Annotated in this window: 50 protein-coding genes, 1 pseudogene and 3 riboswitches (2 of these 54 only partly in view); of the genes and pseudogenes, 44 read left to right on the top strand and 7 right to left on the bottom strand. The window is 62.2% G+C overall.

Annotated features, from left to right (window positions below):
* Both H4I99_RS22025 and H4I99_RS22020 read right to left on the bottom strand, forming a co-directional pair.
* Positions 1 to 1002: the 5' portion of an ABC transporter substrate-binding protein gene (locus H4I99_RS22025; protein WP_163901524.1), read on the bottom strand. It extends 36 nt beyond the left edge of the window; only the first 1002 of its 1038 coding nucleotides appear in the window; its start codon is at positions 1000 to 1002; its stop codon lies beyond the left edge, outside the window.
* 68 nt (positions 1003 to 1070) lie between these two features.
* Complete coding sequence (locus H4I99_RS22020; RefSeq protein WP_163901522.1) at positions 1071 to 2039, bottom strand: isopenicillin N synthase family dioxygenase; 969 nt, start codon at positions 2037 to 2039, stop codon at positions 1071 to 1073.
* Between the two features lie 130 nt (positions 2040 to 2169).
* Between H4I99_RS22020 and H4I99_RS22015 the strand changes: the two genes are divergently transcribed.
* Genes H4I99_RS22015 through H4I99_RS22005 form a run of 3 tightly spaced genes read left to right on the top strand, consistent with a single transcriptional unit; the run spans position 2170 to position 5097 of the window.
* Complete coding sequence (locus tag H4I99_RS22015; protein WP_163901520.1) at positions 2170 to 3288, top strand: carbohydrate kinase; 1119 nt, start codon at positions 2170 to 2172, stop codon at positions 3286 to 3288.
* 33 nt (positions 3289 to 3321) lie between these two features.
* Entirely contained in the window at positions 3322 to 4248 is a 927-nt protein-coding gene (locus H4I99_RS22010) for a pseudouridine-5'-phosphate glycosidase (protein ID WP_163901519.1), read from the top strand.
* A 24-nt stretch (positions 4249 to 4272) separates the two neighbouring features.
* On the top strand, positions 4273 to 5097 hold the full coding sequence (locus H4I99_RS22005; protein ID WP_163901517.1) for an enoyl-CoA hydratase/isomerase family protein: 825 nt from the start codon (positions 4273 to 4275) through the stop codon (positions 5095 to 5097).
* Positions 5098 to 5183: 86 nt separating this feature from the next.
* Here the strand turns inward: H4I99_RS22005 and H4I99_RS22000 are convergent, their stop codons facing one another.
* The 3 genes from H4I99_RS22000 to H4I99_RS21990 are packed head-to-tail and all read right to left on the bottom strand — an operon-like array spanning position 5184 to position 11165.
* Positions 5184 to 6161, bottom strand: coding sequence for a nucleoside hydrolase (locus H4I99_RS22000; protein WP_163905887.1), 978 nt, complete (start codon positions 6159 to 6161; stop codon positions 5184 to 5186).
* A 43-nt stretch (positions 6162 to 6204) separates the two neighbouring features.
* A complete protein-coding gene (locus H4I99_RS21995; RefSeq protein ID WP_163901515.1) occupies positions 6205 to 9693 on the bottom strand; it encodes an indolepyruvate ferredoxin oxidoreductase family protein in 3489 nt (1162 codons plus the stop codon).
* On the bottom strand, positions 9690 to 11165 hold the full coding sequence (locus H4I99_RS21990; protein ID WP_163901513.1) for an FAD-binding oxidoreductase: 1476 nt from the start codon (positions 11163 to 11165) through the stop codon (positions 9690 to 9692). Before H4I99_RS21990 ends, H4I99_RS21995 begins: the two co-directional genes overlap by 4 nt.
* A gap of 132 nt (positions 11166 to 11297) precedes the next feature.
* Here H4I99_RS21990 and H4I99_RS21985 point away from each other — a divergent pair, with 132 nt between their 5' ends.
* From H4I99_RS21985 to H4I99_RS21870, 24 genes are all read left to right on the top strand, one after another.
* The gene (locus H4I99_RS21985; RefSeq protein WP_163901511.1) at positions 11298 to 12059 is read left to right on the top strand and encodes a FadR/GntR family transcriptional regulator; all 762 of its coding nucleotides are present in this window, start codon (positions 11298 to 11300) and stop codon (positions 12057 to 12059) included.
* A 44-nt stretch (positions 12060 to 12103) separates the two neighbouring features.
* Positions 12104 to 13099 (top strand): MDR family oxidoreductase, encoded by a 996-nt coding sequence (locus H4I99_RS21980; RefSeq protein ID WP_163901509.1) that lies wholly within the window; start codon positions 12104 to 12106, stop codon positions 13097 to 13099.
* Between the two features lie 158 nt (positions 13100 to 13257).
* Positions 13258 to 14271, top strand: a complete 1014-nt coding sequence (locus tag H4I99_RS21975; RefSeq protein ID WP_186663393.1) for an NADH-quinone oxidoreductase subunit B family protein — start codon at positions 13258 to 13260, stop codon at positions 14269 to 14271.
* Positions 14268 to 15710 (top strand): nickel-dependent hydrogenase large subunit, encoded by a 1443-nt coding sequence (locus H4I99_RS21970; RefSeq protein WP_163901507.1) that lies wholly within the window; start codon positions 14268 to 14270, stop codon positions 15708 to 15710. Before H4I99_RS21975 ends, H4I99_RS21970 begins: the two co-directional genes overlap by 4 nt.
* Positions 15711 to 15958: 248 nt before the next feature.
* Positions 15959 to 17041, top strand: coding sequence for a hydrogenase small subunit (locus tag H4I99_RS21965; protein ID WP_099059160.1), 1083 nt, complete (start codon positions 15959 to 15961; stop codon positions 17039 to 17041).
* Positions 17042 to 17067: 26 nt separating this feature from the next.
* Positions 17068 to 18858, top strand: a complete 1791-nt coding sequence (locus H4I99_RS21960; protein WP_163901505.1) for a nickel-dependent hydrogenase large subunit — start codon at positions 17068 to 17070, stop codon at positions 18856 to 18858.
* 12 nt (positions 18859 to 18870) lie between these two features.
* Complete coding sequence (gene cybH, locus H4I99_RS21955; RefSeq protein WP_163901503.1) at positions 18871 to 19590, top strand: Ni/Fe-hydrogenase, b-type cytochrome subunit; 720 nt, start codon at positions 18871 to 18873, stop codon at positions 19588 to 19590.
* A gap of 1 nt (position 19591) precedes the next feature.
* Complete coding sequence (locus tag H4I99_RS21950; protein WP_163901501.1) at positions 19592 to 20191, top strand: hydrogenase maturation protease HybD family protein; 600 nt, start codon at positions 19592 to 19594, stop codon at positions 20189 to 20191.
* A 10-nt stretch (positions 20192 to 20201) separates the two neighbouring features.
* Positions 20202 to 20777 (top strand): nickel permease HupE, encoded by a 576-nt coding sequence (hupE, locus tag H4I99_RS21945; protein ID WP_163901499.1) that lies wholly within the window; start codon positions 20202 to 20204, stop codon positions 20775 to 20777.
* 94 nt (positions 20778 to 20871) lie between these two features.
* Positions 20872 to 21168 carry a HypC/HybG/HupF family hydrogenase formation chaperone gene (locus H4I99_RS21940; RefSeq protein ID WP_163901497.1) on the top strand — a complete coding sequence of 99 codons (297 nt, stop codon included), beginning with the start codon at positions 20872 to 20874 and terminating at the stop codon, positions 21166 to 21168.
* A gap of 170 nt (positions 21169 to 21338) precedes the next feature.
* Complete coding sequence (locus H4I99_RS21935) at positions 21339 to 21788, top strand: thioredoxin domain-containing protein (RefSeq protein ID WP_163901495.1); 450 nt, start codon at positions 21339 to 21341, stop codon at positions 21786 to 21788.
* Positions 21785 to 22633, top strand: coding sequence for a hydrogenase expression/formation protein (locus tag H4I99_RS21930; RefSeq protein WP_163901493.1), 849 nt, complete (start codon positions 21785 to 21787; stop codon positions 22631 to 22633). Before H4I99_RS21935 ends, H4I99_RS21930 begins: the two co-directional genes overlap by 4 nt.
* On the top strand, positions 22630 to 22845 hold the full coding sequence (locus H4I99_RS21925) for a rubredoxin (RefSeq protein ID WP_163901491.1): 216 nt from the start codon (positions 22630 to 22632) through the stop codon (positions 22843 to 22845). The genes H4I99_RS21930 and H4I99_RS21925 overlap by 4 nt, the downstream gene beginning before the upstream one ends.
* A complete protein-coding gene (hybE, locus tag H4I99_RS21920; protein WP_163901489.1) occupies positions 22835 to 23365 on the top strand; it encodes a [NiFe]-hydrogenase assembly chaperone HybE in 531 nt (176 codons plus the stop codon). The genes H4I99_RS21925 and hybE overlap by 11 nt, the downstream gene beginning before the upstream one ends.
* Positions 23362 to 24474 (top strand): nickel-dependent hydrogenase large subunit, encoded by a 1113-nt coding sequence (locus H4I99_RS21915; protein WP_163901487.1) that lies wholly within the window; start codon positions 23362 to 23364, stop codon positions 24472 to 24474. The genes hybE and H4I99_RS21915 overlap by 4 nt, the downstream gene beginning before the upstream one ends.
* Positions 24467 to 24808 (top strand): hydrogenase maturation nickel metallochaperone HypA, encoded by a 342-nt coding sequence (gene hypA / locus H4I99_RS21910; protein WP_099059149.1) that lies wholly within the window; start codon positions 24467 to 24469, stop codon positions 24806 to 24808. Before H4I99_RS21915 ends, hypA begins: the two co-directional genes overlap by 8 nt.
* Positions 24808 to 25743: a hydrogenase nickel incorporation protein HypB gene (hypB, locus tag H4I99_RS21905; RefSeq protein ID WP_163901485.1), complete on the top strand. Its 936-nt coding sequence runs from the start codon at positions 24808 to 24810 to the stop codon at positions 25741 to 25743. The genes hypA and hypB overlap by 1 nt, the downstream gene beginning before the upstream one ends.
* A 3-nt stretch (positions 25744 to 25746) precedes the next feature.
* Positions 25747 to 28023: a carbamoyltransferase HypF gene (hypF, locus tag H4I99_RS21900; RefSeq protein WP_163901483.1), complete on the top strand. Its 2277-nt coding sequence runs from the start codon at positions 25747 to 25749 to the stop codon at positions 28021 to 28023.
* Entirely contained in the window at positions 28014 to 28256 is a 243-nt protein-coding gene (locus tag H4I99_RS21895) for a HypC/HybG/HupF family hydrogenase formation chaperone (protein WP_163901481.1), read from the top strand. The genes hypF and H4I99_RS21895 overlap by 10 nt, the downstream gene beginning before the upstream one ends.
* Complete coding sequence (hypD, locus tag H4I99_RS21890; RefSeq protein ID WP_163901479.1) at positions 28253 to 29410, top strand: hydrogenase formation protein HypD; 1158 nt, start codon at positions 28253 to 28255, stop codon at positions 29408 to 29410. The genes H4I99_RS21895 and hypD overlap by 4 nt, the downstream gene beginning before the upstream one ends.
* On the top strand, positions 29407 to 30459 hold the full coding sequence (gene hypE / locus H4I99_RS21885; protein WP_163901477.1) for a hydrogenase expression/formation protein HypE: 1053 nt from the start codon (positions 29407 to 29409) through the stop codon (positions 30457 to 30459). The genes hypD and hypE overlap by 4 nt, the downstream gene beginning before the upstream one ends.
* 3 nt (positions 30460 to 30462) lie before the next feature.
* Positions 30463 to 32148 carry an enoyl-CoA hydratase-related protein gene (locus H4I99_RS21880; RefSeq protein WP_163901475.1) on the top strand — a complete coding sequence of 562 codons (1686 nt, stop codon included), beginning with the start codon at positions 30463 to 30465 and terminating at the stop codon, positions 32146 to 32148.
* Positions 32145 to 33602 carry a sigma-54-dependent transcriptional regulator gene (locus H4I99_RS21875; protein ID WP_163901473.1) on the top strand — a complete coding sequence of 486 codons (1458 nt, stop codon included), beginning with the start codon at positions 32145 to 32147 and terminating at the stop codon, positions 33600 to 33602. Before H4I99_RS21880 ends, H4I99_RS21875 begins: the two co-directional genes overlap by 4 nt.
* Positions 33586 to 34956, top strand: a complete 1371-nt coding sequence (locus tag H4I99_RS21870) for a sensor histidine kinase (protein ID WP_163901471.1) — start codon at positions 33586 to 33588, stop codon at positions 34954 to 34956. Before H4I99_RS21875 ends, H4I99_RS21870 begins: the two co-directional genes overlap by 17 nt.
* 50 nt (positions 34957 to 35006) lie before the next feature.
* Here the strand turns inward: H4I99_RS21870 and H4I99_RS21865 are convergent, their stop codons facing one another.
* Positions 35007 to 36086 (bottom strand): LacI family DNA-binding transcriptional regulator, encoded by a 1080-nt coding sequence (locus H4I99_RS21865; protein WP_163901469.1) that lies wholly within the window; start codon positions 36084 to 36086, stop codon positions 35007 to 35009.
* A 269-nt stretch (positions 36087 to 36355) separates the two neighbouring features.
* Between H4I99_RS21865 and H4I99_RS21860 the strand changes: the two genes are divergently transcribed.
* The 4 genes from H4I99_RS21860 (at position 36356) to H4I99_RS21845 (ending at position 40977) form a co-directional block, all read left to right on the top strand.
* Entirely contained in the window at positions 36356 to 37150 is a 795-nt protein-coding gene (locus H4I99_RS21860) for an ABC transporter substrate-binding protein (protein ID WP_425314406.1), read from the top strand.
* A 67-nt stretch (positions 37151 to 37217) separates the two neighbouring features.
* Positions 37218 to 38735, top strand: a complete 1518-nt coding sequence (locus H4I99_RS24730; protein ID WP_163901467.1) for an amino acid ABC transporter permease/ATP-binding protein — start codon at positions 37218 to 37220, stop codon at positions 38733 to 38735.
* Between the two features lie 60 nt (positions 38736 to 38795).
* On the top strand, positions 38796 to 39803 hold the full coding sequence (locus H4I99_RS21850) for a Gfo/Idh/MocA family protein (protein ID WP_163901465.1): 1008 nt from the start codon (positions 38796 to 38798) through the stop codon (positions 39801 to 39803).
* A gap of 46 nt (positions 39804 to 39849) precedes the next feature.
* On the top strand, positions 39850 to 40977 hold the full coding sequence (locus H4I99_RS21845) for an NAD(P)/FAD-dependent oxidoreductase (RefSeq protein ID WP_163901463.1): 1128 nt from the start codon (positions 39850 to 39852) through the stop codon (positions 40975 to 40977).
* A 574-nt stretch (positions 40978 to 41551) separates the two neighbouring features.
* Here the strand turns inward: H4I99_RS21845 and H4I99_RS21840 are convergent.
* Entirely contained in the window at positions 41552 to 41869 is a 318-nt protein-coding gene (locus H4I99_RS21840; RefSeq protein WP_163901461.1) for a hypothetical protein, read from the bottom strand.
* A gap of 120 nt (positions 41870 to 41989) precedes the next feature.
* Between H4I99_RS21840 and H4I99_RS21835 the strand changes: the two genes are divergently transcribed.
* The 13 genes and pseudogenes from H4I99_RS21835 to nrdF all read left to right on the top strand — a co-directional run.
* Positions 41990 to 43828: a type I secretion system permease/ATPase gene (locus H4I99_RS21835; protein WP_163901459.1), complete on the top strand. Its 1839-nt coding sequence runs from the start codon at positions 41990 to 41992 to the stop codon at positions 43826 to 43828.
* Positions 43815 to 45125 carry an HlyD family type I secretion periplasmic adaptor subunit gene (locus H4I99_RS21830; protein ID WP_163905883.1) on the top strand — a complete coding sequence of 437 codons (1311 nt, stop codon included), beginning with the start codon at positions 43815 to 43817 and terminating at the stop codon, positions 45123 to 45125. Before H4I99_RS21835 ends, H4I99_RS21830 begins: the two co-directional genes overlap by 14 nt.
* 363 nt (positions 45126 to 45488) lie before the next feature.
* Positions 45489 to 45723, top strand: a riboswitch (cobalamin riboswitch).
* Positions 45724 to 46006: 283 nt separating this feature from the next.
* Positions 46007 to 46951: pseudogene (locus H4I99_RS21825) on the top strand (ABC transporter substrate-binding protein); the annotation flags it as partial.
* A complete protein-coding gene (locus H4I99_RS21820; RefSeq protein ID WP_163901457.1) occupies positions 46948 to 47976 on the top strand; it encodes a FecCD family ABC transporter permease in 1029 nt (342 codons plus the stop codon). The pseudogene H4I99_RS21825 and the gene H4I99_RS21820, both read left to right, overlap by 4 nt.
* A complete protein-coding gene (locus H4I99_RS21815; RefSeq protein WP_163901455.1) occupies positions 47973 to 48758 on the top strand; it encodes an ABC transporter ATP-binding protein in 786 nt (261 codons plus the stop codon). The genes H4I99_RS21820 and H4I99_RS21815 overlap by 4 nt, the downstream gene beginning before the upstream one ends.
* Positions 48755 to 49198 carry a pseudoazurin gene (locus H4I99_RS21810; RefSeq protein ID WP_163901453.1) on the top strand — a complete coding sequence of 148 codons (444 nt, stop codon included), beginning with the start codon at positions 48755 to 48757 and terminating at the stop codon, positions 49196 to 49198. The genes H4I99_RS21815 and H4I99_RS21810 overlap by 4 nt, the downstream gene beginning before the upstream one ends.
* A complete protein-coding gene (locus H4I99_RS21805) occupies positions 49195 to 49986 on the top strand; it encodes a class I SAM-dependent methyltransferase (protein WP_163901451.1) in 792 nt (263 codons plus the stop codon). Before H4I99_RS21810 ends, H4I99_RS21805 begins: the two co-directional genes overlap by 4 nt.
* 89 nt (positions 49987 to 50075) lie before the next feature.
* Positions 50076 to 50287: riboswitch (cobalamin riboswitch) on the top strand.
* Positions 50288 to 50388: 101 nt separating this feature from the next.
* A complete protein-coding gene (metE, locus tag H4I99_RS21800; RefSeq protein ID WP_163901449.1) occupies positions 50389 to 52734 on the top strand; it encodes a 5-methyltetrahydropteroyltriglutamate--homocysteine S-methyltransferase in 2346 nt (781 codons plus the stop codon).
* Entirely contained in the window at positions 52731 to 53540 is an 810-nt protein-coding gene (locus tag H4I99_RS21795; RefSeq protein WP_163901448.1) for an acyl-CoA thioesterase, read from the top strand. Before metE ends, H4I99_RS21795 begins: the two co-directional genes overlap by 4 nt.
* Positions 53541 to 53578: 38 nt before the next feature.
* Positions 53579 to 53792, top strand: a riboswitch (cobalamin riboswitch).
* Between the two features lie 268 nt (positions 53793 to 54060).
* Complete coding sequence (nrdH, locus tag H4I99_RS21790) at positions 54061 to 54282, top strand: glutaredoxin-like protein NrdH (RefSeq protein WP_163901445.1); 222 nt, start codon at positions 54061 to 54063, stop codon at positions 54280 to 54282.
* 13 nt (positions 54283 to 54295) lie between these two features.
* Complete coding sequence (nrdI, locus tag H4I99_RS21785) at positions 54296 to 54694, top strand: class Ib ribonucleoside-diphosphate reductase assembly flavoprotein NrdI (protein ID WP_163901443.1); 399 nt, start codon at positions 54296 to 54298, stop codon at positions 54692 to 54694.
* Positions 54682 to 56838: a class 1b ribonucleoside-diphosphate reductase subunit alpha gene (gene nrdE, locus H4I99_RS21780; protein ID WP_342345175.1), complete on the top strand. Its 2157-nt coding sequence runs from the start codon at positions 54682 to 54684 to the stop codon at positions 56836 to 56838. Before nrdI ends, nrdE begins: the two co-directional genes overlap by 13 nt.
* Before the next feature lie 193 nt (positions 56839 to 57031).
* Positions 57032 to 57082, top strand: the 5' end (the start) of a protein-coding gene (gene nrdF / locus H4I99_RS21775) for a class 1b ribonucleoside-diphosphate reductase subunit beta (protein ID WP_163901441.1). The gene runs 924 nt beyond the window's last position; the window shows 51 of its 975 coding nt (coding positions 1-51); its start codon is at positions 57032 to 57034; its stop codon lies off the right edge, out of view.

Below are 57082 nucleotides of genomic sequence, written 5' to 3'. Positions count from 1 at the left end.
GGCCTGTTTGCTGTTCATGAACTCCCAGTCCCAGGTCAGGATATTGTCCATCTGGGCGCCCGAGATCGGAACGTCGGCCTTCAGGTCATCGGGAACCACGACCTTGGCATTGGTCGGCGAGACGAAGAATTCCTTCATCAGCAGCGTCTGGGCTTCCGGCGACAGCATGAAGTTCGCGTATTCGTAGGCGAGTTCCTTCTCCGGCGCGTTGACGAGGATATTGAGCGTCTGGTCGAACATCAGCATGCCTTCCTCCGGCACGACGATATCGATCGGCAGGCCCTGCTTGCGGAGGCGAGCAACCTCGCCGAAGTCGAAGGGGGCGACGACAAATTCACCGGCGGCGATGCCGGTGGAGAGGTTGAAGTCCGCCTGGATCACGGGGCCGAGGTTTTCGAGCGCCTTGAAGCCGGCGTCGACATCATACTGGTCCTTGCCGAAGATCTTGGAGAACAGCATCAGCTCCATCTTGCCGGCGGTGTTGGCGAAATTGTAGAGGCCGATGCGACCCTTGAATTCCGGGTTCTCCCACAGGTCCTTCCAGCCCTTCGGCGGCGTCGACACGAGGTCGGTGCGGTAGGCAAGACCGATCGGCGACACCATGGCGACGGCACCCCAGTCGTCGGTCTTCTTGGCGAGCGGGTAGAGGTCGGCGTAGTTTGGCAGCTTGGTGAGGTCGAGCTTTTCGAAGAAGCCTTCCTTGCGCAGGCTGTTGGCGAAGGCCTCATTGGTCATCAGGAACGAATAGGGCGGCTTGTCGACGCCGGCGGCGCGCAGGTTCGCGCTCCAGACGCGGCCGTTGCCGGCGTCGAGCGTCACCGCGGCTCCGCTCTTGGCGGTGAAGGCCGGCGCGAGCGTGCTGCGCCAGAACTGTTCCCAGGCGCCGCCCAGCGTCGGCACCACCAGGGTTTTTTCCTGAGCGCGTGCCGGCAGGCCGAACATGGCGGCGGCGGAAAGTCCCGCCATCGCCGAAAGCGTCTGGCGTCTCGTCAAATTCGTCATTTCAGTTCCCCTTGTTGTTCAGGTCGTTCAGTGCATGCGTATTGCGGATTTCGCTTCGTCCTTTGCCGTCAGGACTTGGAAAAAGCCTGGCTGGTCTTCAGCGCGATGTATTCGCCGTAGGTTATCGGGTCGTATTTCGCGGCCTTGCCGTGCCGGGTGAAGGGCGCGAGGCATTCGATCACGGTTCCGGCGTTCGGGTTCAGGAAGAAGGGAATGGATTGCCGCCGCGCGCTGCCCTTGCGATCGCCCGGCGGGTTTGCCACCCGATGCGGTGTCGAGACCCATTCGTCATTCGTCCAGCGCATGAAGGCGTCGCCGATGTTGACCACATAGGCGCCTTCGATATTGGGCGCATCCAGCCACTCGCCGTCGCGGCGCTGGACTTGCAGCCCGCCGGGGGACGCTTCCGAGCGCAGGATAGTCATGAAGCCGTAATCCGTATGCATGCCGGCGCGCATCTGGCCGGGCAGGGGCGTTTCCTCCTGCTCCGGATAGTTGATGACCCGAAGCGCCGAGAGGTGATCGACAAAGGAGGGTTCGAAGTATTCGGCCGGCAGGCCGATTGCCGCGCAGAATGCCTGGCGGAGATGAAATGCCAGTCGCTCCATTTCGCCGAAATAGTCGATGAAGGCCTGCCGAAGACCGGCCGGCTGGTCGGGCCAAGCGCCACCCTTGAGACGGGGGCCGTAGTTCAGGCTTTCCTTGTAGTCGCCGGGGGTCTTGATGCCGAGCGTTGCGGCAAGGGCCTCGTCCGCGATGGGCGAGAATGCGACGCCGCCGTCGAGATCCGTGGTCCGGCCCTGCGTGACTTTCCATTCCTGCGGAAAATCGAAGAACGAACGGGCGAGATCGTAAAGCCGCTTTGTGATTTCCGATGAGACGCCATGACCGGTGACGAGGAAGAAGCCGGTGTCGCGAGCCGCCGTTTCAAGCTGGCGAACTACGTCCGAAGCACCTTCTCCTCCCGTGATGAACGGAGCGACATCGATGACCGGAATGGTCTGTTCAGAGACCTGTGGCGTTGTCTCACGCTGCATGACGACGATTTCCCTCTGGCATGGAGCGATCTTGATCGTCGCTCCTTTTATAAACAGATGTTGACAAAAACATCTGTTGTTGTCCATATCCCGATAGCAGCAATTTTTCGAAAAACGCGGTCGGGCAAGGATGGAAGAACTCGGAGAGCAGGAACGCGCGGTTCTGGAGCTGGTGAAGGCCAATCCCTTTGCCGGGCAGCAGGAGATCGCCACCATGATGGGGCTGGCGCGCTCCACCGTTGCCGCGCATATCGTCCAGCTCATTCAGAAGGGCTACATTCTCGGTCGCGGCTATGTGCTGCCGGCGGCCCGGCGTGTTGCCTGCCTTGGCGGTGCCGTCTTCGACCGCAAGTATCGCGCACTCGATCCGCTGGTGGAAGATACTTCCAATCCCGTTCAGGGATCGCGGACCAGTGGCGGCGTAGCACGCAACGTGACGGAAAACCTTGCCCTGCTCGGCACGGAAACGAGTTTCATCTCGATCATCGGCAATGACGAGCCGGGCCGGGAGATCCTCGGCCATCTGCGCGAGCGGGGCGTCGATGTCAGCCAGGTGCAGATCAGCGACAAGGGTCGCACCGCCGAATACGTCGCGCTGCTGGAATCGACCGGCGCCCTGCGCTTTGGTCTTGCCGACATGGCGATCTTCGAGGAGTTCCAGCCGGCCGTGCTCGACCGCGTCTGGTCGCATATCGGTTCGGCCACCTGGATTTTTGCCGACTGCAACCTTCCGGCCGAAACTCTCGAGGCGCTGATCGTGCGTAAGCGCGGTTCGCGCGCGAGGCTTGCGATCGACGCCGTTTCGACGCCGAAGGTCGCCCGACTGCCGAAGGATCTTTCCGGCGTCGATATCGTCTTCATGAACATTGCGGAGGCTTGCGCCTTCCTCGGCTGGCAGATGCCGGCATCCGGCGCTTCGCTGGATGAGGCGCGCGATGCGGCGCGCGCACTCCAGGCCGCGGGCGCTACCGAAGCCGTGGTCACCCTCGGTTCCACCGGCGTTGCCGTTGCCGCGCAGGACGGGATTGCGAGCTTCGCAGCGGTTCCGGCTCGGCCGGTCGACATGACCGGTGCCGGCGACGCGATGATCGCCGCGACACTCAACCGGATCATTTCCGGTGACGATATCGTCCGCGCGGCCCGCATCGGCAGCCTCATGGGCACGCTTACTACCGAATGCACCACCAGCGTTCACCCCGCACTTTCGGCGCATTTCATCGAGGCGAACCTTCATCGCCTCGAAGACTGACTCGCCTGCATACTGAAAGGAACAACTGAAATCATGCCTCTCCTGAAACCCGAAATGAGTGCCGAAGTTGCCGCAGCGCTTGCTGACGGCCGTCCCGTCGTGGCGCTCGAATCGACCATCATCACCCATGGCATGCCATATCCGGCCAATCTGGAAACCGCGATTGCGGTGGAAGACACCATCCGGGCGAACGGCGCGGTGCCCGCGACCATCGCCGTGATTGGCGGCAAGCTGCATGCCGGCCTCGATCGCGAAACGCTTGCCGCGCTTGCCGCCGACAAGAGCGCGGTCAAGGCTTCGGGTCGCGATCTCGCCGCAGTGATGACGCGTGGTGGTACGGCCGGCACGACGGTTTCGGCGACCATGCGCATTGCCGAGCTTGCCGGCATTCCGGTCTTCGCGACGGGTGGCGTCGGCGGCGTGCATCGCGGCGCGGAGGAGAGCTTCGACATCTCGGCCGATCTCACCGAACTCGGCCGGACGGGCACGGCCGTCGTCTGCGCCGGCGTCAAGTCGATCCTCGATATTCCGAAGACGCTGGAATTTCTCGAGACGCAGCGCGTTCCGGTCATCGCCTACGGCACGGATGCCTTCCCCGCCTTCTTCACCCGAGACAGCGGCGAGAAGGCCGATCATCGTCTCGACAGCGCCGAGGATCTCGCCAAGGCCATCGTCAGCCACCATACGCTCGGTTCGGGAACGGGCCTGCTGATCGCCAATCCCATTCCGGAAGATGCGGCACTCGATCCGGCCTTCATCAATGCGACGATTGCCGATGCTCTCGCCGAGGCTGAAGAGCGCGGCGTGACCCGCAAGGACGTGACGCCTTTCCTGCTTGCCCGGATCAACGAACTGTCCGAGGGCAGCAGCCTCAAGGCGAATATCGCGCTGGTGATGAACAACGCCGCGCTCGCGGCAAGGATTGCCGTCGCCATCAGCGCACTCACTGTCGGCCGCTAGAGATTTCACGAAAGGAACGCCCCCATGAGCGACATGCCTGTTTTCGAGACCATCCTTTTCGAGAAGGACGCGACCGACAAGTTCGCGACCATCACCCTCAACCGTCCTGACAAGCTGAATGCGATGAACAAGACGGCGATCCGTGAAATCGACGCCGCCGTGGCTGCGGCCGTCGCGGATCCGGATATCAATGCGCTGGTGATCACGGGTGCCGGCCGGGCGTTCTCCGCCGGCTACGATCTGCAGGGTGCCGATTATGACGTCGATATCGAGGACTGGCATGCCGACATGGGTGAGAACACCCAGGCGCTCCTCAACATCTGGAAGGCGCCGATCCCGGTCATCGCTTCCGTCAACGGCTATGCGCTTGCCGGCGCTCTCGAACTGATGATGGCCTGCGACCTCGCGATCGCCGCCGACACCGCCAAGTTCGGCGAGCCGGAAGTGCGTCACAATTCCGGTCCGCCCTCGCTGTTCATGCCCTGGCTCATGGCCACCCGCGACGTTCGCTATCTGATGTATACCGGCGATGTCGTCGATGCCGAGGAAGCGCTGCGGATGCATTTGATCAACAAGATCGTGCCGGCCGCCGAGCTCAAGGAAAAGACCGAGAACCTCGCCCGCAAGCTGGCGCGCATGCCGGTTCCGGCGATCAAGTATGCCAAGGCATCTATCAACAACCAGCAGATCGCTGCCGGCCTGATGACCTCGATGGACTACAACGTGCATGCGATCGCAGCACTCCACGTCAGCCGCAAGGGTCAGGAGTGGATGGCCAATCTCGGCAAGATGTCCCTGAAGGAATATCTCGAGGTGCGTGACGCCCCGTTCAAGGGGCTGGACGACTAAAGTTCCCCCGGCCTTCTCATCCCCCGAAGGCCGGTTTTTGGGGCGGTGTCCGGCAACTTTCGGCACCGCTCCCTCTTTGCCTCGGCTCATGCGCCGACCCGCTGGCGCGGCGCAACGGATGTCGCAGACGCCAGAACCGCCAGACGCTCCGTCAGAAGCGAAAAGAATGCCGCGTCGTCCACGTCACGGACGAAAAACGCATTGGCCGGGCGGCCGCTGACCTTCCACCAGTCGACCACCGTCATGCCCTTGGTCAGTTCGGATTCGGTCTCGATCTCGACGTTGCAATGGCGACCGTCGTAGATGTCCGGCCGGATCAAGTAGGCGATCACGTTCGGATCGTGCAGCGGGCCGCCGTCGGTTCCGTATTTCTCCTCGTCGAAGCGCTCGAAATAGTCGAGCCAGCCGGCCGTCACCGCGCCGAACTCACCTTCCAGGGCACGGATGCGCTCGACCCGTTCGCGCGTCGTGCGCACCTTGTGGGTCACGTCGAGCGGCATCATGACGATCGGGACGCCGGAGGCGAAGACGATGGCGGCGGCCTGCGGATCGACGAAGATGTTGAACTCGGCGGCAGGTGTGATGTTGCCGCCTTCGAACAGGCCTCCCCCCATCAGGACGATGCGACGGATGCGCGAGGCGATTTCCGGGGCCTTGGTCAGCGCTGTCCCGATATTGGTGAGGGGACCAAGCGGGCAGAGCGTCACGGATCCCTCAGGTTCACTCATCAGCGTATCGATGATGAAGTCGACGGCATGGCGATCCTGCAGCGGCATGACAGGTTCCGGCAGTTCGGCTCCGTCGAGCCCAGTTGCGCCATGAACATGTTCGGCGGTGACCAGCGGCACGGCCATTGGTTTCGCGCAGCCTGCGAAGACGGGGACTTCGGGCCGGCCCGCGAGTTCCAGCACCTGCCGCGCATTGCGGTGGGTGAGGCTCAGCGGAACATTGCCGGCGACCGTGGTGATGCCCAACAGTTCGACTTCGGGGCTGGCAAGCGCCAGCAGAATGGCAAAGGCGTCGTCCTGACCCGGATCGGTGTCGATGATGATTTTCTCAGCCATGGGCTCGTCCTTCGGTACCAGTTTCATCCTCGACGCCTCCTCTTCATGCCGTCCGGGAAAGCGGCGCTTCGCTGCGCCAGCGTCCGACCAGTTCGCTCTTGCGCGTTTCGTATCGACCGGCGCTCTCAAGCTTGACCGGTCCGAAGCCGCGCACCATGTCCGGCAGACCGGCAATCTCTACGGCGGCGTTCAGGCCCGCCCGGGAAAGGCCTGCGGAGAGTTCCTCGACCAGCGCCGCATAGTCCTCGATCATGCGGCGTTCCATCCGACGCTCCTCCGTCCGTCCGAAGGGGTCGAAACGGGTGCCACGCAGGCCCTTCAGCTTTGCGAGGATGCCGAAGACCGGGCCGATCCATGCGCCGAGCGCGATCTTCGCCGGCCGGCCGGTGCGCGCATCCAGGTGGCGCGACAGAAGCGGTGGCGCCAGATGATGGCGAATGCGGAAATCGCCCTCGAACTGTTCGGAAATCGCCTTGGCGAAGGACGGATCGCGGTGAAGCCGGGCCACTTCGTATTCGTCCTTGTAGGCCATGAGCTTGAAGGCGTTGCGGGCGACGGCCTCGGCGAATTCGCCCTTGCCGCCGAGGGCCGCTTCCGCGGTGCGCGCCCGTTCCACCAGCGAGCGGTAGCGCCGGGCATAAGCCGCGTCCTGATAGTCGGTCAGGAAGGCGACGCGCTTGTCGATCAGCATGTCGAGGGTTTCCGCCTCGGGCGCTTCCTGCGAGAGGCCTGCGGCCTTGGCAACCGCATCGGGTTCTACAGCGAGACGGCGGCCCCAGTCGAAGGCGGCACGGTTCATCACGACGCCGGTGCCGTTGAGTTCGATGGCGCGCTGGATGGCGTCGAGGCTGATCGGAATCAACCCGCGCTGCCAGGCATTGCCGAGCAACAGCATGTTGGCGGCGATGGCATCGCCGAGCAGTGCGGTTCCTGCCGTCGTTGCCGGCACCAGTGCGAGGGCGTCCTCGCCGGCCGCCTTCTTCAGCGCGCGCAGCGTGACTTCCTGACGAAGGTCGATTGCGGTGTTCTGCACGAAGGCTGCGGTCGGGGCGAAATGATCGTCGATGACGGCGCGGGTGCGGCCCTTGACGAAGGTCGGAAGCGCGGTGCGACCGGCTGATACCACGACGTCGAAGCCCAGCACGACATCGCTTTCGCCGGGGCCGATGCGTACGGTGTTCAGCGCTTCGGGATTGGCGGCGATGCGAAGGTGAGAGACGACGGCACCGTTCTTCTGGGCAAGTCCGGTCTGATCGAGCGTCAGCACGGCGCGGCCGTCGATATGGGCGGCCATCGACAGGATGGCGCTGACGGTGATGACGCCGGTGCCGCCGATGCCGGCGAGCAGCATGTTGTACGGCTGGCTGAGATCGGCCTCGATCACCGGCAGCGGCAGATTGGAGGCGTCGATGCTCGCCGCGCGGCCCGCGGGCTTGCGGATCTTGCCGCCCTCGACCGTGACGAAGCTCGGACAGAAGCCCTTGATGCAGGAGAGGTCGGTGTTGCAGCTCGACTGGTTGATCCGCCGCTTGCGTCCCAGTTCCGTCTCCTTCGGTTCGATGGAAATGCAGTTGGAGACGGCGGAACAGTCGCCACAGCCTTCGCAGACGAGTTCGTTGATGAAGGCGCGCTTGTCGGACACCGGGAAGGCACCGCGCTTGCGGCGGCGGCGCTTTTCGGCCGCGCAGACCTGATCGTAGATCAACGCCGTCACGCCCTCGGTTTCGCGCAGATCACGTTGCACGGCATCCAGTTCATCGCGCGGATGAATGGAGACTTCACGCGGCAGGCGGCCGATCCAGGCATCGGGGTTTTCGGCGACGACCACGACGCGGCGTGCACCCTCGGCGAGCATCTGGTCGACGACGGCGGGAACGCTGAGTTCGCCGTCATGACGCTGGCCGCCGGTCATGGCGACCGCGTCGTTGAACAGGATCTTGTAGGTGGCGTTGACCTTGGCGGCGATGGCCGCCCGGATGGCGAGAAGGCCGGAATGGAAATAGGTGCCGTCGCCCATGTTGACGAAGATGTGCTTCTCGTCGGTGAAGGGCGAAAGGCCGATCCACGCACCGCCTTCGCCGCCCATCTGGGTGAAAGTGGATGTATTGCGGTCCTCGACGCCGATGATCATCATGTGACAGCCGATGCCGGTCGTGGCGCGGCTGCCATCGGGAATGCGCGTCGAGATGGAGTGCGGGCAACCCGAACAGAAATAGGGCTCCCGCTTGAGAGCCGGGGTGTCATCGGCCACGGCGCCGGTGATCTCTTCTAGTCGCAGTGCTGCCGGACCGAGCGGGCCTTCCTTGCCACCGAGGCGCTGAACCAAGGCGCGGGCGACGGCGACCATGGAGATTTCGCCGATCGACGGCAGCAACCGTTCGCCTGCATCGCCGGTCTTGCCGAAAACGCGCGGACGCCGGTCGGCGGGCAGGTTGAAAAGCAGGGCCTTCAACTGTTCCTCGATCACCGGTCGCTTTTCTTCGACGACGAAAATCTCGTCGAAATCCAGCGCGAAGCGGGAGATGCCTTCCGGCTCCAGCGGCCATGTCAGGCCGACCTTGTAGAGGCCAATGCCGAGCCGTTCCAGATCGCTTTCGCGCAGGCCCAGTGCCGCGACCGCGCCGAGGAGATCGAGCCAGGACTTGCCGGTCGAGATGATGCCGAGCCGGCCGCGCGACGAAGTTCCGGAACGCCGGTCGAGATGATTGGCGCGCGCAAAGGCCTTCACGGCCTCGATCTTGCGCTCGAGCCGCAGTTCCATGGCATGCGGGCCGTCGGGCCAGCGCAGCGACAGTTCGCCCGGCGCGGGTCCGTCCGTGGGAAGGATGATCGAGGGACGGCCGGGGCCGATCTCCACCGTTGCCGTGCATTCGACGATTTCCGTCTGGCACTTGTAGCCGATCCATGCCCCGGAATAGCGGCTCATGGCCCAGCCGTAGAGGCCGTAGTCGATGTATTCCGCAATGCCTGCCGGCGAAAGCAGCGGCACCATGGCGGAGATCAGGTTGTGTTCGCTCTGGTGGGGCAGGGTGGAGGAGGCGGCGCCATGATCGTCGCCGACGAGAAGCAGCACGCCGCCATGCTGGCTGGTGCCGGCCGCATTGGCGTGGCGGATCACGTCCATGCTGCGGTCGACGCCGGGGCCTTTGCCGTACCACATGGAAAAGACGCCGTCATAGCGGTTGCCCTTGAACATGCCGGTCTGCTGCGTGCCCCAGACGGCGGTTGCCGCCATGTCCTCGTTCAGGCCCGGCTGGAATTTGATATGCGCCTTCTCAAGATATTTGCGCGCTTTGACCATTTCCCGGTCGAAGCCGGCAAGGGGAGAACCGCGGTAGCCGGAGACGTATCCCGCCGTATTGAGGCCGGCGGCGAGGTCGCGTTCGCGCTGGATCATCGGCAGGCGGACGAGGGCCTGGGTACCGGAAACGAGGATGCGGCCTTCCTCCAATCGGTAGCGGTCGTCGAGGTCGATGCTCTCGTTGATCTGGTGGCTGGCGGCAATGCGCGACGGAGCGACGGGAAGGTTCATCTTGGGGCCTTTCCAGCGGCTTCGGTCTCCATGTCGAAGACGCGACCCGGATTGAGGATGAAATTGGGGTCGAATGCGCGTTTCATGCGGCGCATGGCGGCAATCTCGGAAGCGCTGCGCACCAGCGGCAGCCATTTCTTCTTGTCGAGCCCGATGCCGTGTTCGGCGGAAATGGCTCCACCCGTTTCGGCAACGACATCGAAGACGGCATCAGCGATGTCCTCGTAGCGATCCGTCCTGACCATGTAGTGCAGGTTTCCGTCACCAAGATGGCCGAAGACATAGGGGCGGGCGGAGCTGTCTATCGCGAGCAACCGGACCGCCGCATCGGTCAGGAAATCCTGCATGCGGGCGAGTGGAATGCTGACATCGAAGCCGACCATGCGGTCCATGCTGAAGATGAAGGCGCTGCAGGCTTCGCGAAGCGCCCAGAGACCACGATAATCCCTAGGCGATTGCGATACGACCACGTCATCCACAAGACCGGCCTCGACCGCGCTCATCAACGTTGCGGCGAAGCGTTCGTGGTTCTCGCTCTCGTCCTGTCCTTGTATCTCGACGAGGGCATAGAGGCCGGCGCCGACGGGAAGCGGCGGCGTGGCGAAACCGCCCGTAGCCACGCCCGCATAGACCTCCGGAAAAATCACCTCGAAGGCGGAAAGCAGCGGGCCGAGCTCCTGGCGAAGACGGGCAAGCAGTGCCTGGGCGGCGGCAAGCGACGGCAGTGAGCAGAGCGCGTTGACCTGCAGCGGCGGCAGCGGATGCAGGCGCAGGCAGGCTTTCGTGACGACGCCGAGCGTGCCCTCGGAGCCGATGAAGCACTGGTTGAGGTCGTAACCGGAATTGTCCTTGGGCAGTCCCTTGAGCGAAGAGAGCACCGAGCCATCCGGCAGGACCGTTTCAAGACCGAGGACCTGAGCGCGGTACATGCCATAGCGCAGGACGCGAATGCCGCCGGCATTGGTGGCGATGTTACCGCCCACCGTGCAGGAGCCACGGGCGCCGATATCGACGCCGAACAGGAAGCCGGCCTCTTCTGCCGCCTCCTGAACTGATTGCATGGTGACGCCGGCTTCCACGACGAGCGTTCCGGCCCGCAGGTCGACATTCTCGAGACGCGTCATGCGCTCCAGCGAAAGCGACACCTCGCCCTCGCGTGGGCGCGCGCCGCCGGAAAGGCCAGTTCTGCCGCCCTGGATCACCAGGGGCTGGCCGAGATCATTGCAGGTGGAGAGAATGAGGGAAACGTCCGCGGTATCACGCGGTCTCAATACGAGCGCCGGGCGAGGGCCGCGGTCATCCGTGGCGTCGCCGCGATAGCCGTCGCCGACATCGTCGCCCATCAGCAACGCGCCTTGGTCGAGGCGCGCCGAAAGCGCTCCGATCAACGCCGAGAGCTTCGCCTCCTTGGCATCGCTGGTCGCCGGGCGCACGTCGCCAACGGCCGGGTTTGAGCCCGTCCCGCTATTCATTTTTTGTTGTTCCCCTGAATGGTTAGGGGCATCGTTATACAGGTTCCGATATTTGTCAAACCTATATTTAAAAGGCTATGGCGTTCCCTCGGCAATCATGGCATGCTCGTAAAAATCAAGGGGAGACGGGTAATGATCCTGAAATATGACGAGGTCGTGCGAACGGGCATCGCCAAGCAGGTGTCCGACAATATCCGGTCGGCAATCATGGATGGACGGCTGAAGATCGACGAGCGGCTGCCGAGCGAGGAAGAGCTTGCGCGCAGCTTCGGCATTTCTCGCCCGACAGTGCGCGAGGCGCTGAAGCGACTTGCTGCGCAAAACCTCATTCATTCCAAGCGCGGCCCGACTGGCGGCAATTTCGTCAAGCGGCCGGACCCGGAAGGCCTTTCCAAGGCGATCACCGGTGCGGCGACGCTGCTGGTGGGCGTCGGCGCCTTCGATATCGACGAGATCGTCGTGGCGCGGCGGGAAACCGAAACGATCTGTTGCCGGTTGGCCGTCGAAAACCGCAGCGATGAGCATCTTGCACTGATGGAAGACGAGATCCGGGTTCAGGAAGACGAAACGATCAGCGACGAGGATTTCTGTGCGTCCGACGTGCGTTTCCATCGCGCGCTTGTGGATTCGACCGGTAACGGGCCGCTGAAGCTGATGATGTACACCGTCATCGAATCCTTCATCCCGGTAACCAACATGATCGTCTTCCGGGTTCGGGAACGCCGTCAGGTAGCGGACTTCCACCGGGAAATTCTCGACGCCGTCCGTCTCAGGGATGCCGACCGCGCGATTGCTGCACTCGGCGCTCTTCTCGATTATGTCAGCCAGTCCTACGCGACAGCTGTTTCGGCACGCGAAAGCCGTGCGGCTTCCGCCGGCAACGCGCCGGCGTGAATTCAAACACCATCATCATCCAAGGCCAGGAGCATTACCCTATCATGACCGAAACCTTTACCGCGATCGTCATCGATGCCGTGGATGGAAAGCCAAAGCCGGAATTCCGTCAACTTTCCCTGTCCGACCTGCCTGACAATGATGTGCTGGTCGAGATCGCGTTTTCGACGCTCAACTACAAGGACGGCCTTGCTGTCTCCGGCAAGGGGCGCATTGCGCGTCGCATGCCGCTGGTGGCTGGCATCGATCTCGCGGGTACGGTCGTCGAATCCCGTTCGCCGCTGTGGAAGGCCGGTGACAAGGTCGTCGTCAACGGCTTCGGTCTTTCCGAAACGGAGTGGGGCGGCTATTCGCGCTTCCAGCGGCTGAAGCCGGAATGGTTGATCCCTCTGCCGGAGACGTTTTCGTTCGAACAGGCGATGGCTATCGGAACCGCCGGTTATACGGCGGCGCTCTGTGTCAACGCGCTCGAGGACTGGGGCAGCATCAAGCCGGGTGAGGGCGAAGTGCTGGTGACCGGTGCTGCCGGTGGCGTCGGTTCGGTCGCGATCAGTCTTCTGGCGGCGCGGGGCTACAAGGTGACCGCGTCCACCGGACGTCCCGAGACCCATGACTATCTCGCCTCGCTCGGCGCTTCCGCTTTCATCGATCGCGCGAGCCTTTCCGAGAAGGGCGGGCCGTTGCAGAAGGAGCGCTGGAGCGGTGCGGTGGACAGCGTCGGTTCGACCACGCTTGCCAATGTTCTGGCACAGACGGTCTATGGAGGCGGTGTCGCGGCTTGCGGTCTTGCCGGCGGTGCGGATCTGCCGGCGACGGTTTTGCCGCATATCCTGCGCGGTGTTGCCCTGCTTGGCGTCGATTCCGTCATGGCTCCGATGGCGAAGCGCGTGCGGGCCTGGCAGACCCTTTCGGAATCGCTCGACATCAATCATCTCTCGGCTCTTACCACGGTCGAGCCGATGTCGAAGCTTCCTGAACTCGCCGACGCCATCATCGCCGGGCAGATTCGCGGCCGCGTCGTCATCGACGTCACTCGCTAAGCAAGGCGTCTGCTTTCCGGTCGAGCTTGGTTTTCGTGGGAGAGCTAATGGATTGCCGGATCGAAATCCGGCAGCCCCGGAATGCGCGAGCCGGCGTCTCGAACGCCGGTTGACCGCTTCGTGCCGGGATGCGACATTCCGCCATCATGTTTGCCGGAATGACAAAAGACAAGCGACCGATGACGCTTCTGTGGCTGCAAGCGGGCAGTTGCGGCGGATGCACCATGTCGGTATTGGACAATGGCGCGCAGGGCTGGGCTCGCGAGCTCAAGTCGTTCGGCATCGAGCTGCTGTGGCATCCTTCCTTGAGCGAAGAGAGCGGTGTCGAGGCCATCGAGATCCTCGAGGGCGTGGCTGAGGGCCGGACACCGCTCGATTTCCTGTGCATCGAAGGATCGATCCTGCGTGGACCCAATGGCAGCGGGTTGTTTAACCGTCTGGCGGGAACGGGACGCACCATGCTGGAATGGGTGACCCGGCTTGCGCCGCACGCGCAGTACTGTCTGGCGGTCGGCACGTGTGCGTCCTATGGCGGCATTCATGCTTCGGCGCCCGACCCGACGGAGGCCTGCGGGCTGCAATATGAGGGCTCTCTTTCCGGGGGCGCGCTCGGTGGCGACTATCGTTCGCTTGCCGGCCTGCCGGTGATCAATGTCGCCGGCTGCGCGCCGCATCCGGGCTGGATCATGGAAACCATCGTCGGCCTGCAGATGGGCGACTTCGACGAACGCGACCTCGACAGTCTGGGCCGGCCGAAGTTCTATGCCAAGACGCTGGCCCATCACGGTTGCGAGCGCAACGAATATTACGAGTTCAAGGCGAGCGCCGAGAAGCTGTCCGACCTCGGTTGTCTGATGGAGCATCTCGGCTGCAAGGCGACGCAGGCGGTCGGCGACTGCAACCAGCGCGGATGGAATGGCGGCGGTTCCTGCACCCATGGCGGCTTTTCCTGCATCGCCTGCACCTCGCCCGGTTTCGAGGGTACCACAGGCTTTCTCGAAACGCCGAAGGTGGGCGGTATTCCGGTCGGCCTGCCGCTCGACATGCCGAAGGCATGGTTCGTGGCGCTGGCTGCGCTGTCGAAGTCGGCAACGCCGGATCGCGTGCGTGAAAACGCCACCTCCGACCGCGTCATCCTCGACCCCAAGCGCAACGGGAAATCAGGCGAATGAGCCGCGTCGTTGCCGGTCCCTTCAATCGTATCGAGGGCGATCTCGAGGTTGCGCTAGACATCAAGGACGGCGTGATCGAGAAGGCCGAGGTCACTACGACGCTTTATCGTGGCTTCGAGCAGATGCTAAGCGGGCGTCCGGGGCTGGACGCGCTGGTGATCGCACCGCGTATCTGCGGCATCTGTTCGGTATCGCAATCGGTTGCTGCGGCCACGGCGCTGCGTAATCTCGCTGGCGGGCGGGCAGCTGCCAATGGTTATCTGGCAACCAATCTCGCGCATGCGGCGGAAAACATCGCCGACCATCTCACCCATTTCTACCTGTTCTTCATGCCCGATTTCGCCCGCGACGAATATGCCGCCAGAGGCTGGTTCGGCCATGCCGTGGAGCGCTTCAAGGCGGTGAGCGGCGGCGGTTCGGCGCAGTTTCTGCCGATGCGCAAGCGGCTGTTGGAGGTCATGGGCGTGATCGCCGGCAAGTGGCCGCATTCGCTCGCCATCCAGCCCGGCGGCACGACGCGTGCGATCGACGTCGGGGAGCGGGTGCAACTGGCGACCCTTCTGGGAGAGTTCGAGGTCTTCCTTGCGCAGACGCTCTATGGCGCGCCGCTGGAGCAGATGCTTGCCATGGAGACGTCGGAAGAACTGGACGCCTATGCGCAGGAACCCGGCGGAGACTTCCGCTTCTTCCTGAGGCTGGCCGACGATCTGACGCTTTCGCGGCTTGGCAAGGGGCCGGGCAAGCTCCTGTCCTACGGCGCCTATCACACGGCGGAAAGCTCGTTGCTTCCGCCGGGCGTCATGCAGGCGGACGGTACGGTCTTGCCGCTCGATATCGACGGCATTTCCGAGGATGTCGCCCACTCCTGGTTCGTGCGAACCGGTGACCGGCCATGGGACGCCGAAACCATTCCCGTTGCAGAAAAGGACGGGGCCTATTCCTGGGCCAAGGCTCCGAGACTGGACGGCTTTCCGGTGGAGACCGGCGCTGCCGCGCGGCTTGCTGTGGCAGGGCATCCGCTGGTTCAGGCGCTGATCGCCCGTGATGGAGGCACTTCCGTTCGAACGCGCGTCGTTGCCCGATTGATCGAAACGGCGCTCCTCGTCTACAGTATGCAGGGATGGCTTCGTCAGCTTCGGCTGAAGGACGAGTTTTGCAGCCATTTCGCCCTGCCGGAAGAGGCAATCGGCGTCGGTCTGGTGGAGGCTGCCCGTGGTGCGCTCGGCCACTGGATGAGCGTGCGCTCAGACCGGATCGAGCGCTACCAGATCATCGCTCCCACCACCTGGAACTTCTCGCCGCGCGATGCCGCGGGTGTTCCCGGGCCGCTCGAAGGTGCGCTTGCCGGTCTCGATACCGGCGGTCTCGGCGCGAAGTCGGCCGCATTGCAGCATGTTATCCGTTCGTTCGATCCCTGCATGGTCTGCACCGCCCACTGATGATGGCCCGACAGTCATGAAGCCGACAACACGGCTTGCAGCGGTGTAATGCTGCTTTTCATGTCGTCTGCGGCACCGCATATTTCCTGCGACTCTTTGTCGTTAAATAACGCAATTATATCAGATCCATAGCCGGAAAAATCTCGAACGCGTCCAAAGTGGTCCGCTTCTTGCTGTGCGTTGCTTTGACGCAGCCGCGATGAGTTCGAACGGCGCGGCCACGGAATGGAACTGCCGGAGGGATACTTATGGCAACTGCTGAAACTTTCTATGACGTCATTCGCCGCCAGGGGATCACCCGGCGCAGCTTCACCAAATTCTGCAGCCTGACGGCCGCGAGCCTCGGCTTCGGTCCGGGAGCTGCGACCGCCATGGCCGAGGCGCTGGAAACCAAGGAACGCGTTCCGGTCATCTGGATGCACGGGCTTGAATGCACCTGCTGTTCGGAGAGCTTCATCCGCTCGGCCCATCCGCTGGTCAAGGACGTCATCCTGTCGATGATTTCGCTCGACTACGACGACACGATCATGGCTGCCGCCGGTCATCAGGCCGAGGCGATCCTCGAAGAGACCAAGGAAAAGTACAAGGGCAAGTACATCCTCGCCGTTGAAGGCAATCCGCCGCTCAACGAGGACGGCATGTTCTGCATCGACGGCGGCCGGCCCTTCGTCGAAAAGCTGAAGTGGATGGCAGAAGACGCCTTCGCAGTCATCGCCTGGGGTGCCTGCGCCTCGTGGGGCTGTGTGCAGGCCGCGAAGCCGAACCCGACCCAGGCTACCCCGATCGATAAGGTCATTCGCGACAAGCCGATCATCAAGGTCCCCGGCTGTCCCCCCATTGCCGAGGTCATGACCGGCGTCGTCACCTACATCACCACCTTCGGCAAGCTGCCGGAACTCGACCGTCAGGGGCGTCCGAAGATGTTCTATTCGCAGCGCATTCACGACAAGTGCTACCGCCGTCCGCATTTCGATGCCGGCCAGTTCGTCGAGGAATGGGACGACGAGGGCGCGCGTAAGGGCTACTGCCTCTACAAGATGGGCTGCAAGGGTCCGACGACCTACAACGCCTGCTCTACCGTTCGCTGGAACGGCGGCGTCTCGTTCCCGATCCAGTCGGGCCATGGCTGCATCGGCTGCTCGGAAGACAATTTCTGGGATCAGGGCAGCTTCTATGACCGCCTGACCAACATCCAGCAGTTCGGCATCGAATCGAACGCCGACAAGATCGGCATGACCGCGGCCGGCGTCGTAGGTGGGGCGATTGCCGCGCATGCGGCGCTGACCGCCGTCAAGCGCGTCACCGCGAAGCGCGAAAAAGCCGACGCATAAGAACAATCCGGGCAGGAAACAGCATCATGACATTCCAGACACCCAACGGTTTCTCGCTGGACAATTCCGGCAAGCGCATCGTCGTCGACCCCGTCACCCGTATCGAGGGTCACATGCGCGTCGAGGTCAATGTCGACCAGGATAACATCATCCGCAACGCGGTCTCGACCGGCACTATGTGGCGCGGCATCGAGGTGATCCTGCGCAATCGCGACCCGCGCGACGCATGGGCCTTCACCGAACGGATCTGCGGCGTTTGCACCGGCACGCATGCGCTGACCTCGGTGCGTTCCGTCGAGAACGCGCTCGGCATCACCATTCCGGAAAATGCCAACTCGATCCGCAACCTGATGCAGCTTGCGCTGCAGGTGCATGACCACGTGGTGCATTTCTACCACCTGCACGCGCTTGACTGGGTCGATGTCGTTTCCGCGATTTCCGCCGATCCGAAGGCGACTTCGGCGCTGGCGCAATCGGTATCCGACTGGCCGCTTTCGTCGCCGGGTTATTTCAAGGACATTCAGACGCGCCTGAAGAAGTTCGTCGAATCCGGCCAGCTCGGCCCGTTCAAGAACGGCTACTGGGGCAACGCCTCCTACAAGTTGCCGCCCGAAGCCAATCTGATGGCCGTGGCGCACTATCTGGAAGCACTCGATTTCCAGAAGGAAATCGTCAAGATCCACACCATCTTCGGCGGCAAGAACCCGCATCCGAACTGGCTGGTCGGCGGCGTCCCGTGCCCGATCAACATCGACGGCACCGGTGCCGTCGGCGCGATCAATATCGAGCGGCTCAACATGGTCACCTCGATCATCGACCAGATCATCGAGTTCAACGACAAGGTTTATGTGCCCGACGTCATCGCCATCGGCTCGTTTTACAAGGACTGGCTTTATGGCGGCGGTCTCTCCAGCAAGAACGTGATGTCGTACGGCGACGTGCCGGAGCATGCCAACGACTATTCCGAGGCGAGCCTGAAGCTGCCGCGCGGCGCGATCATCAACGGCAATCTCGCCGAGGTCCTGCCGATCGACCACGCCGATCCCGAGCAGATCCAGGAATTCGTCGCGCACTCCTGGTACAAGTATCCGGACGAGACCAAGGGTCTGCATCCGTGGGACGGTGTCACCGAGCCGCATTACGAACTCGGCCCCAACGCCAAGGGCACCAAGACCAACATTCAGGAACTCGACGAGAGCGGCAAATATTCCTGGATCAAGGCTCCGCGCTGGCGCGGCCATGCCATGGAAGTCGGTCCGCTGGCCCGCTGGATCATTGGCTATGCCCAGAACAAGGCCGAGTTCAAGGACCCTGTCGAAAAGCTCCTCAAGGATCTCGACCTGCCGGTCTCGGCATTGTTCTCGACACTTGGTCGCACCGCCGCGCGCGCGCTGGAATCCCAGTGGGCCGGCTACCAGATGCGCCACTTCCAGAACAAGCTGATCGCCAATATCAAGGCCGGCGACAGCAATACGGCCTTCGTAGACAAGTGGAAGCCGGAGACATGGCCGAAGGAGGTCAAGGGCGTCGGTTTCACCGAGGCTCCGCGCGGCGCGCTTGCTCACTGGATCAAGATCAAGGACGGCAAGATCGAGAACTACCAGTGCGTGGTCCCGACCACCTGGAACGGCAGCCCACGCGATCCGGACGGCAATATCGGCGCCTTCGAGGCATCGCTGCTCGATACGCCGATGGCCAATCCCGAGCAGCCGCTCGAGATCCTGCGTACGCTGCATTCCTTCGATCCGTGCCTCGCCTGCTCGACGCATGTGATGAGCCCGGACGGTCAGGAAATGTCCAAGGTTCAGGTCCGGTGAGGAGGGGGTGTCATGAACACGAACAAGTCACTGGCGGCTGATTCCCATGGGGAAGCCACCGCACAGGTCGAGACGGTCTACGTCTACGAAGCGCCGGTCCGCATCTGGCACTGGGTGAACGCCTTCGCGATCTTCACGCTGGCGCTTACCGGATATTTCATCGGAACGCCTCTCCCGAGCATGCCGGGGGAGGCCAGCGCCAACTATCTGATGGGTTATATCCGGTTCACGCATTTCGCCGCCGGCCAGATCCTGACGGTCTTCCTGCTGCTGCGCGTCTACTGGGCCTTTGTCGGCAATCCGCATGCCCGGCAGATCTTCTTCGTGCCGTTCTGGAGCGCGCAGTACTGGAGGGAGTGGCTGCACGAAGTGAAGTGGTACTCTTTCCTCGCGTCGGAGCCGAAGAAATACATCGGCCACAATCCGCTGGCGCAGTTCTCGATGTTCCTCGCCTTCATGCTGCCGCTCATCTTCATGGTCGTCACGGGGTTCGCCCTCTACAGCGAGGGCACCGGACGAGACAGCTGGCAGTATGCGCTGTTCGGCTGGGTCTTCTCGATCTGGCCCAACAGCCAGGACGTCCACACCTATCATCACTTCGGCATGTGGGTGATCTTGCTGTTCGTCATGGTACACATCTACGTGGCCGTTCGCGAGGACATCATGAGCCGTCAGAGCATCATCTCCTCGATGATATCGGGCGAGCGCCTGTTCAAGGATCGGGAGGACTGAGATGACTGCGCAAGCAAACATCAGCCCTCCGCGCATTCTCGTGCTCGGCATCGGCAACATACTCTGGGCCGACGAAGGCTTCGGGGTGCGGGCGGTGGAGGCCTTTCACAAGGCCTACGAAGTACCTGACAACGTCACCATCCTCGATGGCGGTACGCAGGGGCTTTACCTCGTGCAGTTCGTCAACGAACACGATCGCCTGATCGTTTTCGACGCCATCGATTACGGCCTTGAGCCGGGCACGATGAAGGTGGTGGAAGACGACGAGGTGCCGAAATTCACCGGCGCCAAGAAGATGAGCCTTCACCAGACGGGCTTTCAGGAGGTGCTGAGCGCTGCCGACCTCATGGGCCATTACCCGGAACGTCTGACCCTGATCGGTTGCCAGCCGCTGGATCTTGAAGACTGGGGCGGTCCGCTGACCCCGCCGGTCAAGGCCGTCATTCCGGCGGCTGTCGAGACGGCGGTGGGTATCCTGCGCAGTTGGGGCGTCGCGGTCACACGGCGACCACAGGGCGCGGCGGTTCCGCCGCTTCTGGAAAACGACATCGATTTTGAAAGCTATGAGCGGCGCACGGAAGCGGCTGCCCTCAACCCTTGAGGAGACTATCATGAACTATCGCAAACTGGCGCTGACGCTTGCAGTCCTCGCGCTGCCGGGCGTCGCCAATGCGCATGTCGGGCTTCATACGGACGGAGCCATGGCTGGTGTCAGTCACCCGTTCAGCGGCCTTGACCATATCCTGGCCATGGTTGCCGTCGGCTTCTGGGCCTCGACACTCGGCGGGCGCGCCCGCTGGATCGTGCCGGCGGCTTTCGTTTCCGTCATGGCTCTTGGCGGGCTCATGGGCATATACGGCGTTCCGCTGCCGATGGTGGAAACCGGCATTGCGCTGACGGTTGCCGTGCTCGGTCTGCTGGTTGCCTTTGAAGTGAAGGTCCCGACCGCCGCTGCCGCCGTTATCGTTGGTATCTGCGCGCTGTTCCATGGCCATGCCCATGGTTCCGAGCTGCCTGAAATGGCGCATGCCGGCGGCTATGTCGCTGGCTTCATGGCGGCGACCATCGTCCTGCACCTGATCGGCATCGGTCTGGCATCGTTGCGCTTCGGCAAGGCGGGCCTGATCGTCGGTCGTCTCGCCGGGGCGGCGGTCGCCCTTGCCGGTGCGGTGCTGATCGCCGGCTGAACCGGCTGGTCCCGATCGAAATCTTCCGGGGGCCGAGAGGCGAAGGTCGCCTCGGCCCCCGTTCCTGCAATACGGATGATGGAGAACGGATGCCATGTGCATAGGCATTCCCATGCGAGTGGTCACGGGCGGCGAATTCGTCGCGCAATGCGAGCGCCACGGAACGATATCCCCGATCTCGCTGATGCTGGTCGGCCCCCAGGACCCCGGAACCTACCTGCTCACCCATCTCGGCACCGCGATGCGCGTTCTCGATCCTGAGGAAGCGCAGGCCATCGACAATGCGCTCACCGGTCTTGCCGAAGCGGTCGAAGGCCGTGACTTCGAAATGCTGTTTGCCGATCTCGTGTCCCGCGAGCCGGAACTCCCGGCGCATCTGCGCACAGAGTGAAAAGATAATTCTCACTATGGAAATTGACTTTCCATCCGGCCGCCGAAAATAATCGGTCGGCCTGAAAATTTCCCTTCCAGAACAATGGAATCCATCTTCGCCCAGTCTGGCACGCCGCTTGCTGATCAGTTCTTGAAAATGTTCTGCACGGCAATCTTGTGGAGGAAATAATGCCATCCCATCTGGTTCGCGCTCTCAGTGAAAGAGCGCAACTGCCCGTCGTCGACGAAACGAATATCGATGCCTTCCTTGCCCCGACCGAAGGTGAGGCGGAAAACACGGTGCTGTTCTTCACCGGCGATCCCGCGCAGCGGCCCGAGGCCGATGACGTGGCCGTCGTCCTTCCGGAAATCCTGCAGGCCTTTCGCGGTCGCCTTCGCGGCGCGGTGGTGAAGCGCGGATCGGAAGACAAGCTCAAGGCCCGCTTCAGCGTCATGGTCATGCCAAGCCTTGTCGTGACCCGTCGCGACCAGCCTGTCGGCGTGCTCGGCAAGATTCGCGACTGGTCCGAATACGTCGAAATGATCAGCGCATGGCTGTCGCCCGATGCGCCCGTCATTGTGCCCTCTGGCGGGCCTAAGGTCGAAATCACGCATGCCGGCAAGGAGATCGTACGATGAAGGCAGGTTTCTGGGTCGCGCCCGAGGGCGGGGATACTCCCATGACGGTGATGGAGATCGGCGCCGAGCCACCGCTTCGCGCAAGAAAGCTGAACTTCCTGGCGACGAGCACTGCAGAGGAAATGATCCGTCGATGTCGGCGGACGGCGGAGCTCCTTCCGGAACTCGCCGACGCGCTTGCCGTACAGAAGGCTGACCGTCCGGGCAGGCTGTTCGACATCACCGATTATCCGGAGGATGACAAGGAACTGATCACCCAGACGCTCGGCGAAGGCGAGGTGGCGGGCGTTGCCGTGCTGCCGTCGGGTATCACTGCGCAGATGCAGGAAGCGGTGATGGCCGGTGTCTGGCGCATCCGTTTCACCGATGCCGAGGGGCGGCTGGTTGCCGACTATGTCGAGGTCGCAAGCATTCCGGCTGCCGTCAGGCAAGCCTGTTCGGCGCTACCGGCATCGATCGACCATGGTGCGGCTCCTGACGGCGCGATGAATGTCATGCCTGTCCTGACCGAGATCGGCGACCGGACCGGTCGTTATCGGGATGGCGATCCTGCCCATATCATCACCTTCTCGCTGTTCCCCATGAGCCCGGAGGACATGAACTTTCTGCAGGAGACGCTGGGTGCCGGGCCAGTGCAGCTCACCTCGCGTGGTTATGGTTCGTGCCGCATCGTCGCCACCGGCATCCGCAATGTCTGGTCGGTGCAGTTCTACAACGCCATGGATACGATTATCCTCGATACGCTGGAGATCTGTGACATCCCCGCCGTCGCGATTGCGGCGGAAGAGGATTTCCTCGATTCCGAGGCTCGCCTGCGCGATATCGAGGAGGCCTATTTCAAATGAGCGCGTTCGAGAATTTCGACAGGCGGGAGATCATCTCCGACGGAGATCGCATGGAATGCGGCATCTGCTGGCATGTCTACGATCCCGCGGAGGGTGATCCCGTGTGGCAGATCCCGCCGGGTACGTCGTTCTCGGCGCTTCCCGAGGACTGGCGCTGTCCGAACTGCGATGCGCTGCAGCTGAAGTTCATGAGGCTCGGCGATGCAGGCTGAAGCGGCTGCGGACGGGCTTGCCGGTGGCGATCCGGCACAGGAGCTGGGCCAGAGGCTGGAGACGTGCTACCGGCACATCCACGCCACGGCCATGGCCGATGTGCCGATCTGCAATCCGGCGCTCGGCGTGGCGGCGACCGGTTTCAGGATCTATGGCGGCCGAGCCTTCGGCATCGTCACGACGCCCTGGTTCATGAACCTTGTCGCCAGCGACCTGCCGGGCGGCACGCCGTCCGCACCCGCAGGCATGGGTATGACCGTGCGGATCGGCCTTCCCGCGGGAGAGGTCGATTTCATCGCCGGCGAACTCGCGGGGATCGGCAGGGTCGATTCCTGTTCGCTGTTTTCGCCGGTTTTCGAATTCGCCTCGATGGAGGCGGCGGTGGAAACGGCGGAAGAAGCCGTTCGCGCCTTCTTCGATCCTGCAACGCTCGAACCGCCGCCGGCGCCACCTGCGCCGGTCAACCGGCGAGACCTGTTGCGGGGAAATTTCGGCAAGCGTGAGGAGCCGGCGGAATGACGTTCCTTCTCGGAGCAGGTGGCATTACGATCGACGTGACGGTGTCCCGCGCTCTCGCCTGCTCCGTGGCGGTCAAGGCGAAGCGCCCTCAGGGGATCACGCGCATGTTCGTCGGCCGCCGGCCGGACGAGGCGCCGATGCTGGCCGGACAGGTCTTTTCTCTCTGCGGCTTCTCGCAATCGGTCGCCGCAAGGCTCGCCGTGCTCAATGCAGCTGACCTGCCGATGGGTCCCGAGGCACGGCTTCGCGCCGGAGCGGGATTGCTGGCCGAGCGCGTCTTCGAATCCGTCCGGGCGTTGATCCTGCATTGGCCCGATCCGTTGTCGGAGCAGGTTTCCGCTGCGGCTGGCAGACATCTGCGCGATGCGCTCGCCGCCTCGCAGGCAATCATTTCCGAGGTCAAGGGACCGAGGTTCGACCGGGAAAACCTGGCGGCAGCCGTTGCCCGGCTGACATCTGCCGCTGGCGCTCTCGGCATTCCCGAGACCGGATCGAATCCGCAGCCGGAAACGGCCTGCGCGGCGATCTTTGCGAAGATCGCCGATGACAGCACTTTTGCGGGCCGGCGTCCCGATCCGTTGGATTCCACGGATGATATCGAGGTCATCGCCCGGCTGTGCGAAGAGCCTCAATATGCCGGATTGCCCTATCTTTACGACCGCGTCGCGGAAACCGGAGCCTATGCTCGCCCCCGAGCCACGGCAAAATCCAGCGGCTCTCACCTTGCAGACCGTTTTCTGGCCCGCATCGGCGACGTCCGCCTCTGTCTCGAGGAACTCGAACGGCTGGTGAGAACAGGCAGCCATGACTGGGCCTCGCTTGCCTGCGGCGGTCCGACGCCCGGTTCGGGAGGCTATGGTGCGGTGGAATGCGCTCGCGGGCGGCTCTATCATCAGGCGGAAATCGGCAGCGACGGGCGTCTCTCGGCCTACCGTATTCTTGCTCCGACCGAATGGAATTTTCACCCGGCTGGCCCCTTTGTCGATACGGTGCTTTCATCGCGCATCGGCAAGGGCGAAGAGGCGATAAGGCTTGTCTCGCGGCTCGCCGTCCTGTTCGATCCTTGCGTGGCCTTCGAGGTCGGCGTTCGGGAGGTCAGCCATGCATGAGATGTCATTGATGGAAAGCGTGATCGATATTGCCTGCGAGACCGCTCGCGAGCATGGCGCGGCGCGGGTGAAGTCCATCCGCCTCGATGTCGGCGTGCTCAGCCATGTCGATCCGAGCGCCCTGCTGTTCTGTCATGAGGCCGTGCGCCACGGCACGATTGCCGGAGAGGCGACGCTGGAGATCAACCGTATTCCCGGTGAGGGCTGGTGCCTCGACTGCGGTAAGACGGTCGCTTTACAGGAGCGGTTCGGGGCATGCCCGGACTGCGGCAGACACCGCGTCCAGATGACGTCGGGCGATGAATTGAAGATAAGGGATCTGGAGGTTATCTGATGTGTACGGTTTGCGGCTGCGGAACTTCGACCATCGAGGGACACAAGCACGGTTCGGATGCTCAAGGGCATGAGCACCACCATGCCCACGACCATGACCATGGGCACCATCACCACGGTCATCACGATCACGCCCATAACCGCGGCCACGATGAGCACCATCATCACGATGGGGGCGAGCATGATCATCATCACGCCGAGGATGGCAGCGTTCATTACGGGCAAGGCATTGCCGGAGTGCATGTTCCGGGCATGAGCCAGGAACGGATTATCCAGGTGGAGCGGGATATCCTGTCCAAGAACGATGGCTATGCCGCCGAAAACCGTCGCCATTTCGAGCGACAGGGGATTTTCGCGCTGAACTTCGTCTCCAGCCCCGGCTCGGGCAAGACCAGCCTTCTGGTGCGCACCATCAGCGACCTCAAGGGGCGCTTGGTCATCAACGTGATCGAGGGCGATCAGCAGACCTCGAACGATGCGGCGCGCATCCGCGAGACGGGCGCCCGCGCTATCCAGATCAACACCGGCAAGGGCTGTCATCTCGATGCGCACATGGTTGGTCATGCGACCGAGGATCTTGCGCCGGAACCCGGTTCAGCGCTGTTCATCGAGAATGTCGGCAATCTGGTCTGTCCCTCGGCCTTCGATCTCGGTGAGGCGCACAAGGTTGTAGTTCTCTCGGTGACCGAGGGCGAGGACAAGCCGCTCAAATATCCTGACATGTTTGCTGCCGCCGACCTGATGATCCTCAACAAGTCCGATCTGCTGCCGCATCTCGATTTCAATGTCGGGCTCTGCATCGCCAATGCGTTGCGCGTCAATCCGCGTCTGCAGACGCTGACCGTTTCGGCTCGCACCGGCGAGGGCATGGAAGCCTTCTACGCCTGGCTCGAAACCTCGGCCGCTCGCGGCTCCACCCGGGCGAAGGTGGCCTGAGTCATGACGACGGCGCTCGCACGATCTCTGGAAAGCCCGGTTCGCCGGCTGCGGCTCAGGGTGCGCGGCGTGGTTCAGGGCGTGGGCTTCCGACCTTTCGCCTACAGGCTTGCGCGCAGCATGGGGCTCACCGGTTTCGTGCTGAATGACAGCGCTGGCGTACTGATAGAGATCGAAGGCGTGGAGGCTGCGGGTTTTGCCGAAGCGATGCGGCGCGGCCCACCGCCGCTTGCCCGGATCGACGCCGTCGAGGTGATGGAGTTGGTGCCCGCCGGTGGCGAGAGCTTCGAGATACTGGAAAGCCTTGCTGGCCGTACGGTCACTCGCATCGGCGCGGATGCCGCCACATGCACAGAATGCCTCGATGAACTGAGGGACCCCGCAAGCCGCTTCTTTGGTTATGTCTTCGTCAACTGCACCCATTGCGGGCCGCGGTTCACCATCACGCGGGCGCTTCCCTATGACCGGGCCCAGACGTCGATGGCGTCCTTTGTCATGTGTCCTGCCTGTGCTGCGGATTACGCCGACCCGGAAAACCGGCGGTTTCATGCCGAACCGGTTGCCTGTCCCGCCTGCGGTCCGCGGCTCAGCCACCTGGTTGCGGACGTGGCGGCCGCCATCGAGGCTGGCAAGATCGTTGCGCTCAAGGGGATCGGAGGATTTCATCTTGTCTGCGACGCCCGTAATAACGCGGCGGTTGCAACGCTTCGCCAGCGTAAGGCACGCGACGAGAAGCCCTTTGCGGTGATGGTTGCCGATATCGAAGCGGCACAGAAGCTTGGTGATCTGAGCGAAGCCGAGGAGGCCTTGCTGACCTCCGCCGCCCGGCCGGTGGTGCTGGTCGAGGCGTGTGCCGCAGGACTTTCGTCTCTGCTTGCGCCGGGGTTGCGACGGATTGGGATGATGCTTGCTTACGCGCCGGTTCATCATCTGCTGTTCGATGCGCTGGCTTCGATGGATACTGTTCGTCCCGCAGCGCTGGTCGCTACCAGCGCCAATCCCGGCGGCGAGCCGCTGGTTGCTGACAATGTCGATGCCGAACATCGTCTCGCCGCTATCGCCGACCTGATCGTTACGCACGACCGCGATATCGCCGTGCGCGCCGATGATTCCGTGATGCAGGTGATCGATGGTGCGCCGGCCTTTATCCGCCGTGCGCGCGGGTTCGTGCCCGAGCCGGTCTATCTCGGTGAGGACGGACCGTCGGTGATCGCCACCGGAGCGGACCTGAAGAATACCGTCTGCGTGATACGCGGGCACGAGGCGTTTCTCTCCCAACATGTCGGCGGTCTCGACAATGCCGAGGCGATCCGTTTCCAGAACGAGGCGATTGCGCATCTCTGTTCCATCCTCGACGTGAAGCCGGATTATGCGGCCTGCGACCTGCACCCGGATTTTCGCTCGGTGCGGATGGCCGAAAGCCTCGACCTGCCGGTGATCCCGGTTCAACATCATCTGGCCCATGTCGCAGCCGTTGCCGCCGAACATCGCCTTGCCGGTCCGGTTCTTGGCCTTGCGTTGGATGGCCATGGTTTCGGCACGGACGGAACGGCTTGGGGTGGAGAGATGCTGGTGGTCGATGGTGCCCTATGGGATCGTGCGGGGTCGCTTTCGCCCTTGTCTCTGCCTGGCGGAGACAAGGCGGCGCGTGAGCCATGGCGGATGGGCGTCTCTGCTCTTGTTGCAGCCGGGCGTGATGATCTGGCGAGCGAACTCTGGCCTGAACATTCCGGCGTTTCACAGCTGGTCTCGATGTTTGCTCGCGGCATGCAGCCGCCTCAGACGACGAGCCTTGGCCGTCTCTTCGACGCTGCTTCGGCACTCTCGGGTTTGCGGCTCGTCCAGAGCTATGAAGGGCAGGCGGCTATGGAGTTCGAGGCGTTGGTTCGTAAGCCTCGGCCGCTCGTGGGTGGTTATGCCATCCGCGATGGTATCCTCGATTTTCGCCCGCTCATGCTGCATCTGGCGGAGCAGCACCCCGGCCAGACCGAGGCTGCCGATCTTTTCCATGGCACGCTCATTACCGGTCTTGCGGAATGGGCCGCCATTGGCGCGAGCCGTCTGGGCATCCGGCAGGTGGCGCTTGGCGGCGGGTGCATGATGAACCGCATTCTCGCAAGCGGGCTTGCGCTTGCTCTTCGAAATCACGGCCTCGAGCCATACCTGCCACGCCTTGCGCCCGCCAATGACGGCGGCATAGCGCTCGGTCAGGCGGCTTATGCGCGACAGGTCATCATGAACGAACAGATGAAATTGGAAGGAGGCCGGACATGTGCCTAGCGATACCCGTTCAGGTCAAGGAAATCCTGCCCGATGACATGGCGAAGGTGACGCTCGACGGCGTCACGAAGATCGTGTCCATCGCGCTCGTCGACGATGTGAAGCCCGGCGACTATCTGGTGCTGCACGTCGGCTACGCGCTGGCGAAGATCGATCCCGAGGAGGCGGAGAGAACGCTGGAGCTCCTGCGCGAAGCAGCGCTGGGGGATACGGTTCTGGGAGACGCAGCATGAAATACATCGATGAATACCGCGACGGTAGGCTCGCCAAGGATATCGCCCGGCAGATCGCTGCGGCCGTGGATCCGGCGCGCTCCTACCATTTCATGGAGTTCTGCGGAGGGCATACCCATGCAATCTCCCGCTACGGTCTGGAAGACCTGCTGCCCGCCAATGTGCGGATGATCCACGGGCCGGGCTGTCCCGTCTGCGTGCTGCCGATCGGTCGCATCGATGCGGCGATCGCGCTCGCCATGCGCCCGGAAATCACGCTCTGCACCTATGGTGATCTGATGCGCGTACCGGGGTCGAACGGCTCCAGCCTGTTGAAGGCGAAGGCGGCGGGTGCGGATATCCGCATGGTCTATTCCACCCTCGATGCGCTGAAGATCGCGGAAGCCGAGCCCAACCGGGAAGTCGTGTTCTTCGCCATCGGCTTCGAGACCACGACGCCGCCGACGGCTCTCGCGCTGCGGGCCGCGATTGCCAAGCAGCTTCCCAACTTCTCGATCTTCTGCAACCACGTGCTGACGCCGGCTGCGATCCAGAACATTTTAGAAAGCCCCGATGTGCGCAAGCTCGGCACGATCAAGATCGACGGCTTCATCGGTCCCGCCCATGTGAGCACGGTGATCGGCACCGAGCCTTACGAGTTCTTCGCCGAGGAATTCCAAAAGCCGGTGGTGGTTGCGGGCTTCGAACCGCTCGACGTCATCCAGGCGATCCTGATGCTGGTGCATCAGGTCAATGACGGCCGGCACGAGGTGGAAAACCAGTATATCCGTGCCGTCACGGCGCTTGGCAACGAGAAGGCGCAGAACGAGGTGGCGAGGTTCTTCGAACTGCGCGAAAGCTTCGAATGGCGTGGCCTTGGCGAAGTGCCCTATGGCGCGTTGCGTCTCAGGCCGGAATATGCCCAATACGATGCCGAGAAGCGGTTCTCGATGGTGACGCCTGCTGCCAAGGACAATCCCGCCTGCGAGTGCGGAGCGATCCTGCGCGGGGTGAAGAAACCGGCTGATTGCAAGCTGTTCGGCACCGTCTGCACGCCGGATACGCCGATGGGGTCCTGCATGGTGTCTTCGGAGGGTGCCTGTGCCGCGCACTGGACCTATGGGCGCTTCAGGGAGAAGGCGCGCACGCAGGATGAGGGGAGGGCAGTGGCATGAATGTGGCGATCAAGGCCTACAGGCGTAAGCTCGACATTACCAATGGCCGAGTGGACCTTTCCCATGGCGCCGGCGGCCGGGCGATGGGCCAACTGATCGAGGGCATCTTTCACAAGGCTTTCGACAATGAATGGCTGCGGGCCGGAAACGACCAGTCGGCCTTCTCCGTACCCGGCGGCCGCATGGTGATGACCACCGACGGCTATGTCGTCTCGCCTCTGTTCTTTCCGGGCGGCAATATCGGCACGCTTGCCGTGCATGGCACGATCAACGACGTCGCCATGGCCGGCGCGGTGCCGCTCTATCTCTCGGCAAGCTTCATCATCGAGGAAGGCTTTCCGCTCGCCGATCTGGAGCGCATCGCCGAAAGCATGGGGGCTGCCTCGCGCGAGGCCGGCGTTCCGATCATTACCGGCGATACCAAGGTGGTGGAGCGCGGCAAGGCCGACGGTGTCTTCATCTCGACCGCCGGCGTCGGCATGGTTCCGGCCGGTCTCGACCTGCGTTCGGATGCGGCGCGGCCGGGCGATGCGGTCATCGTCTCGGGCTCGATCGGGGACCATGGCGTTGCCGTGATGTCGAAGCGTGAGAACCTGGAATTCGATACCGATATCGTATCGGACAGCGCGGCGCTGCACGGCCTCGTGGCTGCAATGGTCGAGGCGGGTGGCCAGCATATCCGCCTGATGCGCGATCCTACCCGCGGCGGCATTGCCGCGACGCTGAACGAAATTGCGCATCAGTCGAGGCTCGGTTTCCATATCGATGAGGAAGCCATTCCGCTGAAGCCGGAGGTTGCGGCGGCCTGCGAGTTTCTTGGGCTCGATCCGCTGAACGTCGCCAATGAGGGCAAGCTCGTGGTTGTCGTTGCGCCGGAGGGTGCCGAGGCGTTGCTTGCCGCCATGCGGGCGCATCCCCTGGGGGCGGAAGCAGCACTGATCGGCCATGCCGTGGCTGACGATCACTGCTTCGTGCAGATGGCGACCAGTTTCGGCGGCGGTCGGATCGTCGACTGGCTGTCCGGCGAGCAGCTGCCGCGGATCTGCTGAACGATGCGCATCCTGCTTCTCTGCCATAGCTTCAACTCATTGTCCCAGCGCCTGCATGTCGAGTTGCGCCGGGCGGGGCATGAGGTGTCGGTGGAGCTGGATGTACATGACGACCTCACCCGTGAAGCTGTCTCGCTGTTTTCGCCTGATGTCATAGTCGCGCCTTTCCTGAAGCGGGCGATCCCGGCTGATGTCTGGCGGCGAACCCTCTGTCTCATCGTCCATCCCGGTATTCGCGGCGACAAGGGGCCGAGCGCGCTGGACTGGGCGATCCTCGATGGCGAGGAAAGCTGGGGCGTGACGCTGATCGAAGCGCGCGAGGACATGGATGCCGGCCCGGTCTGGGCGTGGCGGGAATTCCCGATGAGGCTTGCGCGCAAGTCGAGCATCTACCGGCATGAGGTGACAGAGGCTGCCGTCGCCTGCGTCTTCGAAGCCATCGGCCGGTTGGAGCGGCAGGAGGGCGCAGCGATGCCGGCGAACTGGGGCAGGGGGCACGAGCGTCCCGCATGTCGCAGGGCGGACCGGATGCTCGACCCTTCTACTCAGACGGCGGAAGAAGCGCTTCGCATCATCCATGCTTCGGATGGCGATCCCGGCGCTTCTTTGGCGATTGGCCCTGAAGCCTATCTTGCCTTCGACGCCAGTTTTGCGTCGAACCTTTCAAGCGTGCCTGGTGCGCTTGTCGGGCGCTGTGGGCAGGCCGTGGCCGTTGCGTTCCGACAGGGTGCACTCTGGATCGGCCATCTTCGCAAGTCGGAGGCGGGCAGCCTCAAACTGCCGGCGCTGGCATTGCTCGGTGAAGGCGCGCGGGACCTGCCTGTGATCGCGGGACCTGAGAACTGCCGCTATCGCGAAGAGAGTGGCGTCGGGTTTCTCGATTTCCGGTTCTACAATGGCGCGATGTCTTCGGAGGATTGCGAGCTTCTGCGTGAAGCGGTGGCGACCGCAAAGACGCGGGCCTTGCCTGTGCTCGTCCTGCAAAGCGATGCCGATTGCTGGTCGAACGGTATCCATCTCGGCCTGATCGAAAACGCGACGAGTGCTGCCGACGAATCCTGGCGCAATATCAATGCAATGAACGATCTGGTGCGGGAGATCATCGTCTCGGACGACCGGCTGGTGATCGCGGCGGTGATCGGCAACGCCGGTGCCGGCGGCGTCTTCCTGTCACTTGCCGCCGATGAAGTCTGGATGCGCGAAGGCGCAGTCCTCAATCCGCACTACAAGGATATGGGGAACCTCTACGGCTCCGAATATTGGACCTATCTGCTGCCCGCCCGTGTTGGGGAGGAGCGCGCCGGGCGGGTCACCCAGGCGCGGCTGCCGATGGGGATAGACGAAGCGCTCGAACTCGGTCTCGTGACGCGACGCCTTCCTGCGGATGTTTCATCCGCTGTTGTGGAGCTTCACCGGGCGGCAATCGAACTCGCCGCATCGCCGGATCTTGCCGACCGTATCGCCGCCAAGCGCCAACGCCGGCTTCGCGATGAGGCAGTCAAACCACTTTCCGCCTATCGCGCCGAGGAACTGCAGCGCATGCGGCGGAATTTCTATGGTTTCGATCCAAGCTATCATGTGGCGCGGCATAATTTCATCCGCAAGACGCCGAAGTCGCGCACGCCGGTGACACTCGCTATACATCGTGCCGGGAGGAATGGCGCGGATCGCAGGAGGAGCATGACATGACCAACCCGCACGCAACCGTCCTTGTCGTGGATGACGAGGTTCGCTCGATCGAGGCGATCCAGCGGGTGCTTTCCGACGAATTCGAGGTGATCGGCGCCCGCAATGCCAAGGAGGCGGAGGAGGTGCTGGAAGGCGAGATGGTGCAGGTGATCTTGTGCGACCAGCGCATGCCCGGCGAATCCGGTGTCGACTTCCTGAAGCGGGTGCGCGAGCTATGGCCGGATACGATCCGTATCATCATCTCGGGATATACCGATAGTGGCGATATCATCGAGGGCGTCAACAATGCTGGCATCTACCAATATATCACCAAGCCGTGGAGCCCCGACAAGCTGATCGCCTGCGTGCGCGAGAGCGCCAATCTCTGGCGCCTGCAGCATGAAGTCACCGACATGCGTATCGAGGTGAAGCCCGCGAGCGAGGCGTTGCAGAAGGTCATCAGCGACCGCCGCCGCAATCAGGCGCAATCCTTCAGCTTCGACCGGATCGTCCATCGCGCGGACAGCCCGTTGGTCAATTCCATCGCGCTTGCAAGACGGGCGGCACGCTATGACGTTTCGGTGCTCGTCACCGGTGCATCGGGGACTGGCAAGGAACTGCTGGCGCGCGCCATCCATCAGGAATCCGCCCGTGCTGACAAGACGTTCGTGGTGGAAAATTGCGGCGCGCTGCCGGACGAGCTTCTCGAAAGCGAACTCTTCGGCTGCAAGAAGGGGGCCTATACCGGCGCCTATCAGGATCGCATCGGGCTTTTCGAGCTGGCCGACAACGGCACGATCTTCCTCGACGAAATCGGCGAGACTTCGCCTGCCTTTCAGGTGAAGCTGCTGCGTGTGCTGCAGGAAGGCGAAATCAGGCCGCTCGGCGCGCAGCGGCCGCGCAAGGTCAATGTCCGGGTCATCTCGGCAACCAACCGCGATCTCCTGGCCGAAGTTGCAGCCGGACGTTTCCGTCGTGACCTCTACTACCGGCTGGCGGCCTTTCCGATCCACATGCCGGCGCTTCGCGACCGGATCGAGGACATTCCCGCCATCGCCGGGCGGATCCTCACTCAGATCAACCAGTCGTTCAACCGGCAGGTCGCGGGTTTCCATCCGCGTACACTCGACCTGATGACCTCCTATTCCTGGCCGGGCAATGTGCGCGAACTGCAGAACGAGATCCAGCGGATGACCGTGCTCTCCGATGGCAATGAACCGCTGACGCCGGAGCTTCTGTCGCCGGCCATCCGCAACGGTGAGGTCGCGATCGAGGCGGCCCTGGATGATGATGGTCCGAGGTTACTCAAGGATATGGTGGAGGACGTCGAAAAGGCGGCGATCGAGGCGAGCCTCGCACGTCATGACGGCAATATCAGCCGCACCGCCGAGGAACTGGGCTTGTCACGCGTCGGACTAAGAAGCAAAATCGAGCGATACGACCTCAGGCGTTATCGCGATGACGAAAGTGATTGACAAGACGGACCGTTCCGCCGGCGAAGACCTCGCCGGAAAGGTCTCGCTGCCCAGCGTCTTTGCGCTTGACGGCTCGGGCGAAGCCATGTGGGTGGACGTCATTCACCGCATGGAGGAAGTCTATTCGGAACTTCTGCGCAACGAGACGGATCTCGAGCGCAAGAATGCCGAACTCGAGGAGGCGCAGACCTTCATTTCGAGCGTCGTTGCCTCCGTTTCCGATATTCTCATTGCCTGCGGCCGCGATGGTGTGATTCACAAGGTCAATCCCGCATTTCTCACTCTGGTCGGCATGGAAGAGGCGAAGGTGATCGGCACCCGCATCTTCGATTACGTGATCGAGACAGATCGCAAGGAAGCCGAACGGTTGATGAGTGCGGGTCAGGAAGGCCGCGTGCTCGAAGGTGACCTGCATTTCAGGGCGGCTGCGGATCGTGAAGAGTGCCTTGCCATGCGTTGCGCTGCCCTTTTTGATGGCCGGCGACGGCGTCTTGGCGCGGTGCTGACGGGGCGGCCGATCAGCGAACTCAGACAGGCCTATCAGGCGCTGCATCAGGCGCATCTCGAATTGCAGACGGCGCAACGCAAGCTGATCGAGCAGGAGAAGATGGCAAGTCTCGGCCGGCTCGTCGCAGGGGTCGCTCATGAACTCAACAATCCGATCAGCTTCGTCTACGCCAACATCTATACGCTCGACCGTTATCGCAAGAACCTCGTCTCCTACCTCAATGCGGTGCATCAGGGTGCCGGAGACGATGAGATCGCGGATCTCAGGCGTGGGCTCAAGATCGACAGTATCCTCTCAGACATCGAGCCTCTTCTCGAAGGCACTCTGGAGGGCGCCGACCGGGTGAGCGAGATTGTCAAGAATCTCAGGCGTCTCTCGTTCAGCGAGACGGGCGAGCGCCATGCCGTCGATCTCGACAGGGTGCTGCGTAACTCCGCGCATCTTGCCGTGCGCGCCAAGAACGCGATGGCGGAAGTCTCCATCGACAGCGATGCCAGCCTCTTCGTCGATGCCCACGAGGGACAGATCCATCAGGTTCTGGTCAACCTGATCGCCAATGCGCTGGATGCCGTTGCCGATCGCCAGAACGGGCGGGTGGATATCTCCACAAGGCAGCGTGGGGATTCCGTCGAGATCGTGGTCAGCGACAATGGTCCGGGTATCGCGGAAACCGAGATGAACAAGGTTTTCGAACCCTTCTTCACCACCAAGGATGTCGGTGAGGGAACGGGGCTCGGGCTCTGGATCACGTTCACCATCGTGCAGGACTATAACGGCGAGATCACCGTGCGTAACAACGAGGCGGGCGGTGCCGAATTTCATGTGCTTCTACCGCTCGCGCGATAGGCGGTACGGATTGGATATGCGGTTTTCTCCCGTCGAGCGGGATTTTTCCCTTACGAACCGGATGAGGGGGCAGCGCCCACGGATGCGCGCTCGATGAGCCGTGTCTGCAGCACGATCCTGCGGCCTTCGCCAACTTCTCCGTTCAGCCGTTCCACCAGCAGCCTGGCTGCGGCTTCTCCGAGCTGGTAGACGGGCTGCTGCACCACGGTCACCGGCGGCGAAGTGACGGACGTCCAGTCGGCGTCATGGAAGGACACCAGCGAAAGGTCGTCCGGCAGGGTGAGGCCCAGTTCGCGCGCGACCTTGAATACTTCAAGGCCGATCACGCTGTCGGAGGCGATGATGGCGCTTGGCCGTTGCGCCGATTGCAGCATGTTCATCACGATCCGACGTGTTGCCTCTGGGCTGTTGGCTCCGACACGTACCCATTCCTCCATGTCGGTCAGCGACGCCTCGCGACAGGCTCCGAGATGCCCCTCGATGCGCCGCCGGACGGAATCGGTGTAAATGTCGTCCAGTGAATGAAAGACGTGGTCCGCGGTGTCGCAGGCGGTGATGTAGGCGATGCGGCGATGCCCGCGCCCGATCAGCAGTCCGGTTATGCCTTCCGCCGCCTGCATGTCGTCCGCGATAACGGTGTCGACGTTCAGCGAAGGGGCAGAGCGATCCAGCAGGGCAAGCGGGCGGCCGGAACGTTCGATATCCTTCAGATGTTCGACATCGCCTTCCTTCGCCGGAGAGACTATGATGCCATCGACGCGCTTGGCGACCAGCGTGCGGATCGCCGCTTTTTCCGCGGCGACGTCCTCTCCTGAATTGGACAGGATGACGTTGAAGCCGGCGAGACGGGCGACATCGGTGATGCCGCGCACGGCAAGGCTGAAGAACGGGTTTTCGATATCGCCGACAACGACGCCGATGGTTCCCGAGCGCCCGGTGGTCATGCTGCGGGCGAGTTCGTTCGGGCGATAGTCGAGTGCGGCGGCGGCGGCCTTCACCGCCTCGCGGACCTTGGCACTGACGGTGCCGTAACCTCCCAGAACACGCGCCGCGGTTGCCTTCGAAACGCCCGCCTCGCGAGCGACATCGGCGACCGTAACGGCGGAAGATCTGGCCGGACTCTGTTCCATGGCATTAGCCTTACAAGAGATATTGACGACTGGCAAATGCGAATATAACAATTGTCAAAACTGAATGAGACCGGTCTCAAATTAAAAAGAGACCGGTCTCATAATCAAAACAGAATCCCCGGCATATGCGACGAGCATGGGCTGGACGGTTGACCTCGGTCGCCGTCTGGATGGGACCCTTGCGCCCGAAAACGTCGCTGACGAGACCACCAGAGCAGGAGAACGAGCACATGAAATTTTTCGAAAATACATCTTCTCCGATAGGCCGGATGCGCGCTGCCATGCTCGCGCTGGCTCTATCCTTCACCGGCGTCACGGCCGCGACGGCACTCGCGGAGGACAACCCCTATGGCCTGATCGATCCGAAGATCATCAGCGTCGGCACGATGGGCGATGCCAAGCCCTATACGTTCACTACCGCTGACGGCAACTTTACCGGCTTCGACATCGAACTGTTCCTGAACGTCGCCGAACGCATCGGCTACAAGAAGGATCAGGTGGTGTTCACCGGTCAGGAATTCTCGGCATTGATGCCTTCCGTCGCGAACGGCCGTTTTGACGTTGCGGTTGCCGCGATCGGTACGACCGAGAAGCGCAAGCAGACCATCGACTTTTCCGACGGTTATCTGGCCGGCTATCTCTCGGTGCTGACGCCGGATGCCAAGATCACTGACGCGGAAGGACTGAAAGGCAAGCGCCTGGGCGTCGTGCAGGGTACGTTGCAGGAAATCTATGCCCAGAAGAACTTCACCGGCGCCGATTTGGTCAAGTTCCCTGACAACAACTCTGCCGTCGTTGCTCTCAACAATGGTACGATCGACGCTCACTTCCTCGATTACGAGGCGGCTAAGGACTATACCGCCCGCTACACGGATCTGAAGGTCACCGTCAACATTCCGAGCTTCGACGCTCCGGCCGGTTTCGTGATCCGCAAGGGCAACGACGCTTTCCGTGAAGCCCTGAACAAGGGTCTGCACGAAGCCATGCAGGACGGCACCTGGAAGACCCTTTACGAGAAATGGTTCCCCGGCTCGCCGATGCCGGCTGAATATCTTCCCAAGTAATTCCGCCAAGTGATCCCGTTCGGCCCGGCGGCCTGCTGCCGGGCCCCACATTTCAAGGAAGAGCTTGATGAACTGGCTTGAAAATCTGCGTCGCAGTTTCCTCGACTGGAACGCGATGGCCGAGGTGCTGCCGACCATGATTGCGGTCGGCCTGAAGAACACCCTGATCCTCGCTGCGGCCTCCACCGTCTTCGGCGTGATCATCGGCATGGTTCTGGCGATCATGGGCATTTCCCGTTCGCCATGGCTGCGCATTCCGGCGCGCGTTTATACCGATATCTTCCGGGGCCTCCCGGCAATCGTCACGATCCTCCTGATCGGTCAGGGCTTTGCCCGCATCGGTCGCGAACTGTTCGGACCGTCGCCCTATCCGCTGGGCATCATGGCGCTCAGCCTGATCGCGGGTGCCTATATCGGCGAGATCTTCCGTTCGGGCATCCAGAGCGTCGACCGCGGCCAGATGGAAGCCTGTCGCGCACTGAGCATGAGCTATGGCCAGGGCATGAAACTGATCGTCGTGCCCCAGGGTGTGCGGCGGGTGCTGCCGGCGCTGGTCAACCAGTTCATCGGCAACGTCAAGGATTCGAGTCTTGTCTATTTTCTCGGCCTCCTGGCCTCCGAGCGGGAGATCTTCCGCGTTGGACAGGACCACGCCGTGGTCACCGGCAATCTTTCACCGCTTCTGCTCGCGGGTATTTTCTATCTCATCATCACCGTGCCGCTGACCCATGTCGTCAACACGATCGATACGCGCCTGAGGCTCGGCAAGCAGAAGCCGTCGAGCGTCTCAAGCGGCCTCGAGGAGGTCGACGAACTCGATGGTGCAAAGCGCGTCGATCCGAAATCCGGAACGGGCTTCAAGGGCGGAAGCCTCGATGTGAAGAACCTCGGTATGGCCTATGGCGAGCTGGATGTGCTGAAGGGCGTGGACCTTTCGGTGCGCCCGGGTTCCGTGACCTGCATCATCGGACCCTCCGGTTCGGGCAAGTCGACGCTGCTGCGCTGCCTCAATCGTCTGGTCGAGCCGAAGGCCGGCGACGTGTTGCTGGATGGCGAGAGCATTCTTGCCATGAAGCCCGAAAAGCTTCGCCGCCGGGTTGGCATGGTGTTCCAGCATTTCAATCTCTTCCCGGATCATACGGCGCTTGAAAACGTCATGCTGTCGCTCACCAAGATCAAGGGCATGCCGAAGGAAGAAGCCGAGCGCATTGCCAAGGCACGGCTGGCCGATGTCGGGCTGGCAAGCCGTCAGCATCATCGCCCCAGCGGCCTGTCGGGTGGTCAGCAGCAGCGCGTGGCCATTGCCCGGGCGCTCGCCATGGAGCCCGAGGTCATCCTTTTCGACGAGGTGACGAGCGCGCTCGATCCTGAACTGGTGAAGGGTGTCCTCAACCTGATGGCCGATCTCGGCCAGCGCGGCATGACCATGGTGGTGGTCACCCACGAGATGGGCTTTGCCCGGCGCGTGGCCGATCAGGTGGTGTTCATGGACGAAGGCCGTGTGGTGGAGGCGGGAACGCCCGAAGCGATCTTCGACCGCCCGCAAAGCCCGCGTCTGCAACGGTTCCTGGCGGAAGTGCTCTGATCCCGCAGCCCGTATGAAGGCCCGCGATCGCACGAAAAATTGCATGAAGGAAGGTGCAGAGTGACACAGACGATAAGATGGGGGGTGCTGGGTGCCGCAGGCATCGCGGTCAAGGCCGTCATCCCCGCCATCCAGACAAGCCGGCTCGGAAGGGTGCAGGCCATTGCCTCCCGCTCGCCGGACAAAGCCGCGGATGTCGCGGCGAAATTCGGCATTCCCAAGGTCCATGGCAGCTATGAGGAGCTGCTTGCCGATCCCGAGATCGATGCCATCTACAATCCATTGCCTAATCATCTGCATGTGCCGATGACGATTGCGGCCTTGAAGGCGGGCAAGCCCGTGCTGTGCGAGAAGCCGATCGCCCTTTCGGCGGAGGGAGCGCTCTCGCTCGTCGAGGCGCAGCGGGCGTCGGGCCTGCCGGTGGCGGAGGCCTTCATGGTTCGCCATCACCCGCAATGGCAGAGGGTTCGGGCGCTGGTGAACAAAGGCCGGATCGGCGAGGTTCACGTCATCCAGACGATATTCTCCTACTTCCTCGACGATCCGCAGAATGTGCGCAACCAGGCCGAGATTGGCGGCGGCGGGCTCTATGATGTCGGCTGCTACGCAGTGAATACCGCGCGCTACATCTTCGGCACGGAGCCGCAACGCGCCGTCGCACTGATGGACCGGGACAGCCGTTTCGGCACCGACCGGCTGACCAGCGGACTACTGGTGTTTCCCGAAGGCCGGCAGCTCGCGTTCACCTGTTCGACCCAGCTCGCTTTGACCCAGAGGGTCACCATCCTCGGGACGAAAGGGCGGATCGAGATCGCCATTCCGTTCAACGCGCCGGCGGATGCCGGGACCGTTATTGCCATCGATGACGGCCGGGATCTTAACGGCGGCGGGCGGGAAGAAATCGTGATCGAGCCCGTCGACCAGTATCGCCTTCAGGCGGATGCCTTCGCGCATGCCGTTCTTACGGGCGAACCGGTGGAAACGGGCCTCGACGATGCCGTCGCCAACATGAAGGCGATCGACGCGCTGTTCCGTTCGGCCCGCACCGGGCTGTGGGAAACCCCCTGATTACATCCAACGACATTTTTGATCCGTCAGACGAGAAGACAAGACCATGACAAACAAGATTTCCTCAGCAGTCATCATCGGCGCCGGTATTTTTGGCGTTTCCACCGCGACCCAGCTTGCCCGCCGGGGCGTGAAGGTGACTATCATCAATGATGGCCCACCAGCCAATGGCGCATCCGGGCGCTCGCTTTCGTGGCTCAATTCGGCCCGCATGCGTTCGGCGGAATACCATCGCCTGCGCATGGCGGGTGTCGATCGCTACCGCACGCTGTCGGCGAAGCTGCCCGATGCAGACTGGCTGCGCTTCGAGGGCGGTCTCACCTGGGACGCGGACGGTGCCGGCAACGAGATCGACGCTGCCTATCGCCACGAGATATCGCTGGCCTATGACGCGCTGCATGTTCAGGGCTCGGATATAGCCAAGGTTACCCCCGGCATCGACAGCCGGGCGATCACGCCGCAGGGCGCAATCTTCAATCCCGGCGAGGGCTGGGTGGACCTGCCGATCCTGATCGACCATCTCCTCAAGGAGTTCTCGGCGCTCGGCGGCGTTCTGGTCACGGATCAGGGTGCTGCGTCGCCGCTGGTGGAAGGCGGTCGCGCGATCGGAGCCGTGACGGCTTCCGGCAAGCGGTTCGAAGCAGACGCCCTGCTGATCGCGACCGGCCCGGCGGTTCCGCGCATGGCGTTCGATATCGGCGAGACCATCGGCGACGGCACGCCGATTGCCCTGCTCATCCAGACCAAGCGCCTCGACCATCCGCTGCGTGCGGTCCTCAACACGCCTCGCATCGCTGTTCGTCCCGCGCCGAACGGCACTTTTTCGATCGATGCGGACTGGGCCGCCGAGGAGGTCGAAGTGAAGGCGGACGGGTCGCTCTTCGTGAAGCCCGAGACATTGCAGGGATTGCTGAGCGAAGCCTCGAAGGTAATGGAAGGCAATCCGGTTCTGGAGGTCGCTTCCTATGGAGCAGGTCCGAAGCCTATCCCGGGCGACGGAGAACCGGTGCTCGGAGAATTGCAGGGCGTTCCGGGTTGCTTCGTGGCCTTCAGCCATAGCGGTGCGACGCTCGGCCTGATCGTCGGCGAACTGGTCGCCTATGAAATGGCAACCGGCGCCCGTCATCCGATGCTCGCCACCTTCCGCCCGGAACGGTTCGCCAAGGCATCCTGATAAAGAGCCCACGTCGCCCGGTATCCTACCGGATGCAGTTCGACTTTCGAGGTATCATCCCGATCCAACGGTCGGGATGACACCTCGCGGTATCTTACGCATTGGCTGCTGGGCGTAGCCAGAATCCGTCTTTTCAACATCCTGGCCCGTACGCCAATGTGTTCGATATCCTCACCGCCTGTGCAAGATTGTTCGGTGGTGTAGAAATCGTTAAAGGTCGCTGATGCGGCGTCCGCGGGTGTGGCCGTTCGAGCTTGTATCCACCGGCGGCTTAATCCTCCTACGAGATGGCTACCAAGCCTTCTGACGATGCGTGGCTGTTGGTGGCGGATATCCGCCTCAGTTTAGCGAACCTGGTTCAAAAAGATACAGGTCTCCTCTAACGCCATCCTCGCGACCGATGGCGCAGGCTCGCTATCTCGGATGCTCTGGCTCAAAGGCCCGGGGTCACGCTTGACGTGGGCCAGAGGTTCTTTGAAAATCCCCGCTCAATGTGTGGTCGCCGGACGCTTGTCATGTCGATCCAAAGCCGGAGTCTTAACGATGACGGCAATCTCCGCAAGGTCGCGGATGCCTACGCTTTGCCCGATGTCCATGCTTGCAACGCGGTGACGGGCAGCGCCTCTTCAGCCTGGCCCTCAGTATCGTGATGGGCCGTAATGATATCCTCGACCGGCCTCAGCGCCGCGCCGGGGAAGTCTTTCTGATGTCTCTTAACAAAAGGTCCTGATGCAAGAAACCGGCGCGGCGTTTTCAATGCAACACAGTCTTCCTGAAATCGTTTCGAATTTATCTGGGAGCCGCTGCCCGGCCTGGGACCCGGCAACTGCAACACCCATCCGAGGAGCGAACAAATGGCTGCAATCATTGAACTCACTTCGGCTTCTTGCAATCTGGAAGCTTTCCCGACTGGCTGGAGCAGCGGGTTCCGCCACATGAACGCCAGCGGTTTTGAACTCTCTCAGCGACTTGTTTCTGGCTCTGGTGCAGGTCGTGTAATGATTGTGCCGACTTGCTGAGGAATCCGCTATATGGGCCGCCGTCTCTGGCGATTGCAGTCGTCTCGCCGTTGAAGCAATCGCTCGTCGCGATCGCCCTCATCAGTGGTGTCGTCAACGTTCTCGCGCTGACCTCTCCCCTGTTCATGCTGCAGGTCTATGACCGAGTGCTTTCGAGCGGTAGCGTGCCGACGCTGGTGGGTCTGTCCGTGCTGGCGGCCGGGCTCTATCTGTTTCAGGCAGCGCTCGACATCCTGCGTGCGCGGGTGCTGCTCAGGATCGGGGAGCACTTCGACAACACGCTTTCTGGCCGTGTCCATGATGCCGTGGTGCGGTTGCCGCTTTTGACCCGCATGCCGGGCGACGGGCTTCAGCCCCTGCGAGATCTCGACAGTGTGCGGAGCTTTTTATCGGGGGCGGGACCGACCGCGTTCTTCGACCTGCCATGGATACCACTTTATCTCGGGATCTGCTTTCTCTTTCACCTGTGGATCGGCGTCACGGCGCTGGCCGGCGCGGTGCTGCTCGTTCTTCTGACCATTCTCGCCAACGGGCTTTCACAGAAATGGGTGAGTGAAACCATAGCGCAGAATATGGTTCGTAACGCCCTTCTTGAAGGCTCGCGCCGGAATGCGGAAGTGGTTGCCGCCATGGGGTTTTCCGGCCGCATGGCAAGCCGGTGGCGGGCGGCCAATCAGGCCTATCTTGGGGCAAACCGCAAGGCCGGCGATGTTGCCGGAGGACTGGGTGGGCTGTCTAAGGCGATGCGGATAATGCTTCAGTCGGGCATCCTCGCTGTCGGGGCATGGCTGGTGATCGAGCAAAAGGCGACGGGCGGCGTCATTATCGCCAGTTCCGTCATGATGGGCCGGGCGCTTGCGCCTGTCGATCTCGCCATCGCCAACTGGAAGTCGTTCCTTATGGCCCGGCAGGGCTGGTCCCGTATTAGGGAATTGCTGTCGAAGCTCCCGGATAGGCCGCGAATGATGACTTTGCCAGCGCCGCAACAGGAGTTGCGCGTGGAGAACCTCGCCATCCTGCCACCGGGCGCGCGAAAGCCGACTGTCACACAGGTTGGCTTCACCCTTCAAAAGGGCAGTGCGCTTGGCGTGATCGGGCCTTCAGGTTCAGGCAAATCGACCTTGTCCCGTGTGCTTGTCGGTGCGTGGTCTCCTGCGAGCGGGAAGGTCCGCCTCGATGGTGCAAGCCTTGACCAGTGGGACCGGGAAGAGCTCGGTCGTCATATAGGCTATCTGCCTCAGGGCGTCGAACTCTTCGATGGCACGATCGCCGAAAACATCGCCCGCTTTGAGGCGGGGATAGATTCAGAGGCCGTGGTTGCGGCGGCAAAGGCGGCAGGTGCCCACGAACTCATCCTGAAGTTCGACAACGGTTATGAAACGCGCATCGGGGAAGGCGGTTTGGCTTTGTCGGCGGGGCAGCGCCAGCGGATTGGGCTTGCCCGTGCCCTGTTTCGGGACCCTTTCCTTGTCGTGCTCGACGAGCCCAACGCCAATCTGGATGCCGAGGGTGAAGTTGCGGTGGTTCAGGCGATCGCCGGAGTTCGCCGTCGGGGTGGCATTGCCGTGGTGGTCACGCACCGTCCAAGCGCGCTTGGTGTGGTGGATCAGGTGCTCCTGATGGAAAACGGGCGGCAGAAGGCCTTCGGGCCGCGCGACGAGGTGTTCGCCCGGGTTCTCCAGGTGCAGTCGACTTCTGCGCTGTCGTCCGCGAAGGGCTTTCCGGCGACCGGCCATGCGCTCAAACCTTTGCGGGTGAGGGCCACTGGATGCAAGCCGCCGGAGGTTGCTGAAGCAGAAAGGGAAGCGGAGGAAAATGATGTCTGCCACTGACGATGATCGCGTCCTGCGTTCGATCCGCCGTCATCTTGTTGCCGGGTTGGCGATCGGCTTTGCTCTCGTCGGGTGCGCGGGAGTGTGGGCGGCGACGACGGAACTGGCCGGCGCGGTTGTCGCCTCCGGTTCCTTCGTTGTCGATTCCTACGTCAAGAAGGTGCAGCATCCGAAGGGTGGGGTCGTTGTTGAGATACTCGTCCAGGAAGGCGACAAGGTGAGGGCGGGAGACGTCGTCATGCGCCTCGATGCGACCCAGACCCGGGCAAACCTTGCCATCGTCACCAAAAGGCTGGATGAATTGACGGCGCGGCTGGCGCGGCTCGAGGCGGAGCGTGATGATCTCGACACGATCGACTTTCCGGAGCGGTTGCTTGCGCGTCAGGAGGATGTGGATGTGGCGTCTGCTATACGCAGTGAAACACGGCTCTTCGAATTTCGCAGGCAGGTGCGAGAGGGTAAGAAGGCTCAGCTTGCCGAACGCATTGCCCAGTATGAGCACGAGATCCACGGATTGAAGGCTCAGGAAATCGCCTATGCCGATGGCCTTGCAGTCCTGCGGTCCGAGATCGCCTCACAGGAGGACCTGCGTGAGAAGGGCGTGGTCTCGGTGCAGCGGCTGAACAGCCTGCGCACTCAGGCGGCCACCTTCGGCGGCGAGCGCGGTGAGAAGATCGCCTACCAGGCGCAGGCCGAAGGTCGCATCACCGAGACGCGGCTGCAGATCCTGCAAGTCGAACAGGACCTCAAGGCGGAGGTCGGCCAGGAACTTCGCGAGATGCAGGGCCAGATCGGCGAGTTCATGGAGCGCAAGACGGTGTTCGAAGACGATCTGAAGCGGATCGATATCGTCGCGCCGCAATCCGGCACGGTTCATCAGCTTGCCGTGCACACCGTCGGCGGGGTCGTCGCACCGGCTGAACCGATCATGCTGATCGTGCCGGAAGGCGACGACCTCGCTCTCGAAATTCGCATCCAGCCCAGGGATATCGACCAGGTGCATCCCGGCCAGAAGGCCGTCCTGCGCCTTTCGGCCTTCAGCCAACGGACGACGCCTGAGATCAAGGCTCATGTCGGCCGCATCGCGGCGGACCTTTCGACGGACGAGAAAAGCGGTCTGTCCTATTATCTCGTCCGTCTCACCGTAGAGCCTGAGGAGTTGCAGAAGCTTGACGGTTTGACGCTCGTGCCGGGGATGCCAGCCGAAGCGATGATCCGGACAGGCGACCGTACCGCGCTTTCTTATCTCATCAAGCCCATCGAAGATCAGATTAAGCGAGCATTCCGCGAGGAATGATAAGCAATGGTGCTTGGTCGCCGGGTGGCGGGCGTCCAGCCATAGGCTGGAGCCGAGAGACATTGAAGCCTATTGCGATATCTAGGCGGCGGAGATGCGGGTTCCTTTCAGTTCCCAGACATTGCGGATTCCGGACCTGGGCCATCGGTGCGAGGCCTAGTGTAAGGAGATGCCGGCTTCGTCGCATGGATGGGAAGCATAGGATATAAGTAATGTTATTACGTAACTTTTCATTGACGGACGTAATAATATTACGTATGCAGTTTCGATAGCATATGGAGACAAGATGAACGATCCCCCGTTTGCCGTCGCAATACGTTTATGAAACTACCCGGCTTTCGACTTGACGCCGGGTCACTACGCCACTTATCTGGGGACGACGGTTCCCCAAGCCCAAAGCAAGGGGATTAATAGGGAACACGGTGCGGAGGACCCAAACAGGGACCAAGACCGTGGCTGCCCCCGCAACTGTAAGCGGATTGCCGTCCATCCTCGTGACGCCGAAGGGCGTCATGCCACTGTGTCGTAACGGCGCGGGAAGGCAGATGGACGACAGATATCCGTAAGCCAGGAGACCTGCCGTCAAAATCGATCCATCGTCACGGGCGGGGAAGCCCGGAACAGGAGCATGTTATGTTCATGTTTGTCGCTCATTTGCGTTTAGACGCTTCGCACTCCCCGTATTCCGATGATCGTTTGACCGACCGGAATGCCCATCGGGCATTCTGATCTCATCGCCGTCCCGCACTCACGTCCCGGGTCCGCACTCACATCTTTTTCGGGGAATTATGATGAAGACCATTTTCAAGCGGCCGATGCGCCCGGGCCTTTGCGCCCTGTCCTTGCTCGCTTCCGGCTTTTTCCACAATGCCATGGCTGCGGGAACCAGCTATCCGCTGACGCTCGAAAACTGCGGCCGTCAGGTCACGTTCGAGAAGGCGCCGTCGCGTACCGTTTCCATCGGCCAGAGCAGCACCGAGATTCTGTATCTCCTCGGCCTTGCCGACAAGGTGGTCGGCACTGCGGTCTGGATCGGTCCGGTGCTGGAAGGCTATGAAAGCGCGAATGCCAAGATCGAACGGCTGGCCGACAACGATCCGAGCTTCGAAAGCGTCGTTGCGAAGAAGCCGGATCTCGTCACCGCACAGTTCCAGTGGCATGTCGGTCCCGAGGGTATTGTTGCAACGCCGCAGCAATTCGAGGAACTCGGCATTCCGGTCTATACCTCGCCGGCCGATTGCATCGGCAAGGACAATTCCGGCGGTGGCGACGGCGTGCGCAACGCGGTCTTCACCATGGACCTGATCTATCAAGAAGTGCGTGACCTCGCGAAAATCTTCGACGTCGAGGCGAAGGGCGAGGAGGTCGTGGCCGACCTGAAGAAGCGCGAGGGGGCAGCTCGCGCCAAGATTGCTTCGGCACAGGGCAAGCTTTCCGCCGTCTTCTGGTTCTCCAGCGCCGAGATGGACGTCGATCCCTATGTTGCCGGCAAGAAGGGCGCTCCCGCCTATATCATGTCCGCGCTTGGTATCAGCAACATCATCGAGAGCGATGAGGAGTGGCCGACGGTGGGCTGGGAAACCATCGCCAAGGCCAACCCGACGATGATCATTGCTGGCAAGATGGACCGCCGCCGCTTCCCGGCTGATGATGTCGTCGTAAAGCATGAGTTCCTGAAAACGGATCCGGTTGCAAGCCTGATGCCGGCGGTGAAGAACGGGCATGTCTTCGACATGGACGCACAGGCGATGAACCCGACGATCCGCACGATCGAGGGTATCGAGACGCTTGCCGACGCCATCGAAGCTGCCGGTCTGAGCAAGTGACATCTGCAATCACACGCTTCGGACGAACGGGCGCGGCTCTTGCCGCGCTCGTCATCCTGCTTGCCGCGCTCTGGCTGGGCGCGGCAATCGGCGAGACGGCAATTCCGCTCGATACCGTGGCGAAAACCGTGGCCAATCGGTTGTGGGGGGCGGGCTATCCGCTGGAGCCGATCGATGAGGGCATCGTTTGGAGCTACCGTCTCAGCCGGGCCGTCGTCGCGGCCTGTTGTGGTGCGGCGCTGTCTCTGTCCGGTGTCGTGCTGCAATCGCTGCTGCGCAATTCTCTAGCGGACCCTTATCTTCTGGGCATTTCAGCCGGAGCTTCTACCGGTGCCGTCAGCGTTGCGATCCTGGGTGTCGGGGCGGGTTTTCTGACCCTTCCGATGGGCGCTTTCGCCGGTGCTCTCGTCGCCTTCGCGCTCGTCAGCCTGCTGGCGGTGAAGGCGGGCCGTGGGACGGCCGCCATTATTCTCGCAGGCGTCGCCGGATCGCAGCTTTTCAACGCGCTCACCTCTTTCATTGTCACCAAGGCTGCGACCGCCGAACAGGCGCGGGGCATCATGTTCTGGCTGCTGGGTAATCTCTCCGGCGTACGCTGGCCGGATGCATGGCTTGCCATTCCCGCGACGCTTGCCGGTCTCGTCGTCTGTCTCTGGCATGCGCGTGCGCTCGACGCGTTTACCTTCGGCGCGGAATCCGCTGCATCGCTCGGGATCTCGGTTCGTCGCACCTATCTAGCCCTCGTTGGTGTTTCCGCGATGATGACGGCCGTCATGGTGTCCATCGTCGGTTCGATCGGCTTTGTCGGTCTCGTCATCCCGCATGCGGCGCGCATGGTGGTCGGCGTTCGCCATGGCGTGCTTCTGCCTGCAGCCGCGCTGATCGGTGCGGTGTTCATGATCGGCGCCGACATTCTCTCGCGCATCCTGATACCCGGACAGGTCCTGCCCATCGGTGTCATCACGGCACTGGTCGGAGCGCCGGCCTTCGCCTTGATCCTGGGGCAGAAGAGGGCGCGCACATGACGCTTTCGGCCAGAAACGTCTCATGGGGCGTCGGCAATGTCCCGATCCTGAAGAATGTCTCGCTCGATGTCCGGGGAGGCGAATTTCTAGGCATCATCGGGCCGAACGGTTCCGGCAAGACCAGCCTGATGGCCCTGTTCGCCGGCATCCGGAAGCCGAAGTCGGGGGATATCCTCCTCGATGGCGAGCCGATCGGCGCGCTCGGACGGCGCGAAGTCGCCCGGCGTCTGGCGCTGGTGGAGCAGCAGGCGGAAACCGGCGAGCGGATCACGGCCCGGCAGGCCGTGGAACTCGGGCGCACGCCTTATCTCGGCGCTCTCTCTCCATGGTCGGCGAATGACGAGGCAATCGTCGATACCGTGCTTGCCAATGTCGACATGACCCATCTTGCCGATCGCTCCTGGCACACGCTTTCGGGCGGCGAGCGTCAGCGGCTGCATATCGGCCGAGCGCTCGCCCAGCAGCCGGGCATCCTGCTTCTCGACGAGCCGACCAACCATCTCGATATCGGCCACCAGATCGGCCTGCTCGATCTCGTCCGCCGTCAGGAACTGACCGTGGTGGCGGCGCTTCACGATCTCAATCACGCGGCCATGTTCTGCGACCGCATCGCCGTCTTACATTCCGGTCAGCTGATCGCACTCGGCACGCCCCGCGATGTGCTGACGCCGACGCGGATCCGCGATGTTTTCGGCGTAGATGCCGCCATCGACCGGCATGGCGCGGATGGCTGTTCCATTCGCTACCTGCGCCCTGAAAAACAGAAAGCCCTCGTTTCATGAAGACATATTTCCTCGTTCTGGCGGCTTTTATCGCCTTTGCCGTGCCGGCCTTCGCCGAGACTTTCGAGGTGAAGATGATGAACCGCGGAGAGAAGGGGTCGATGGTGTTCGAACCCGATTTCCTGCATGTCCAGCCGGGCGACAGGGTGAAATTCATCGCGACCAACAAGAGCCACAACGCCGCGACCATCGACGGGATGGTGCCGGAGGGCTATCCGGGCTTCAAGAGCAGGATCAACGAAGAGATCGAGGTCGGTTTCGACCAGCAGGGTTTCTACGGCATCAAGTGCTCGCCGCATTTCGGCATGGGCATGGTGATGCTGATCAAGGTCGGCGAGGTCGAACTGCCGGAGCAATATCGCCAGATCGATATTCCGGAGCGGGCCAGACCGCGGATGAATGCGCTTTTCGATAGTGCGGCTGGCAAGACCTCGCCATGAGCCGGCCGCCTTCGAACCATCACCTCAAGGAAGACATCCGCGATTACTGGTCGAAGCGCTCGGAAACCTTCGACCTTGCCTTCGGGCACCGCATTCCGCCCGGTCCCGAACTCGACGCCTGGGCGGATGCGGTCCGCCAGCGTCTCGGCTCCGAACCGCTCAAGGTGCTGGAGCTGGCATCCGGTACGGGCGAGGTGTCGAACGTCCTGCTTTCCCTTGGCCACGATGTCACGGGTCTCGATTTTTCCGAGGCCATGATTGGTGTCGCCCGCCGCAAGCATGCGGGCAGGGCGGGGGTGCGTTTCATCCTTGCTGATGCGGAACAAACCATGGAGCCGGACGGAACCTATGACGCTGTCGTCTGCCGTCATCTCGTCTGGACCCTGACGGAGCCGCAACAGGCCTTTGCCGAGTGGTTCCGGGTGTTGAAGCCCGGCGGAAGGCTGCTGATCTTCGACGGCAACTGGGCGGCGCCGACGCCTCTGGGGCGGATCGTCTCGGGCGCGATAAAGCTGATCGACCGCGTTGCCGGCGTCGATCCGTATTATGACGGGGCGATGAGCGACCGGCATGCGGATATCATGCGGAGGCTGCCATTCGGCGAAGGGCTTACCGTCGAACGCCTTATGCCGCTTCTCGGTGCTGCCGGGTTCAAGGAAATCGAGGTCGGTTCACACGCCCCTATCGCGGCAGCGCAGCGGGAGACCGCCGATTTGAGAAACCGGCTGAGAACCTTGCTCTACCGGCGTTTCATCCTCTCCTGCAGGCGTCCTGAAGACGGTGCGTAACGGACCGTCGCGTTACGGTCGGAGGCATATCGGTCGAATCTTTCATATAAAGATATCTTTATATCCCTTGACGATGGCTGTCCGGTCCGTCATGGTAAAGGCATCGTGGTTCTGCGGATCGTATGATCCGGAGCTAAGAGGGAATACGGTGACGGTGCTTTTCGCACCCATGCCGAAGCTGCCCCCGCAACTGTAGGCGGTGAGCTTGCATCCATTTATGTCACTGAGGAAGACGCCTCGGGAAGACGGATGCCGGCTGTGACCCGCAAGCCAGGAGACCTGCCGCGATAGATAACGTCCACGGGCGGGGTGTCCCGGTGTGCCGCTTTGCGAACGGCGCATCCGCATGCCTGTCGCATCGCGCTCGCCAATGCCTTGCCCACAACCTTCGGGGTCAAGGAAATGAGCATCAAGACTGCAAATCTCGGATTTCCCAGGATCGGCAAGCATCGTGAACTGAAGTTCGCGCTGGAAGCCTATTGGTCGGGAAAGAGCGACGCACAAACTCTACTGGAAACGGCTGGAACGCTTCGGGCGAAGCACTGGAAACTCCAGCAGGAAAAGGGGGTCGATGCGATCCCTTCGAACGATTTTTCGTTCTACGACCATGTTCTGGATACCGCCGTCATGGTTGGCGCCATTCCGGATGGCTATGGCTGGTCCGGCGGCCATGTCGGTCTCGCCACCTATTTCGCGCTGGCGCGGGGCTCGCAGGGCGAGGCGGCGTGCGGCTGCGGCGGTACTCATGGCGAACCGAGGGCCGCGCTGGAAATGACCAAGTGGTTCGACACGAACTACCATTATCTGGTGCCGGAATTCAGTGCCGGGCAGGGCTTCATCCTGACGGGAAACCGCCCGCTTGAGGCTTTCCTTGAAGCTCGCGCCATCGGCATTTACACCCGGCCGGTGATCCTCGGACCGGTGACATTCCTGAAACTCGGCAAGGCGCGGGATGGTTCCGATCCCGTCGATCTGCTCGACAGGCTGCTGCCGGTCTATCGCAAGATCCTTGTCGAATTACAGGAGGCTGGGGCCGATTGGGTGCAGATCGACGAACCCTGCCTTGCACTCGACCTGACGGACAAGGAACGGGACAGTCTGGTGCGGACCTACACCGCCTTTGCCGAGGCGGTGCCGGGTCTCTCCATTCTGGTTGCCAGCTATTACGGCCCGCTCGGGGACAATCGCGATACGGCATTGTCGCTTCCCGTTGCCGGCCTGCATCTGGATGGCATTCGCGGAGGTGAGGAACTCGCGGCAATCGCCGGGGATGCTCCAGCGCACCTGCTCCTGTCGCTCGGGCTGATCGATGGCCGCAATATCTGGCGGGCGGATCTCGAAGACGTGGTGCAGCGCATCGAACCGCTGGTTGCAGGGCGCGCGCCCGATCTTCTCCAGATCGCGCCATCCTGCTCGCTTCTTCATCTGCCTTTCGATCTCTCGGACGAAACCGCGCTCGATCTCGAATTGCGCGCCTCGCTCGCTTTTGCTTCGGAAAAGCTGGATGAGCTTGCGGTTCTGAGAGAGGCGCTTTCCGGAAATCGGCCGGCCGTCGAGGCAAAGATCGCTGCGTCCAGCCGGATCGCACGAACGCGCCGGACCTCGCGCAAGGTTCATGACCCGCTGGTCGAGGGAAGGCTGCTTGCTGTTTCGCGTGACATGATGCAACGGGCGCGTCCATACTCCGCTCGCCGAACCGTGCAGCAGCACCATCTGCATCTGCCGGTCCTGCCGACCACCACGATCGGTTCGTTCCCGCAGACGATGGAGGTCCGGCGCGCGCGTTCCGCCCATCTCAAGGGCGAGCTTTCCTATATCGACTACAAGGCCTTTCTGGAGCGGGAGACGGAAAGCGCGATCCGCTGGCAGGAGGATGTCGGCATCGACGTTCTCGTGCATGGCGAGTTCGAGCGCAACGACATGGTCCAGTACTTTGCCGAGCAGATGGACGGCTATGCCTTTACGAAGAATGGCTGGGTCCAGAGCTATGGCTCCCGTTGCGTTCGTCCTCCTATCATCTATGGAGACGTTTCGCGGCCGCGTCCCATGACGGTCGATTGGGCGGTGTTCGCGCAATCGAAGACGTCCAGGCCGATGAAGGGCATGCTGACGGGGCCGGTGACCATGCTGCAATGGTCCTTCGTGCGGGACGACATCCCGCGCGATGTCGTGTGCCGTCAGATTGCGCTCGCTATCCGCGATGAGGTGCAGGATCTGGAAAAGGTGGGTATCGCGATCATCCAGATCGACGAGCCGGCGCTTCGCGAGGGCCTGCCGCTGCGACGCAGGGACTGGCAGGCCTATCTCGGTTGGGCGACGGAGAGCTTCCGCCTTTCCGCCTCGGGCGTGGCCGATCGCACCCAGATCCACACGCATATGTGCTATTCCGAGTTCAACGACATCATGGACGCCATCATCACGATGGATGCGGACGCGATCTCGATCGAGACATCGCGCTCCAAAATGGAGCTTCTCGATGTCTTCGCGGACAAGCGTTATCCGAACGAGATCGGACCCGGTGTCTACGACATTCATTCGCCGCGCGTGCCGACGGTGGAGGAAATCGTCGAACTGATCGAGGCCGCCTCCGCCCGCCTCGATCCCTCCCAGCTCTGGATCAACCCCGATTGCGGCCTGAAGACGCGTCGGTGGGAAGAGGTGAAGCCGGCCCTTGCCAACATGGTGCAGGCGGCGCGGCAGCTTCGCCAGCGGCTTGCCGAAAGCGACGGCTGGAGGGTGATCGCATGAAGCGGGAAACACCATCTGAAGGGGAGCCGGCCGGAGGGCCGGCTCCCACTACCCTCGTCGACATCGTCTTTCCCGGTGCGGTCAACCATCATGGCACGCTGTTCGGCGGAGCCGGTCTTGCCTTCATGGACCGGGTGGCCTTCGTCGCGGCCACGCGTCATGGACGCGTGCCCTTCGTCACCGCATCCTGCGAGCGGGTGGATTTCAGGAAGCCGGCCTATATCGGCGAGATCGTCTCGTTCACGGCAATGCCGGTCTGGGCGGGACGGCGCTCCCTGACTGTCGAGGTGGAAATGGCGGCGGAAAGCATCCTTGCCAGTAAGCGACAGGTCTGCACGCGCGGCGTCTTCCACATGGTCGCGGTGCCGGGGGATGACGGGGGTGAAGGGTGGACGCTGCCGCCGCTGCCGACCAGCCATCCGACGGAGGCCGACGGCGAGGTTCGCATGGCGGATGTCGTCTTCGCCGATCAGACCAACAGTTCCGGTTCGATGTTCGGTGGCGACGCACTTGCCTTCATGACCAAGGTAGCCTTCGTCGCCGCCTCGCGCCATTGCCGCAGGCAGACCGTTCTCGCCTCGTCCGAGCGCATCGATTTCCACCATCCAATCCGGCTGGGCTCCATCGTCGAGGTCGTCGCCCGGGTCGTTTCCACAGGCCGGTCATCGATGCGGATCGGGGTGGAATTGTGGTCCGAGGAACTTTTGACCGGGCTGCGCCGGCAGACGGCGAAAGGGCTTTTCGTCATGGTCGCCGTCGATGCCGAGCATCGACCCGTGGCGGTTATCCCCGTTGGAAGCGGGTGACGGAAAACATAATTCTTGACGTAAATTTCGCCTTGGATACTATATCTAGTGTTCAAGGTTCCTTCGATTCGAGAGGGTCGAAGGCTAAGACGGGAATTCGGTAGCGGACATGATGCCGGCGATGCCGAAGCTGCCCCCGCAACTGTGAGCGGTGAATGTTCGTTCGATCCGGCCACTGGGTGAAAGCCCGGGAAGGCTGAGCGGACATGATGATCCGAGAGCCAGGAGACCTGCCTTGAACATGAACGTCCACCGGCGGGGTGCCCGGAAGGTCGCGGTTAATCGTGTCCGGTTTTCCCCGGTCAGGCCGCTGCCCCGCGCTTCGTCTTCTGTCGCTTCGGGGTGAAGTCCATGTCTGAATTGTTGCGTCCCTTAAAACCCGCTTTCTAATACCAGTCTGTCGGCGGTCGCCGGCCGAATGGCCGCGTTCTGCTGCGCTCTTTCCAGTTTTCAATCCCGATCCCGGTTCATCGGCGGATGTTCCGGAACCCTTCCGCATGCCATTTTCACGAGGAAACCCATGACCATCACCGTCTATTCCAAGCCCGCCTGCGTTCAGTGCACCGCAACCACGCGCGCCCTCGACCGGCAGGGGATCGAATACACCGTCATCGATGTGTCCGCAGACACCCATGCCTATGAGATGGTGCAGGAACTTGGCTACCGGCAGGTGCCGGTGGTGATTGCCGGCGAGCAGCACTGGTCCGGTTTCCGGCCCGACATGATCAACGCGCTCGCCTGACGGGCAGATCGTCATGGGCGGCCTCGTTTATTTCTCCAGCCGGTCGGAAAACACTCGCCGCTTCATCGAGAAACTCGACCTTGGCGGGCTGAGGCTTCCGGTGGATGCGAGCGAGGAGCCGCCGGAGGCAGAGGCTCCCTTCGTGCTGGTCACGCCAACCTATGGCGGTGGATCGGAGAAGAGAGCGGTGCCGAAGCCGGTGATCCGCTTTCTCAACAATCCTCGCAACCGAAGCCTGATCCGCGGTGTCATCGCGGCGGGAAACACCAATTTCGGCACAGGCTACGCCATCGTCGGAGACATCGTCTCGGCGAAATGCGGGGTGCCGTTCCTCTATCGTTTCGAACTTCTCGGAACGGCGGAGGATGTCGACAACGTCAGACAGGGACTGGAAAAATTTTGGACACGCTGACACAAACCCGACCGGCGGCCGGTACGAGCGAGGTTTCGCTCGACTATCACGCCCTCAACGCCATGCTGAACCTTTATGACGAGGATGGCCGGATCCAGCTCGACAAAGACCGTCTGGCTGCGCGCCAGTATTTTCTCCAGCATGTGAACCAGAACACCGTCTTCTTCCATAACCTTCGGGAGAAGCTCGATTATCTGGTGGGCGAGGGCTATTACGAGCAGGCGGTGCTCGACCAGTATTCCTTCAACTTCGTACAGGACCTGTTCGATGAGGCCTATGCGAAGAAGTTCCGCTTCCCGACCTTTCTCGGGGCCTTCAAATACTACACCTCCTATACGCTGAAGACCTTTGACGGGAAGCGTTATCTCGAGCGCTATGAAGACCGGGTCTGCATGGTGGCGCTGGCGCTTTCGCGCGGCGACGAGACCCTTGCCCGCGACCTGATGGAAGAGATCATTGCCGGCCGCTTTCAGCCTGCGACGCCGACCTTTCTCAATGCCGGCAAGCAGCAGCGGGGCGAACTCGTCTCGTGTTTCCTGCTGCGTGTGGAAGACAATATGGAGAGTATCGGCCGGGCGATTAACTCGGCGCTGCAGCTTTCCAAGCGCGGTGGCGGCGTCGCGCTGTCGCTGACGAACATCCGCGAGGCGGGCGCCCCGATCAAGCAGATCGAGAACCAGTCCTCAGGCGTAATCCCGGTGATGAAGCTATTGGAAGATTCGTTTTCCTATGCGAACCAGCTCGGGGCCCGGCAGGGGGCGGGGGCCGTCTACCTGCATGCCCATCACCCCGATATCATGCGGTTCCTCGATACCAAACGCGAGAATGCGGATGAAAAGATCCGCATCAAGACGCTGTCGCTCGGCGTTGTCATCCCTGACATTACCTTCGAGCTCGCCCGCAACAACGAGGACATGTACCTGTTTTCGCCTTATGACGTTGAGCGCGTCTACGGGATGCCGTTCAGCGAGATTTCGGTGACGGAGAAGTATCGCGAGATGGTCGAGGATGCGCGCATCCGCAAGCGGAAGATCAAGGCGCGCGAATTCTTCCAGGTGATCGCGGAGATCCAGTTCGAGAGCGGCTATCCCTATCTGATGTTCGAGGACACGGTGAACCGCGCCAATCCGGTGGCCGGGCGCATCACCATGAGCAATCTCTGCTCGGAAATCCTACAGGTAAGCGAGGCGAGCGAGTTCAACGAGGATCTTTCCTACAGCCATATGGGCAAGGACATCTCGTGTAATCTCGGCTCTCTCAACATCGCCGCCGCGATGGATGCACCGGATTTCGGCAAGACCATCGAAACCTCGATCCGGGCGTTGACCGCCGTTTCCGACATGAGCCATATCGGGTCCGTGCCCTCGGTTGCGAAGGGCAATGAGGAAAGCCACGCCATCGGCCTCGGCCAGATGAACCTGCACGGCTATCTCGCCCGCGAACGCATCTTTTACGGTTCGGAGGAAGGCATCGATTTCACCAATATCTATTTCTATACGGTGACCTATCACGCCCTGAAGGCATCGAACCGGCTGGCGGTCGAGCGGGGCGTGAGCTTCAAGGGCTTCGAGAATTCGAAATATGCTTCCGGCGAGTATTTCGACAAATATACCGAGCAGGAATGGGTGCCTGCGACAGAGCGGGTGGCGGAACTGTTCGAAAAGGCCGGCATCGCCATTCCGACGCAGGAAGACTGGCTGGCGCTGAAGAAGGCGGTGATGACGGGCGGGCTCTATAACCAGAACCTGCAGGCGGTGCCGCCGACCGGCTCGATTTCCTACATCAACCACTCGACCTCCTCGATCCATCCGATCGTCTCGAAGATCGAGATCCGCAAGGAAGGCAAGATCGGCCGCGTCTACTATCCCGCCGCCTATCTCACCAATGACAATCTCGAATATTATCAGGATGCTTACGAGATCGGCCCGGAGAAGATCATCGACACCTATGCGGCGGCAACGCAGCATGTCGACCAGGGGCTTTCGTTGACCCTGTTCTTCCGTGACACTGCAACCACCCGCGACATCAACCGTGCCCAGATCTACGCATGGAAGCGGGGCATCAAGACCATTTACTACATCCGGCTGCGTCAGATGGCGCTCGAGGGTACGCAGGTTCAGGGCTGCGTGTCGTGCGCGCTGTGATTTGATCCGGGTGTCCGCGATTGCCCCTCATCCGCCTGCCGGCACCTTCTCCCCGTAGACGGGGAGAAGGGAACAGACCGCGACGTCTCTGATCCCCTCACCCCGCTTGCGGGGAGAGGGTGCGCCGAGCGAAGCGGAGGCGGGGTGAGGGGCCGCGCCAATCACTCCAATTTCCTTCAAAAGGACCAACACAATGAACATCGCCGTCAAACCGGTCTCCCGCATCCGGGCCGTCAACTGGAAC

The organism is Paenirhizobium daejeonense (assembly GCF_014280875.1).
Lineage (GTDB): Bacteria > Pseudomonadota > Alphaproteobacteria > Rhizobiales > Rhizobiaceae > Allorhizobium > Allorhizobium daejeonense.
Note: the sequence above shows the minus strand (reverse complement) of the source record. Positions and strands in the feature narration are given on the sequence as shown.

What these genes read in the sequence shown, in the direction of transcription:
- H4I99_RS22020 (WP_163901522.1), bottom strand. Translation starts at nt 2,039, where the DNA reads ATGCAGCGTGAGACAACGCCACAGGTCTCTGAACAGACCATTCCGGTC.
- H4I99_RS22015 (WP_163901520.1), top strand. Translation starts at nt 2,170, where the DNA reads ATGGAAGAACTCGGAGAGCAGGAACGCGCGGTTCTGGAGCTGGTGAAG.
- H4I99_RS22010 (WP_163901519.1), top strand. Translation starts at nt 3,322, where the DNA reads ATGCCTCTCCTGAAACCCGAAATGAGTGCCGAAGTTGCCGCAGCGCTT.
- H4I99_RS22005 (WP_163901517.1), top strand. Translation starts at nt 4,273, where the DNA reads ATGAGCGACATGCCTGTTTTCGAGACCATCCTTTTCGAGAAGGACGCG.
- H4I99_RS22000 (WP_163905887.1), bottom strand. Translation starts at nt 6,161, where the DNA reads ATGGCTGAGAAAATCATCATCGACACCGATCCGGGTCAGGACGACGCC.
- H4I99_RS21995 (WP_163901515.1), bottom strand. Translation starts at nt 9,693, where the DNA reads ATGAACCTTCCCGTCGCTCCGTCGCGCATTGCCGCCAGCCACCAGATC.
- H4I99_RS21990 (WP_163901513.1), bottom strand. Translation starts at nt 11,165, where the DNA reads ATGAATAGCGGGACGGGCTCAAACCCGGCCGTTGGCGACGTGCGCCCG.
- H4I99_RS21985 (WP_163901511.1), top strand. Translation starts at nt 11,298, where the DNA reads ATGATCCTGAAATATGACGAGGTCGTGCGAACGGGCATCGCCAAGCAG.
- H4I99_RS21980 (WP_163901509.1), top strand. Translation starts at nt 12,104, where the DNA reads ATGACCGAAACCTTTACCGCGATCGTCATCGATGCCGTGGATGGAAAG.
- H4I99_RS21975 (WP_186663393.1), top strand. Translation starts at nt 13,258, where the DNA reads ATGACAAAAGACAAGCGACCGATGACGCTTCTGTGGCTGCAAGCGGGC.
- H4I99_RS21970 (WP_163901507.1), top strand. Translation starts at nt 14,268, where the DNA reads ATGAGCCGCGTCGTTGCCGGTCCCTTCAATCGTATCGAGGGCGATCTC.
- H4I99_RS21965 (WP_099059160.1), top strand. Translation starts at nt 15,959, where the DNA reads ATGGCAACTGCTGAAACTTTCTATGACGTCATTCGCCGCCAGGGGATC.
- H4I99_RS21960 (WP_163901505.1), top strand. Translation starts at nt 17,068, where the DNA reads ATGACATTCCAGACACCCAACGGTTTCTCGCTGGACAATTCCGGCAAG.
- cybH (WP_163901503.1), top strand. Translation starts at nt 18,871, where the DNA reads ATGAACACGAACAAGTCACTGGCGGCTGATTCCCATGGGGAAGCCACC.
- H4I99_RS21950 (WP_163901501.1), top strand. Translation starts at nt 19,592, where the DNA reads ATGACTGCGCAAGCAAACATCAGCCCTCCGCGCATTCTCGTGCTCGGC.
- hupE (WP_163901499.1), top strand. Translation starts at nt 20,202, where the DNA reads ATGAACTATCGCAAACTGGCGCTGACGCTTGCAGTCCTCGCGCTGCCG.
- H4I99_RS21940 (WP_163901497.1), top strand. Translation starts at nt 20,872, where the DNA reads ATGTGCATAGGCATTCCCATGCGAGTGGTCACGGGCGGCGAATTCGTC.
- H4I99_RS21935 (WP_163901495.1), top strand. Translation starts at nt 21,339, where the DNA reads ATGCCATCCCATCTGGTTCGCGCTCTCAGTGAAAGAGCGCAACTGCCC.
- H4I99_RS21930 (WP_163901493.1), top strand. Translation starts at nt 21,785, where the DNA reads ATGAAGGCAGGTTTCTGGGTCGCGCCCGAGGGCGGGGATACTCCCATG.
- H4I99_RS21925 (WP_163901491.1), top strand. Translation starts at nt 22,630, where the DNA reads ATGAGCGCGTTCGAGAATTTCGACAGGCGGGAGATCATCTCCGACGGA.
- hybE (WP_163901489.1), top strand. Translation starts at nt 22,835, where the DNA reads ATGCAGGCTGAAGCGGCTGCGGACGGGCTTGCCGGTGGCGATCCGGCA.
- H4I99_RS21915 (WP_163901487.1), top strand. Translation starts at nt 23,362, where the DNA reads ATGACGTTCCTTCTCGGAGCAGGTGGCATTACGATCGACGTGACGGTG.
- hypA (WP_099059149.1), top strand. Translation starts at nt 24,467, where the DNA reads ATGCATGAGATGTCATTGATGGAAAGCGTGATCGATATTGCCTGCGAG.
- hypB (WP_163901485.1), top strand. Translation starts at nt 24,808, where the DNA reads ATGTGTACGGTTTGCGGCTGCGGAACTTCGACCATCGAGGGACACAAG.
- hypF (WP_163901483.1), top strand. Translation starts at nt 25,747, where the DNA reads ATGACGACGGCGCTCGCACGATCTCTGGAAAGCCCGGTTCGCCGGCTG.
- H4I99_RS21895 (WP_163901481.1), top strand. Translation starts at nt 28,014, where the DNA reads ATGTGCCTAGCGATACCCGTTCAGGTCAAGGAAATCCTGCCCGATGAC.
- hypD (WP_163901479.1), top strand. Translation starts at nt 28,253, where the DNA reads ATGAAATACATCGATGAATACCGCGACGGTAGGCTCGCCAAGGATATC.
- hypE (WP_163901477.1), top strand. Translation starts at nt 29,407, where the DNA reads ATGAATGTGGCGATCAAGGCCTACAGGCGTAAGCTCGACATTACCAAT.
- H4I99_RS21880 (WP_163901475.1), top strand. Translation starts at nt 30,463, where the DNA reads ATGCGCATCCTGCTTCTCTGCCATAGCTTCAACTCATTGTCCCAGCGC.
- H4I99_RS21875 (WP_163901473.1), top strand. Translation starts at nt 32,145, where the DNA reads ATGACCAACCCGCACGCAACCGTCCTTGTCGTGGATGACGAGGTTCGC.
- H4I99_RS21870 (WP_163901471.1), top strand. Translation starts at nt 33,586, where the DNA reads ATGACGAAAGTGATTGACAAGACGGACCGTTCCGCCGGCGAAGACCTC.
- H4I99_RS21865 (WP_163901469.1), bottom strand. Translation starts at nt 36,086, where the DNA reads ATGGAACAGAGTCCGGCCAGATCTTCCGCCGTTACGGTCGCCGATGTC.
- H4I99_RS21860 (WP_425314406.1), top strand. Translation starts at nt 36,356, where the DNA reads ATGCGCGCTGCCATGCTCGCGCTGGCTCTATCCTTCACCGGCGTCACG.
- H4I99_RS24730 (WP_163901467.1), top strand. Translation starts at nt 37,218, where the DNA reads ATGAACTGGCTTGAAAATCTGCGTCGCAGTTTCCTCGACTGGAACGCG.
- H4I99_RS21845 (WP_163901463.1), top strand. Translation starts at nt 39,850, where the DNA reads ATGACAAACAAGATTTCCTCAGCAGTCATCATCGGCGCCGGTATTTTT.
- H4I99_RS21830 (WP_163905883.1), top strand. Translation starts at nt 43,815, where the DNA reads ATGTCTGCCACTGACGATGATCGCGTCCTGCGTTCGATCCGCCGTCAT.
- H4I99_RS21815 (WP_163901455.1), top strand. Translation starts at nt 47,973, where the DNA reads ATGACGCTTTCGGCCAGAAACGTCTCATGGGGCGTCGGCAATGTCCCG.
- H4I99_RS21810 (WP_163901453.1), top strand. Translation starts at nt 48,755, where the DNA reads ATGAAGACATATTTCCTCGTTCTGGCGGCTTTTATCGCCTTTGCCGTG.
- H4I99_RS21805 (WP_163901451.1), top strand. Translation starts at nt 49,195, where the DNA reads ATGAGCCGGCCGCCTTCGAACCATCACCTCAAGGAAGACATCCGCGAT.
- metE (WP_163901449.1), top strand. Translation starts at nt 50,389, where the DNA reads ATGAGCATCAAGACTGCAAATCTCGGATTTCCCAGGATCGGCAAGCAT.
- H4I99_RS21795 (WP_163901448.1), top strand. Translation starts at nt 52,731, where the DNA reads ATGAAGCGGGAAACACCATCTGAAGGGGAGCCGGCCGGAGGGCCGGCT.
- nrdH (WP_163901445.1), top strand. Translation starts at nt 54,061, where the DNA reads ATGACCATCACCGTCTATTCCAAGCCCGCCTGCGTTCAGTGCACCGCA.
- nrdI (WP_163901443.1), top strand. Translation starts at nt 54,296, where the DNA reads ATGGGCGGCCTCGTTTATTTCTCCAGCCGGTCGGAAAACACTCGCCGC.